The organism is Streptomyces sp. NPDC058371 (assembly GCF_042723265.1).
GTDB lineage: Bacteria > Actinomycetota > Actinomycetes > Streptomycetales > Streptomycetaceae > Streptomyces.
In genome coordinates this window covers 337,743-378,714 of sequence record NZ_JBHXJC010000007.1, presented here as the reverse complement: position 1 = coordinate 378,714, position 40,972 = coordinate 337,743, and the positions used below count along the sequence as shown (strand labels likewise).

The window sequence follows — 40,972 nt, the reverse complement described above, 5'->3', positions numbered from 1 at the left end:
CCCCAGAAGACAGCACAGCCGGTAGGGCGACGGGCGGATGTACCGGCACGGACCCGACCCACCCCCGGCACAAGGCGAACCACCCACCGCCGGACGGCGAACCACCCACCCACCGGCACCAGGCAACCGGCACCCACCGACACCCACCGGCACAAAGCGAACGACGCTCAAGGCGCCCCGCCGGCAACCGTCACATACCCGCAGGCTGCCGCACATTGGCCCGTACCCAGTCCACGATCGACGTCGTAGTCGCCCCGGGTGTGAAGATCTCGGCGACACCCTTCTCCTTGAGGGGCGCGATGTCCGCCTCGGGAATGATGCCGCCGCCGAAGACCTTGATGTCCTCCGCGTCGCGCTCCTTGAGGAGGTCGATCACCGCCGCGAAGAGCGTGTTGTGCGCGCCCGAAAGGATCGAGAGACCGATCGCGTCGGCGTCCTCCTGAATCGCGGTGGCGACGATCTGCTCGGGAGTCTGGTGCAGCCCCGTGTAGATGACCTCCATACCGGCATCGCGCAGCGCCCGCGCGATCACCTTGGCCCCGCGATCGTGGCCATCGAGCCCCGGCTTGGCCACCACCACGCGGATCGGACCGGCTGCCACACCCATCACTGCCTCCATGAACCGACTACACAACCTGCACCGAACATCCCATACCGGAACAACGCGCACCGCCGCCCACCCACCGGATGCGCCCCTGCGGCACGGTGCCCCGCACCGATCGGCGGGGGAAGTGAACGAACGTTATCCCCAGCATCCCGCAACCGGCAGTTTCGCGGTGGAGAGCGAGGGGGAAATCACACGATGGGACACGTTCGCCGCGCACGTCTCCGAGTTCCTGCGGCACACGCGCCGCATGGCCCCCCACGGACCTGCGGTGCACGGACCGCAGCGGAGTGGGCGCAAGGAGAGCCGCCATGAGGTGGTCGCACCACCGCACCGTCAGCGGGGCGCCGTGGTGGTGGGGCCCATCGGCGACGGCCTGGGACGGCAAGAGCACCGCGCCGCGGCTTTCCGCTAGGGCACACGGGGGACAGAGTCGCCCTCGGCGTGCCGACGGGAGGTCGGCCATGAAGGTCACCAGGGCAGTAGAGCCCCTTCTTCCACTCTGCCAGCGCCTGTTTCCCAGCAGACTGGCCGGACTCTCGATGGCCCTGCTGAAGGCGACGGCCCTGGAGATCACGATCCTCGCGGGACATCTGCTCCTCTACCCGTCGGGCATCACCCAGGAGCGCCGGACAGCCCCACTCCTCCCACCGCCGGACGCCACCACGCTGCCCACCGGGACCAAACCCCCGGTCGTGCTGCTGCACGGCTTCATCGACAACCGCTCGGTCTTCGTCCTGCTGCGCCGCAGCCTGGCGCAGCACGGCAGGCAGCGTGTCGAGTCGCTCAATTACTCACCGCTGACGTGCGACATCCGCACCGCAGCCGGACTGCTCGGGCGGCACATAGAGGAGATCTGCGAACGCACGGGCCAGGAGCGGGTGGACATCGTCGGGCACAGTCTCGGCGGACTGATAGCGCGTTACTACGTGCAGCGCCTCGGCGGGGACACCCGCGTCCGCACGCTCGTCACGCTCGGCACACCGCACTCGGGCACCCGGGTCGTACCGCTGATGAACGCGCACCCGATCGTGCGCCAGATGCGCCCGGACTCGGAAGTGATCGAGGAGCTGCGCCTGGCCGCGCCGGGCTGCCGTACGCGATTTGTGAGCTTCTGGAGCGATCTTGACCAACTGATGGTCCCGTTGGAGACCGCCTGCGTCGAGCACCCCGACCTGCTCGTGGAGAACGTGCGGGTCAGCGGGATCGGACATCTGGCCCTGACCGTGCATCCGGCGGTCGCGACCGGAATACGCCAGGCACTCGACGCCGTTGAAACGGGAACTCCCGCGGCCGTCCGGACCGCGGTCTGACGGTGACCTGAGGGCGGCACGATGTCGACCCGAGGTCGGCCTGGTATCGAACACTCCTCGAACGCCAGGCCAAGGCCGTGCCCGCAGTCCGCCGAAACACGGCCGAATGCCCGTTTCCCGCAGGCATGAAACCTGCGGAAGATTGTCGCGCCCGCGTACTGCCGGGTACAGTCACCGCACTGCTCTGCCAGCCCCTGTTGTCGAGGCGAAAGAGAAGTTGGTGAACGACCGTCACCCGTCGGGGATTGTGACTCCCCCGGCTCCGGCTCCCGATGCCGCCTCGGCGCACTACGCGTCGTACGGCCAGCAGGGTGCCCAGTACGGCGACTTCACCACGTATGACAGTTACCCCGCCACCGGTTTTGACACCGGTGATGCCGGCGGTAATTCCGCTTACGCGACGGCGAGTTTCGACACCGACCCGCTCTTCGGCGACATGCCGGGCGCCAACACCGGTTCGTACGACACCACGCACTGGTCCACCGACAGTCATCAGACGCTGGACACGGGCAGTCATCAGACACTGAGCACCGGCAGTCATCAGACGCTGGACACCGGCAGTCATCAGACGTTCGGCTACGACCCGTACGCCGCGCAGCACCAAGCCGCGTACGACACCGGCAGCTACGAGACGACCGCGTGGGCCGCCGGTTACCAGCAACTCGCCGACATCCCCGCGCAGTCGCACGGCCCCGACGGCACCGGGCAGTGGGACGCGAACGCGTGGGTCCAGGCCGACCGGACCGCCCCGTTCGACCAGGGCGATCACACGCAGCAATGGAACGCCGGGACCTTCGACACGGGCACGTACGACGCCACGCAGTGGAACTCGGACGGCAGCCAGGCCACCCAGGACTCCTACGAGTCGTACGACCAGAGTCATCAGGCCGCGTCGCCCGACGCCTACGACCAGGGCCATCAGGCCGCGTCGCCCGAGGCGTACGGCCAGGACTCGTCCGAGGCCTTCGACCAGCAGGCGACCGCCACCTTCGAGCAGGTGCCGTACGACCAACCCGGCTCCGCTGACGGCGAGTTGGACGCCGCGGACGACGAGCACTCCGAAGAGCCGGCACCGCAGCTGCTCGACGACGCCGAAGAGGCCGCCCCCGGTCGCGTGACCGAAACCCCCGCCGCTCCGGGTGGCCGTTCGGCGGCCCGGGCGGCGAATCGTTCCCGGCGCCGCGCCCCGGCCCGACGGTCCGCGCTGCTGACCGTGGCCGTACCCTCGGCGTGCGTGATGGGTGTCGCGGGGATCGCCGCCGCCTCCGTGGTGAGCGTGAGCAGCGACGACGGGAAGCAGACGACGGCGGCCGCCGCCGAGACGAAGTCCGTGAAGCCGTCCGCCGCCAACAACAAGCTGGACACGCAGCTCGCGAATCTCTCCGCGGACGCCGACGACTTCGCCGACCGGGCGAGCCGGACGCAGGAACGTATCGACCTCAAGGCCCAGCAGGACGCCCAGAAGCGGAAGGCGGCGGAGGAGGCGGCCCGCAAGGAGCGGCTGCGCCCCAAGTTCGTCCTGCCGGTCACGCAGAAGGGCCTCAGCGCCTACTACGGCCAGGCCGGCATCAACTGGATGTCCGTGCACACCGGCATCGACTTCCCCGTCTCGTACGGGACGACGGTGATGGCCGCGACGGACGGCACCGTGCGGACGCAGTGGAACAGCGCGTACGGGAACATGGCGATCGTGACGGCCAAGGACGGTACGGAGACGTGGTACTGCCACCTCTCCACGTACAAGGTGACGTCGGGGACGGTCGTGAAGGCCGGCGACCCGATCGCCTTCTCCGGGAACTCCGGCAACTCGACCGGGCCGCACCTGCACTTCGAGGTCCGTCCCGCGGGCGGCTCGGCGATCGACCCGCTGCCGTGGCTGCGTAGCCACGGGCTGGACCCGACGTAAGTCGGAGCGTTCAAGCCGGCGTCCAGGTGACCTGGGGCGCCTGCACCCCCGGCCCCAGACCGCCCTTCGGCCTGAACGGCCTTGTTCCCCAAGGCTGGACGGACTCAGATCCGCCGGGACCCGGCGACCAGCCGGGACCCGGGCAACCGGGCCGAGGAGCTCGGCCCGGTGCCTACAGCTTCTCCACCGGGGCGTACCGCAACAGCAGCCGCTTCGGCTTCGGCTCGCCGAAGTCGACCGTCGCCTCCGCGTTGGCCCCCGTGCCCTTGACGCCGACCACGGTGCCCAGACCGAACTGGTCGTGGGTGACCCGGTCGCCGACGGCCAGCGAGACCACCGGCTTCTCGGCGAAACCGCGGCGCGTCGCGAAGCCGGACGCGCCCGAGGCAGCGGACCGCGAGCGGGACGAGGAGAGCGAGGCCGCCACGCCCGAAACGGGGCCCGCGGACACGGAGCCCATGGACCCCGTGCGCTTCCAGTCCAGATGCGCGTCCGGGATCTCCTCCAGGAAGCGGGACGGCGGGTTGTACGAGGGCTGGCCCCAGGCGCTGCGCATGGAGGAGCGCGTCAGATAGAGGCGCTCCCTCGCGCGCGTGATGCCCACGTAGGCGAGGCGCCGCTCCTCTTCGAGCTCCTTGGTCTGGCCGAGAGCGCGCATGTGCGGGAAGACGCCGTCCTCCATGCCCGTCAGGAAGACGACCGGGAACTCGAGGCCCTTGGCGGTGTGCAGGGTCATCAGGGTGATGACTCCGTTGCCGTCCTCCTCGTCGGGGATCTGGTCGGAGTCGGCGACGAGCGCGACCCGTTCCAGGAACTCGGAGAGGCCGCCCGGCGTCTCGCCCTCACCGGTCTCCTGCTCGAACTCCAGGGCCACCGCGGCGAGTTCCTGAAGGTTCTCGATACGGGTCTCGTCCTGCGGGTCGGTGGACGCCTGCAACTCGGCGAGGTAGCCGGTGCGTTCCAGTACCGCCTCCAGGACGGTGGCCGGGCCCGCGCCGGACTCCACGATCGTCCGCAGGTCCTCCATCAGGGTGTTGAACCGCTTCACGGCGTTCGTCGAGCGGGACGCCATCCCGTACGCCTCGTCGACGCGGCGCAGCGCCTGCGGGAAGCTGACCTTCTCGCGCTGCGAGAGCGCGTCGATCATGGCCTCGGCGCGGTCGCCGATGCCGCGCTTGGGCACGTTCAGGATGCGGCGCAGCGGGACCGTGTCCTCCGGGTTCGACAGCACGCGCAGATACGCGAGGACGTCCCGGACCTCCTTGCGCTCGTAGAAGCGGACGCCGCCGACGACCTTGTACGGCAGGCCGACGCGGATGAAGATCTCTTCGAAGACACGGGACTGGGCGTTCGTACGGTAGAAGACCGCTACGTCGCCGGCCTTGGCGTCGCCCGCGTCGGTGAGACGGTCTATTTCCTCGGCGACGAACTGCGCCTCGTCGTGCTCCGTGTCGGCGACGTAGCCAGTGATCCGCGCGCCCGCGCCCGCGTTGGTCCACAGGTTCTTGGGGCGGCGGCTCTCGTTGCGCTCGATGACCGCGTTCGCGGCGCTGAGGATCGTCTGCGTGGAGCGGTAGTTCTGCTCCAGGAGGATCGTCGTCGCGTCCGGGTAGTCCTCCTCGAACTGGAGGATGTTGCGGATGGTCGCGCCACGGAAGGCGTAGATCGACTGGTCGGCGTCACCCACCACGCACAGCTCGGCGGGTCCGAGGTCCTCCTCGCCGGGCGGCACGTCCTCGGGTCGCTCGCCACCCGAGGGGCCGACCAGCTCGCGGACCAGCGCGTACTGCGCGTGGTTCGTGTCCTGGTACTCGTCGACCAGTACGTGGCGGAAGCGGCGGCGGTAGTGCTCGGCGACGTCCGGGAAGGCGCGGAGCAGATTGACCGTCGTCATGATCAGGTCGTCGAAGTCGAGGGCGTTCGCCTCGCGCAGCCGGGACTGGTACATCGCGTACGCCTGGGCGAGCGTCTTCTCGAAGCCGTCCGCGGCCTGCGCCGCGAAGTCCTCCTCGTCGATCAGCTCGTTCTTCAGATTCGAGATCTTGGCGCTGAAGGACTTCGGCGGGAAGCGCTTGGGGTCGAGGTCCAGATCGCGGCAGACCAGGGCCATCAGGCGCTTGGAGTCGGCCGCGTCGTAGATCGAGAAGGAGGAGGTGAAGCCGAGCCTCTTGCTCTCGCGGCGCAGAATGCGGACGCAGGCGCTGTGGAAGGTCATCACCCACATCGCGTTCGCCCGCGGGCCGACGAGGTGCTCGACTCGCTCCTTCATCTCGCCCGCGGCCTTGTTCGTGAACGTGATCGCGAGGATCTGGCCGGGGTGGACATGGCGCTCGCCCAGCAGGTACGCGATCCGGTGCGTGAGCACGCGCGTCTTGCCGGAGCCGGCGCCGGCCACGATGAGCAGCGGGGAGCCGGCGTGCACCACGGCCGCGCGCTGGTTCTCGTTCAGCCCGTCCAGGAGCGTGGCCGGGTCGACCGGGGGGCGTGGGGCGCCGTCGCGGTAATACCCTCCCGCGCTCTCTGCTTCGCTCGATCGGGGGGACCCCCCTCGGCTCTGCGGCACGTCGAAACGGCCGCCGAACAGGTCGTCCGGAAGCGGCTCGGCCGTCCCGTCCTCGGGCGGCGGCGGGGGCTCTTCCTCGTGGGCCGCAGAGGGCTTGAGGTCCGCCAGGAAGCTGTCGTCAAAGAGGCTGCTCATCGCTCTCCGAGTCTAGGCCGCCCTACTGACAACCCGCGGCCACCCCGGAAATCCGGCCGGCTTTCCCGGAGCGGGGCGGGGTGGTGGGCAGCTCGGTTTCATCCCGGCCTCGTCCCGGCCTCGTCCCGGCGCGTCCGAGCCTCTTCCGAGGCCTCCCAGCCCACCCTTGCCATCCGTAACTTATCGACTCCGCACAGTAAGTGGAATCGAATGGTCGCCCACGCGAGGCCGAGCGGCGGTCGACCACCCGGCGGCGCACAGCAAGCGGAACCCCTCACCCCGGACAACTCGCCCCAGACCCCTCCGGATTGACCGGACCGTCCGGCGACCATGGCGAAGGTCACGAAAATGTATCGGGCATATCGCCCATCAACCTTCACAGAAGTCACACGAGTTGGCTAACGTGCCGGTCAGGCCGCCCGACCCTCACCGGCGAACATCGCCGGGCCGGCGCGGCCTCCGCTGAGTCCGGTGCGCCCCCGCGGCAGCCGGAGCCGGGGACCCAACGATCCCGGGGTGAATCGGTCCAACCGCCTTGTCGGGCAAGGACCGTAGGGCAACCCTTCCGAACCGTCCGCCCGAACCCGACAGCTAACTCGGTAAGCGGACGATGGAAGGAGTCGCCTCTCTTGGCGTCGCATCGCAAATGGCCTCCTACGGGTACGCGCGTAGCGGGCATACGGACCCCGGGCCTCGCCACGGCGGCCCTCACCTCCGTAGCCCTTCTCTCGCAGACGGCGAACGCCGCGCCGTCGGCCGACCCCAAGCCCAGCCTCGAAGAGGTCGAGAAGAAGGTCAACGACCTCTACCACCAGGCCGAGGCCGCCACCGAGAAGTACAACGGGGCCAAGGAGAAGACCTCCAGGCAGCGCAAGCGCGTCGACACCCTCCTGGACGACGTGGCCCAGCGCACCGAGAAGCTCAACTCCGCGCGGGATGAGCTGGGCACGTTCGCCGCGGCCCAGTACCGCACCGGGGCCGCCGCCCCCGACACCGCGAGTCTCCTGCTGGCCGACAACCCGCAGGACTACTTCGACCAGACCCAGCTGATGAGCCGGCTGACCAGCCGCCAGAAGCAGGCCGTCGACGACTACGCCACCGAGCAGGCCGCGACGACGAAGAAGCGCCAGGAGGCCTCCGAGAGCCTCCAGGCACTGTCCACGTCGCAGACCACGCTGAAGTCGACCAAGGCGCAGGTCCAGCAGAAGCTCGCCGACGCCCGCGAAATGCTGTCGAAGCTGACCGCCGAGGAGAAGACGCGGCTCGCGGCGATCGAGGAGAGGAAGCGGGCAGAGGCCAAGCGCAAGGCCGAGGAGCTGGCCCGCAAGCAGGCCGCCGAGCAGAAGCAGCGCCGGCAGGAGGCCACCCAGCAGGGCATCGGCTCGGCCGGCTCCGGGACCTCAGCCGACGACGCCGCCTACGCGACGAAGGCCAACAAGGCCATCGCCTTCGCCCGCGCCCAGGTCAGCAAGCCGTACGTCTGGGGCGCGACCGGCCCGGACTCGTACGACTGCTCCGGCCTCACCCTGGCCGCCTGGAGGGCCGCCGGCGTCACGCTCCCGCGCACCACCTGGGACCAGGTCAAGGCGGGCACCACGGTCCCCGTCTCCGACATCAGGCCCGGTGATCTCGTCTTCTTCTACGACGACATCAGCCACGTCGGCCTCTACATAGGCAACGGCATGATGATCCACGCCCCCAAGCCCGGCACGTACGTCCGCGAGGAGTCGATCTACTACGCGGGCGACACGATGCCGATCCACAGCGTGGTGCGGCCGGCGTGAGGCCGGGAAGCGTGAGGCCGTAAAGCGAGACGCCGTGAGGCCGGGAAGCGTGAGCCGTGAGGCCGGGAAGCGAGACGCCGTGAGGCCGTGACGCCCCAGGGGGCGCGTTTCTGACTGCACGCGCCGGCTTGAGCGGCCTGCACGCTGGGCGCGCGCACCTCGGGGGGTACGCAACCGGGGGGCGCGCGAGGCGAGAGAGCCGCGCGAGACCAGTCGACCGGGCGTGCGGGGAAGAGGGCGTGCGGGCGTGCGGGGAAGTAGGCACGCGGGCGTGCGGGCGGTTTTCGCGCTCCGCGCGCTCGCGCCCTGCGCGCCCCGCGTGCGCAAGACGCGCAGCTCCCTAGCATCGGCCGCATGCCAGGCGCCTCCCCGCTCCTCACCTGGTGGGCGCAGCGCCCGCCCGCCGCCGGTGCCGCCGTCATGGCGACCGGCATCCTCTCGATCGGGCTGCATCTCACCGGTTACGAGACCCTGTCCCGGATCGCTCTTGTCCTGGCCTGCGCGGCCTGGCTGGCGCTGGCCGCGGACTTCCTGGCACGGCTCGTACGGGAACGGGAGCGGTGGCTGGCGGAGGCGGGGACGCCGGCCGCGCTGACGGCCGTCGCGGCCACCACGGTGCTGGGGGCGCGTTTCTCGGCGCTCGGGTGGCAGGGCCTCGCCGAGGCACTGCTCGCGCTGGCTGCCGTGCTCTGGCCGGGGCTGCTCGCCTTGGTCGTACGGCACTGGGGGCCTCGTATGCCCGGAGCCGTGTTCCTCGGGTGTGTGGCCACGCAGGGGCTCGCCGTACTCGGGGCGGCGCTTGCGGTGGCCGTGGGGAGCGCGTGGCTCGCCCATGCAGCGCTCGTGCTGTTCTGGCTGGGGCTCGCGCTCTACGCGGCCGGACTGTGGCACTTCGATCCCCGGCAGGTCGCCCGCGGCGCCGGGGACCACTGGGTGGCAGGCGGGGCGCTGGCGATCTCGGCGCTGGCCGGAGCGAAGCTCGTCACCGCGGGGCAGGCGGGTCTGTCCGTGTCGGGCCACGGCGGCCCGGTCCTGTGGAGCGAAGGCGACAACAGCGTCCTGCGGACCGTGACGGTCGCGCTGCTCGTGCTCGATCTGGCCTGGTACTGCGTCCTGGCGGCGGCCGAGCTGCGGTGGCCGCGGCCCCGTTACGACGTACGGCGCTGGGCGAGCGTCTTCCCGATGGGGATGACCGCGGTGGCGGCGCTGTCCGTGTCGACCGCAGTCGACGTTCCGTGGCTGCGCGGGCCCGGGCAGGTGCTGCTGTGGATCGCGATGGCGGCCTGGCTGGCGGTCGCGGCGCAGGCCGCGCACTCGGTCCGTGCCGGCCGGTCCGGCTGACGGCACCGCGTACCGTCAGCTGCCGGATGACCTCAGGTCCAGAGCACCGCGATGAAGATGTTCGCCGTGGTCAACAGGCCGACCAGCCCGAACGCACCCTTCTCGACCTTCTCCTCGTCCCGCTTCACATAGACGAGCCCCAGGATCACGATCAGCAGGGCCAGCTTCACGCCGAGCTTGATGTTGTTGAGCGAGTTGTCGTCGGCCTGGTTCAGGCCGACGAGCACGAACCCCGTGACCAGCATGGTGAGCGCGCCGTGCAGCATCGCGGGGACGAACCGGGCCGTGCCCCGGCCCATCGCCTTCATCTGGGTGAGAAACCCGCCGAGGAGGGAGGCGATCCCGATGATGTGCAGGCCGACGAAGAGATGGATGAGTACGTCCATGGGGCCGGAGCCTAATCGGGGGCCCCGGAGGCATCATTCACCGGCCCTCGGTTGTCACCGGTCCTCCGTCGTCACCGGCCCTCGGTTGTCACCCGCCCTCCGCCGTCACCGGCCCTCGGTAGTCACCCGCCCTCCGCCGGAGTAGTCGGCTGTCGCCGGGCTGGCCACTCCCTCGGCCTCATAGCACCGGCGCGCGCCCGGCCGGCCGGAAACCGCCGCTTCGGTCAGCGCATCGCGTCAAGTCGGCGGCGGTCGGCCGGGATCACGGTCACATACGGACACCCGTCGACCCACTCACGCCACTTCCGTACATAGCGTTACCGACTCATCACTCTCAGGTTTAGCGTCCTCTCCCAGGTGACCGGCTTCCCACCACCGCCCGGGCCAGGGGCGGCCGTCGGCCACCACCGCCAGGAAGGAATCCGGCGGCGGCCCGCTCCCCCTGTGCGGGACGCCGCCGGACGCGTAACCGCCGGGCGATCTTGCTCCGGCGGTCGTACGGAAGTCTCTTGGAAGGATGTGGGCCCTCGTGGCAGCGCACCGCAAGCCCAGACAGCGCTCGCTCGGCGGCAACACTGCCCGCACCGCCGCCACCATCGCCCTGGCAGGCGCGGCGACGGCAACCGGTTTCGAGGGCACGGGACACGCCGAGCCCCAGCTCTCCCCGGCGCAGGTCAAGGCCAAGGTGGACCAGCTGTACGAGGAGGCGGAGGTCGCCACCGAGAAGTACAACGGGGCCAAGGAGAAGGCCGGCAAGGCCGAGCAGCGGCTGGACACCCTGCGCGACGAGGCGGCGCGCAAGACGGACCGGCTCAACACGGCGCGGGACGCGCTGGGTTCGATCGCCACGGCGCAGTACCGCAGCGGCGGCCTCGACCCCGCGGTGCAACTCGCCCTCTCCGACGACCCCGAGCAGTACCTCGACGGCGCCGCCTTCGCCGAGCGCGCCGGCAGCCGGCAGGCCTCGGCCGTGGGGCGGGTACGCAAGCAGCTGCGGGAGATCGAGCAGCTGCGCGGAGCCGCCCACGTCGAACTCGCCGCACTGAAGTCCCGCCAGGCGGAGCTGAAACGGCACAAAAAGACGATCACCGGGAAGCTGGGCGAGGCGCGACAGCTGCTGTCCCGGCTAACGGACGAGCAGCGTGCGCAGCTCGCGGGGGGCGGCGGCGGGGGTACGGCCGCCGATCGTGCGTCGCGTTCCTCGGCGCGGGACGTGGGCGCGCCCCCGTCCGGCTCCGGCTCGGCCACGGCGCCCAACTCCCGTGCGGCCGCCGCGGTCTCGTACGCCTACCAGAAGCTCGGCAGCCCCTACGTGTGGGGTGCCACCGGCCCCGATGCCTTCGACTGCTCGGGGCTCGCCCTGGCCGCGTACCGCGCCGCCGGCATCTCGCTGCCTCGTACGACCTACGCCCAGATCAACGCGGGCCGCCGCATCTCCCGCTCCGAACTCCGCCCGGGGGACCTGGTCTTCTTCTACTCCGGGATCAGCCACGTGGGCATCTACGTGGGCGACGGCCAGATGATCCACGCCCCGAACCCGTCGGCTCCGGTACGCCTGGCACCCATCGACCAGATGCCGTTCGCGGGAGCTGCTCGGGTGGGGTGAGGGCAGTTCAGGCCCCGGGGCGGCTCAACCAGCCGCCGCGGCGACCGTGCAGATCACCCCGTCAAGGTCAACAGCGGCACACCGAACCCGCAATACCCGCCAGGCTCCGTAATGGCGGCTTCCCAGCCGCGGCACGCTCGAGCGGCGAAGCGTCAGACGCTGCGGGCGTGGGCGACGAAGGCGGCCCACGCGTGCGCCGCAACTGCGAGTTGCGGGCTCCGAGCGCCGAGCTTCGAGTCTCGAACGCGGGTGGTGTGGGGACAGGCGGCGACCTCTACGCAGGCGACGTCGAAGTCGTTGCTGTGACTGAACTTACGCCAGGTGTAGGCGACTTCGAGGCAGGCGCCGCCCTGGGAGTCGCTATAGCTGGACTTGAACCATGCCAGCCTGATCACGGCAAAGGACGGAAAATCACACCCAAGGACAGAAGCGCATGCTGAGGCCCGAAGGCCACACGCAGCTCGCTCCGGCCGCCACCCCCAAGGACCAGCTGCACGGGCCGCCAGAGGACCTCACACCAGCCGTCGAGCCGTCGCCCACCGCGTCAGCTCGTGCCGGTTGGACAGCTGGAGCTTCCTCAGCACCGCCGAGACATGCGACTCGACCGTCTTGACGGAGATGAAGAGCTGCTTGGCGATCTCCTTGTACGCGTAACCCCGGGCGATGAGGCGCAGGACCTCGCGCTCGCGCTGGGTGAGGCGGTCGAGGTCCTCGTCGACGGGCGGGGCGTCGGTCGAGGCGAAGGCGTCGAGGACGAACCCGGCGAGGCGGGGCGAGAAGACCGCGTCGCCGTCCTGGACGCGGAAGATGGAGTCCACGAGGTCGGTGCCGGTGATCGTCTTGGTGACGTAGCCGCGGGCGCCGCCGCGGATCACGCCGATCACGTCCTCGGCGGCGTCCGAGACGGAGAGCGCGAGGAAGCGCACCGGCTGCTCGGCGTCTGCCATCAAGGGCGCGCAGAGGCGCAGCACTTCGACCCCGCCGCCACCCGGCAGATGGACGTCGAGAAGGACCACCTCGGGGCGCGTGGCCGTGATCACCGTGACCGCCTGGTCGACGTCCGCGGCTTCTCCGACCACCTCCACGCCGGTCCGCTCGGTCTGTCCGATCTCGGCCTGCACCCCCGTACGGAACATGCGGTGGTCGTCTACGAGGACGACCCGCGCCCGGCGTCCGCCCGTGGCATCCGCCGGTCCGGCCGGTTGCGTGGGCCCGCCGGCCCCCGTGGTCGCCGCCGGAACCTGGTCTCCATCAGCCGAACTGCCGGGACCGACGGGCCCCTTGGCCTCGTCCGGTCCGTTCACGTCGCTCATGACGTCCTCTCCGCCCTCTCCATCTCCAGCTCGACCTCCGTGCCGCCGTCGGGCACCGCACGCAGCCGTGCCGTGCCGCCGTTGCGCTCCATACGGCCGATGATCGATTCTCTGACGCCCATGCGGTCGGCGGGTATCGCGTCGAGGTCGAAGCCGGGGCCCCGGTCCCGGACGGACACGAAAACCGTCCGGCCCTCGACTTCGGCGAAGACCTGCACCGCGCCGCCCTCGCCACCGTACTTGGCGGCGTTCACCATCGCTTCCCGCGCGGCCTGCATCTGTGCGCCGAGCCCGTCGTCGAGCGGGCAGTCCCCGACGACGACGACCTCGATGGGGACGCCGTGCTTGTCCTCCACCTCCGCGGCATTGCGCCGGACCGCCTCGGCCAGGGTGTCGGGCTCCTCGGCCTCGTCCTTTCCGGTGCCCTCGGGTTTGTAGAGCCAGGCGCGCAGGTCGCGCTCCTGGGCGCGGGCCAGCCGCCGTACCTCGCCGGCGCTTTCCGCGTTGCGCTGGATCAGGGTCAGGGTGTGCAGCACCGAGTCGTGGACATGGGCGGCGACCTCCGCCCGCTCCTGCGCGCGGATGCGCATCAGGCGCTCCTCGGAGAGGTCCTGGGTCATGCGCACGAGATAGGGGCCGGCGAGCAGCGCTATGCCGACCAGGACGGCGAGCGCCGCCTGGAGGACGGAGCCGAGGTGGGCGGCCGAGCCCTGGAGCACGAATATGCCGGAGACGCCGGCGGTGACCAGCAGGACGCCGGCGGCGGAGCGCAGCAGCGTGAGGGTGCGCCGGCGGCGGCCGACCTCCATCCAGCGGGCCCGTCGCGCGTTGTCCGCCTGGCGCCAGACCAGGGCGACGCCCGCGCCGACGAGGACCGTCGGCCAGAGATACGCCTTGGCGCCGCCGCCGAGATTCACATTGCCGACGAAGACCATGGCCACGACGACCATGAGCAGCAGCGCGACGATCTGGCCGCGGTCGGGCTTGCGCGCCACGAGCCTGCGGCGGCCGTCAGGAGAGGTCTCGGTGGCGAGGGCCGGGGGCCGTCCGGAACCGACGCCGCCGACTCCCAGCGGCACGAAGAACCAGAACGCGGCATACAACAGCGCCCCGAGCCCGTCCGCCATGAACAGGCCGACGAACATCAGCCGCACCCAGATCACCGGCAGCCCGAGATGCCCGGCGAGCCCCCGCGCCACGCCCCCGAGCCAGCGTCCGTCACTGCTGCGGTAGAGCTTGCGCGGAGGCCGCGGGTCTGCGACTGGCACTGTTGCGGCGTCCGGCATGCCATCGATGTTCACACGCCCGGCGAGCCGGGGCATCAGGGTCGACCCCCGAGACTCCCCTGATCTTCGAAAAGCGGGTGCTCGAACGGTTCCCCCGATCCCGTCAGGGACGATCTCAGGGTCCGGCCAGGGTCATCCCGACTCCCCTCACGCCTCCCCGCCCGTCACCATGGACGCATGACAGATCACCAGCACGCGGCAGCGGAGCCGGAGCCCGGCCCGGGCCCGGGCGCCCGGCCGCCGGGCGGCCCCGGCCCGCGGGATGCCGCGCCCGCCGCGGGCGGTGCCGCCGGTGCCGCCAGTGGCCCGGGTTCCGGGCCCGGCGCCCCGGGTCCCGCCACCGGTGAGGAGCCGCGCGCGCACGGGGAGCAGCGCACCGCGGGCGCCTCCCCCGAGCCGCCGGCCCCCGAGCTGCCGCACAGGTTCCGCCGCGACCGCCGGCAGAAGATCCTGGGCGGGGTGTGCGCCGGGCTGGGCCGGCAGTGCGAGATGGACCCGGTGATCTTCCGGATCGTGCTGGCCGTGCTCGCCGCGACCGGCGGTCTCGGCCTGATCTTCTACGGCTTCGTCTGGCTCTTCGTCCCGTACGACGACGAGGAGGAGAACGAGGTGCGCAAACTGCTGACCGGCCGAGTCGACGGCCAGGCGCTGGCGGCCGTGCTCTTCGCCCTGGTCGGCTGCGGAGTCTTCCTCTCCATGCTCAACAACGGCAGTGTGCTCGCCTTCGCCTGTGTCCTCGCCCTGCTCCTCGCCGGTGCGGGGTACTGGTCGCAGCAGCGGGGTGCCCCCGACCCCGACCCGCTCGCGGCGCAGGCCGTGGCGGACGCCCCGCCCGAGGCCAAGGCACCGCCCGTCCCGGACTCCTACCCCTCCTGGTGGCGCGACCCGATCGTCAAGGACGGCACGCACGTGGGCGGCACCGGCTATCTCTGGGGCCCCCGGGACAGCCGGGAGCGGGACGTCGCGGCAGCGGTGAACATCGCCCGCGGCACATCGGCCCGTGACCTGCGCACCCCGCGCCCGCCACAGCCGCGCGGCCCGCGCTGGATCGGCGGCTGGGCGTTCCTGTTCGCGCTGGTCGCAGGCGGCCTCGGCACCGGCCTCACCTGGGACGACCACGCGCTCGGCACAAGCGTGCAGACCGGTCTGTCCTGTGCGCTCATCGTCTTCGGCGCCGGCATAGCCCTCAGCGCCTTCGCGGGGCGCACGGGCGCGGGGTCGATCTTCCTGGCCGTCCTCACAGCCGGCCTGCTCGCCGGCTCGGCAGCCCTTCCCAAGGACATCAGCACGCACTGGGTGCGGACCGAATGGACACCGGCAGCCGCGGCCGACGTACAGAAGAGTTACGACCTCGGCACCGGCGTCGGCACCCTCGACCTGACCCACCTCGATCTCGCCAAGGGCCAGCAGGTCACGACCCACGCGGAGGTCGGCGTGGGCCGGCTGAAGGTGGTGGTCCCCAAGGACGCGACCGTCCGGTTGAACGTCGAAGTGGGCGTCGGCGACATCCAGTTGCCGGGCGACGGCAAGAAGGACGTGGATGTGGAGCCCGGCAAGCACAAGCAGCTGACGCTCTCCCCCACGGCCGGCGACAAGAACAGCGGCACACTCGACCTCAAGCTCGAAGTCGGCGTCGGACAAGCGGAGGTGGCCCGTGCTGCGTCATGAATTCCAGCCGGGAAAGCTGGTCGCGGGCTGCTTCCTCACCCTCGCGGGCATCGTCTACGCGGGGGATGCGGGCGGCGCCTGGGAGACCCCGTGGTTCGCGGTGATCCCCATGGTCACGGGCGGCCTCTGTCTGGCGGGCGCCGTGGCGTTCCTGACCCATGCGGTACGACGGCGGCGGGCGCCCCGCGAGGTCAAGGCACCCGAGTGGGCGTCGGACCCCCAGGGGCGCCGCTAGCCCCTCTCGAACAGTCCGGCCTCGGGGCGTCGCGCTGTCCGCTGTCCCCGAGGCCTGCTCGCCTAGCGGTAGCCGCCCGAGCGTTGGCGGCGGCGTGAGCGCAGAGCCGCGTCGACGGAGAAGACCGAGGCGCCGGCGAGGACGAGGGGCAGCCAGGCCATCAGGTAGGCGAGGTCGTTGCCGTAGTAGTACGGGTCGTTGGCCCAGCTCACGGTCAGCCACAGGCTGAGGGAGATCAGCGCGCCGCCGAACGCGGCGAGCCGGGCCAGCAGGCCGAGGAGGGTGCCGATACCGACGGCCAGCTCGCCGAAGGCGATGGCGTAACCGAAGCCGACGGGGTTCTTCAGGGAGAGGTCGACGAGGGCCGGGATCGCCGAGGAGTCGCGCACCGTGCGCATCATGTCGCCGATCGAGCCCGAGCCGGCGTCCTTCATGAAGGCGCTGTCGGTGAGTTTGTCCAGGCCGGCGTAGATGAAGGTGACGCCGAGGAAGACGCGCAGGGGCAGCAGGGCGTACCGCGTGGCGGTGTCCCGCCAGTCCCGGCCGCCGTCGAGGTATGCGTGGTGGGTGTCCGTACGAGTGCCGTGAGCCATCGCGTTCCGCCGCCTCTCGCGTCATGCCGTTGACCCCTCAACAGACCATACGTACGGCGGGGGCTCCCGGCTCAACCATGGGCACCCCCAGTTTCCCTCCCGAGCCGCGACTTTGCCCCTCGCGGCGCCCGACGAACCACGCACCCACGCCCCGCCGCCCGGGTGGGCCCACTCCCCTCGTTTCCCCTGCACCCGGCGCGGGGCCGGACCCCCAGCCGGTCGAGGAACCCGGCGCCTACGCGTTGCCCCCGTGGATCCACTCCCCTGCCCGCATGCGCACCCGCGAGCCCGGCGCCCACGGGGTGCCGCCCCGGTGGGCAATCTCCCCTACCTGCCTGGGCACCCGCCGCCGGCGCCGGAGGGTCAGCGAGCCCGCCGCTGCGGGGATGCCGCTGCGCCCACCCTCCCCCAACTCTCGGCTTTGCCCGAGCGTGGGCCCCATCGCCCCCAGCGGCACGCATGCCCGCAGCTACGACCGCCCGGCCCCACCGCGTGCCCGCTGCCGGCAGCGATGACGCTTGCCCGCCGCTCGCAGGTGCCGCTGCCCCCGCAGCGGGCACAGACGCCACCACCCGCAGCGCAAGACAGCGACGGCGTCCCGCCCACGCCGGCAACCCCCACACCACCCGCAGTCGCGAACCGGCCGAAGGGGCCGTGCCGGTACATCAAATGCCCGTCGCCATGCGTGAGGACAGGCAACCGAGCGCCCCCAGAAGACAGCACAGCCGGTAGGGCGACGGGCGGATGTACCGGCACGGACCCGACCCACCCCCGGCACAAGGCGAACCACCCACCGCCGGACAGCGCACCGCGACCCCGCTCAAGGCGCCCCCGCCCCTCACGGCCACCGCGACCCCCGCCGCAACCGCCTCAACCCCAGCAACCGCGGCAACCCGCCCCTCAGTCCGTCACATCAATGGCGCACCGATTCGTCTCCACGCCGGCCGCCGTGACCACCTGAACGTCCACCCGTCCAGGCTCGACATCCACCGGCACCGGCACAGTGAGAACCGCGTCCGTCGGGTTGCTGAAGCCGCCGGGGACCGGGACGAGGGGCACATGGACGTGGACGGCCCCGATGCGGACGACCATCCGGGACAGCCGGTCGGCGGTCCCGGCACCCGGCGGCACGAACCCCGCACCGCGGATCTCGATGTCGTCCCCGGTACGGATCGGCGCGTCGAGGTCGCCGGCCTCCCGGGAGCGGACGACGGAGAGGATCACGGGGCGCCCGCCCTCGGCATACTTCCCGGCGACGTACGTGGCCGCGGAGACGAGGACCAGCAGCCCCAGCCCCCACGGCAGATCGGGCAACTGCTCCGGCCGCCGGGCCAGCCGCACCGCCGCGAAGACCAGGGCGACCGCGCAGACGACGACGTACTGGAGGTCGGCGAAGCTGCCGCGCCCGGAGTCGTCGGTCAGCAGATCGGCGGCGCGCGGCCGCTCAGCACGTACCTTCTGCAGCCGCTGACCGAGAACCCGCAGCCCGACGACGCGCCGCACCAGCACGGCGATCCCGCACACCACGGCGACAACGGTCACGACCCCGGCGCCGCGGGCGAGTTCGAGCCCGGCGATCAGCCGGTCCCGCTCCGCGTGCCCGGAGGCGGCGGCCAGCCGACCGACCAGCACGAGCACCGCGTACACCACGAAAAGCACCCAACCGACCGCGACCGCACGGGAGGTGGAGAGGCGGTTGTCCTCGCCGATGACGGGGGCGAGGAGCCCACCCCGGGCCCGATGGAGATGGCCGGCCCCGGTCAGCAGCCCGCCCAGGAGCACCGCGGCGACCAGCCCGGCGCTCCGCGCGGCCGTCCAGCCCGCCCCGATCGCGGTGAGCGCCTGCACCAGGAGCAGCAGCCCGACGGACCCCCACACGGCCGGCGCGGTACGCCGCGACAGCCGGCCGAGCCAGGCCTCGCCGTCGACCCGTCCGCGTTCGGCGACGAGGTCGGCGGACTGGGTGAGTTCGTCCGAGACCCACTGCCGGGACGCGGACGCGGAGTGCGCGACCGCGGCGGGCAGCCCCTGCCCGGACGCGAACTCGTCGCGCTTGGCGAGGAATTCGGCGACCGCACGCCGATGCCCCTCGCGGGCCCCGTGCGGACAGTCGCCGCAGGTGCAGCCACCCTCGTGCCCGCCCGGACCGGACCCCTGACCGTGCCCCTGACCAGCACCGAGCCCTGCGCCAAGCCCAGCGCCGTGCCCCGCACCGCGCTCCGCGCCGTGTCTAGCCTCCTGCACCGCCACGCCCGCTGCCGCCTTCCCCGCGCCACATGCTCCGCGCAGCCAGACTTTCCGTACGCCTGACTGCCGTACAACTGCCTTATCACTCCCCCGCGATGACTGCGCATTGTGCCGTACGCAACACGGCCCGCGTCCGGCAGGTGTGGTCAGCGTGGGTGAAGCGGCGGACCCCGTGTTGACCCGGCTGCGAGAATTTCCGTATGGCCGAGATCATCCAGCGCGACGGGACCTGGGCCTTCGACGGCAGCACGGTCCGCATCACGCCGGGACTCCACCGCTCCGTGCCGTTGTTCCGGCAGATGTACGGGGAGTTCGCCGTGCCGCTGGAGGCGGTGTCGGGCATCGTCTACGAACCGGAACGCAAGCGCGGGCGGCTGCGGCTGAGGCTCCGAGAGGGCGCCGACCCGCTGCTGCAGGCGACCGGCGGGAGGCTTCCGGACGCGGCGGATCCGTACCGGCTCACCGTCCAAGCTGCCGCCCGAGAAGGACCCGTACGCGCTCGATCTCTGGGGCAACGCCCGCCGCGACCTGCTGACGGCGCTGGTCGCAGCCGCGGTCACGGCACGGCTGCCGCATCCGTCCAGCCGCGCGAGCGACTACGCGGACGGCCCCCGTCCGGCTGCCGCCGTCGCCGCTTCGGCGGACCATCACGACGTACTCCTGCGCCGGCTGCGGGAGTTGGGCGCGCTGCACCGCGAAGGGGTGCTCACGGACGAGGAGTTCGCCGCGCCGAAGACAGTGGTCCTCCGCGGCTTCCAGCCCGCACGACCCGACCGCGAACCGCCGCTGGAGTTCGCCGCGCCGAAGAGAGTGGTCCTCCGCGGCTTCCAGCTCGCACGGCCCCGCCGCGGACCGCCCACCCCTTCCCGAAGAGCTCGGCGCCGGTCAACTCAGCAGGTCCGGTTCGCTGCGGCTGATGTCCTGCCACAGGGGCTGGTAGTTGATCCACGCCACCAGGTCGCCGCCGAGCTGTTCGCGGGTCGCGACCGCCTGCTTGTGGTCGATCAGGAGCGGCCGTCCCGCCGCCTGCGCGGTGAGCTGCACCTGGGAGGACCGCTCCATCGAAAGGAACCACCAGGCCGCCGCGTCCACCGAGTCGCCGACGGTCAGCAGCCCGTGGTTGCGCAGGACGAGCGCCTTGCGGGAGCCGAGCGCGGCGGCGATCCGGCGGCCCTCCTCGGCGTCGACGGCGACACCGGTGTACGAGTCGTAGAGCGCGTGGTCCTCGTAGAAGGCGCAGGACTCCTGGGTGAGGGGGTCGAGCAGGTCTCCGAGGGCGGACAGGGCGCGCCCGTGCACGGAGTGGCAGTGGGCGACGGCGACGACGTCCGGGCGGGCGGCATGGACCTGGGCGTGCACGGTGAACGCCGCCTGGTTCACGTGATAGCGGCCCTGGATGACCTGCCCGTCCTGGTTGGTGAGGACCAGATCGCTCACGGTGACGTGCTTGAAGGGCATCCCGAAGGGGTTGACCCAGAAGCAGTCGCTGTACTCCGGATCGCGCGCGGTGATGTGGCCGGAGACGCCGTCCTCCAGTCCGAAGCGACCGAAGATCCGCAGCGCACCCGCCAGCCGCTCCTTGCGGTGCCGCCGCTCGTCGTCCAGCGACTCGTGCATCGGCGGCATGGCGAACCGCAGCTGGTCGGTGGGTAGGGGCAGGGGTGGTGTGGGCCCGTGCATATGTCCTCCAGCCCTGAGTTCCGTCACCCAGCGGAAGTTACCGTCGGTCAGTGCAGACCAACAGTGCCCTTCTGTGAAGAGACGCGTGAAGGTCACCGGACCGGATGGTGCAGAACCGTTGTCGGCGACCCGAACCGGACGGTGCGGAGCCGTTGTCGGGCGTTGGCCGAACGGGAAGGTCAGAACCGTTGTCGGGGACCCGAACGGGACGGTGCGGAGCCGTCGACCGGAGTTGGCCGAACCGGACGGTGCGAAATCCGTCGCCCGCAGTGGCCGTACCGGACGGCGCACACCCGTCGCCCGGAGCACCCCCGAAACGAATGACGCACAACCGTCCCAGGAACACCCCGAAACCGGATGACGCACAACCGTTGTCCAGGGTGGCGAGTCTGGCTGTGTGAATCCGTGATCTCTCGGACGGCAGCCTTTCCGGTCGTCCCCGACGGACCCCGTTCACTCAGGAGGAATCCGTGCGCCACCGTCCCTTTTCCCGCACCGCGCGCTGCTGCGCCCTGGTGGCCGCGGCCCTGACGGCCCCGCTCGCACTCGCCCCCGGCGCTTCGGCGGCCCCGGCCGTCGCCCAGCCGCCGGTGGCCGACTTCGACCACGACGGGTACGCCGACGTCGTCGCGACCGCGCCGGGCGACTTCTCGACGCCGGACGACGACTATGTGGCGGTGCGGTACGGCGGTCCCGGCGCCCGGCACCAGACGGTCAAGGCGTTCGGCTTCCGCTCGGCCGCCCGCGACTTCGACGGCGACGGCTACACGGACCTGGCGATCGGCACGACGCTCTTCTGGGGCTCGCCGCAAGGCCTGGGAGCCACGCCCACCACGATTCCCGACTCGTCCCTGTTCGACGGCTACGGCCTGACCGCCGGCGACTTCGACGGCGACGGGCACGCCGATCTGGTGTCGGAGAAGACGGGCGACGACGAATGGGGCGACCTGCGCGTGCTGTACGGGCCGTTCGACCGCTCCGGCAACGCTCGCGGAGCCTCCGACGTGCTGACCGGCCGCACGTACGGGCCGCGCGATCTGACCGCCGGCGACATCACGGGTGACGGCAAGGACGACCTCGTCACCCTGCACTCCTTCGAGGAGATGTCCGAGTCCAGCCAGCTCTGGAAGGGCACCGCGAGCGGCCTGGCGACGACGTCCACGACCCTCCCGGCCGCCGACACCGCGACCATCGGCGACGTCGACAAGGACGGCCACGGCGACCTCGTGATCCGTACGGTCCCGAACGGCATCGTGGAGAACCTGCCGTACGACTCCGGCACGATCAAGGTCCTGTACGGCACCGCGAGCGGTCCGTCGACCACGCGGACGACGACGATCACGCAGAACACCGCAGGGGTGCCGGGCGTGAACGAGGACGGGGACCAGTTCGGGGACTCGCTGGCGGCGGGCGACGTCAACGGCGACGGGTACGCGGACATCCTGGCCGGCATCCCGGACGAGGACCTGACCGCGGGCAGCCGCACCCTCAAGGACGCGGGCTCGACCGTGGTGCTCAGGGGCGGTGCCGGCGGCCTGACCGGCACGGGTGCGGTGGCGTTCACCCAGGACACGACGGACGTTCCCGGAATCGCCGAGGCGAGCGACCACTTCGGGGCGACGGTCTCCCTGGGCGACACGAACGGCGACGGCCGTGCCGACCTGATCGCCGCCGCGCCCGGCGAGAACACGACCGTGGCGGACACGGGCGCGGTCTGGGTCCTGCCGAACGCCGGCACGACCGGGGCGTACGCCTTCAACCCGGGCGACCTGGGGGCCCCGACGACCAAGGCGCAGCTGGGGTACGACCTCGCGCACCACTGACGGCACGCCGACGGCCCGCTCAAGCCGGACCGAGGCACCCGCGCATACCCGACAGAAGATGTCGGGTATGCGCGCCAGACTCCTCCGTATGAACTGGGCAGGCTTCACCGCAGCGGAACCGTCACTGGCCGAAACCGTCGAGAACCGCTTCGGCGCCTTCACGCACCACACCCTCGCGACCCTCCGCAAGGACGGCTCCCCGCGCACCAGCGGCCTCGAAGTCCGTTTCCTGCACGGCGAGCTGTGGCTCGGCATGATGCCGAACTCGCTCAAGGCACTGGATCTGCGCCGGGACCCGCGCTTCGCGCTCCAGGTGAACCCGGGGGCGGACGCGCAGATGGCGGGCGGGGACGTGCGGATCAGCGGGCGGGCGGTCGAGGTCGAGGACTCCGCGGCGAAGAGCGCATACGTGAAAGAGGTGGAACCGCCGCAGCCGTTCCACCTCTTTCGCACCGAGCTGACGGAGGTCGTGCGGACCTACGTCGAGGACGACACGTATCTGGTCGTCGAGATCTGGCAGCCCGGAGAGCCGGTGCGGACTCTCAGGCGGACCTGAGGAGTGATCACTCCCACTCGATGGTGCCCGGCGGCTTCGACGTCACGTCGAGGACGACACGGTTGACGTCGGCGACCTCGTTCGTGATCCGGGTCGAGATCTTGGCGAGGACGTCGTACGGGAGACGTGACCAGTCGGCCGTCATCGCGTCCTCGCTCGACACCGGGCGGAGCACGATCGGGTGGCCGTAGGTCCGGCCGTCGCCCTGGACGCCGACGGAGCGGACGTCCGCGAGCAGGACCACCGGGCACTGCCAGATCTCGCGGTCGAGGCCGGCGGCCGTCAGCTCCTCGCGGGCGATGGCGTCGGCCTCGCGCAGCAGGTCCAGCCGCTCCTTGGTGACCTCGCCGACGATGCGGATGCCGAGGCCGGGGCCCGGGAAGGGCTGGCGCTGGACGATCTCGTCGGGCAGCCCGAGCTCCTGCCCGACCATCCGGACCTCGTCCTTGAACAGCTTGCGCAGCGGCTCGACGAGCTGGAACTCGATGTCCTCGGGAAGGCCGCCCACGTTGTGGTGGGACTTGATGTTGGCCGTGCCCGTACCGCCACCGGACTCGACGACGTCCGGGTAGAGCGTGCCCTGGACGAGGAAGGCGACGTCCTCGCCCGCCGCGGCCTCGGCGATGATCTCCGCCTGCGCCTGCTCGAAGACCCGGATGAACTCGCGGCCGATGATCTTCCGCTTCTCCTCGGGGTCCGAGACGCCCTTGAGTGCGGTGAGGAAGCGCTCCTCCGCGTCCACGACCTTCAGCTGTACGCCGGTCGCGGCCACGAAGTCCTTCTCGACCTGCTCGGTCTCGCCCTGGCGCATCAGGCCGTGGTCGACGTACACGCAGGTCAGCTGGGAGCCGATGGCCTTCTGGACGAGCGCCGCGGCGACCGCGGAGTCCACCCCGCCGGACAGGCCGCAGATGGCCCGCTTGTCGCCGACCTGCTCGCGGATGAGCGCCACCTGCTCGTCGATGACGTTGCCGGTGGTCCAGGACGGGGTCAGGCCCGCGCCCCGGTACAGGAAGTGTTCGAGCACCTGCTGGCCGTGCGTGGAGTGCATGACCTCGGGGTGGTACTGGACCCCGTACAGCTTCTGCTCGTCGTTCTCGAAGGCGGCGACCGGGACGACGTCCGTGGAGGCCGTGACCGTGAAGCCCTCCGGGGCGGCGGAGCAGGCGTCGCCGTGCGACATCCACACCGACTGCTCGTCCGGGGTGCCCTCGAAGAGCGTCGAACCGGACTTCGAGACGTGCAGCTGCGTACGGCCGTACTCGCGGGCGCCGGTGTTGTCGACCGTGCCGCCGAGGGCCGTGGCCATCAGCTGGAAGCCGTAGCACATGCCGAAGACGGGGACGCCGGCCTCGAAGAGCGCGCGGTCGAGGCGGGGCGCGCCCTCCGCGTACACCGACGAGGGGCCGCCGGAGAGGATGATCGCCGCCGGGTTCTTGGCGAGCATCTCCTCGACCGGCATGGTGCTCGGCACGATCTCGCTGTAGACCCGGGCCTCGCGGACACGGCGGGCGATGAGCTGGGCGTACTGCGCGCCGAAGTCGACGACCAGGACGGTGTCGGGGGTGGCGGCAGCGGAGGGTGCTGATGGCACGGTTTGCCTTCCGGCGGTGAGCGGGGTCTGCTGTGCCAATTCTAACGGGGCTCGCGGAGATCCCCTCCCGTCCCCGGGCGCTCCGCCCCGGCCCCCTGTGTCACGCGCCGGACGGGCCCACATCGCGGACCGGGCTTGGACGGTCCTGTGCCACCGTGCATACTGCTCCCATGCTCACGCACCAGACCTTCGTCTTTACCTATGGCAACCGGCCCACCGGCTGCCATGGTCGTGCTGCTTGAGCCACTGACAAGCGACTTCCCAGGCGCCCCGGGCCGACAAGGCCCGGGGCGCCTGCCGTTTCCGGACCTGGTCGCTCCGGGGCTCCCCACCCGATGAGGAGCCCTCCATGACCGCCACGACCGCCGCCATCGATGTGACCGGCGCCCGCACCGCCGAGGCCGCCGACGTGATCACCGGCGCCCGGGAGCGCATCGACGCCCTCGACGACCGGATCATCGGTCTCGTCCAGGAACGGATGGCCGTGTCCGCGGTGATCCAGGAGGCCCGGATGTCCTCCGGCGGGCGCCGGGTGAACCTGTCGCGCGAGATGGAGATCCTCGGCCACTTCAGGGACGCGCTGGGCAGGCCCGGCACCTCCCTCGCGATGACGCTGCTGGAGCTGTCCCGGGGCCGCGTCTGAGGCGCGCTGCGACGGGCGTCCGTTGCACCTACGTTCGTATGTCCTCTCACCCGTACGGCGCGTGACCGGTGCGGCGGCGGCTTCGTTGTCCCGGTGTCCGTGCCAGCCAGGGGCGGGCCCGAAAGAACCACGCGTGGCTCAGCTGGGGCGATGAGACGTACGGATCGTGCTGTGCGTCGTGGGACCTCGTCCCAGGGTTGTGACCGGACGGCAGGGGACAGCAGCCCGGTCACTCAAGAGAACGGCCGGCTCCGGGGACGCCCGGAGCCGACCGGCGGAATCTGCCACAAGGGTGGTCGAAACGGTTGCGGAGGCCGTGGACCCTCCAGCACGATGCACGAAAAGCCCCAAGTCCCGGAGCAGACAACAGCATTCGTTCGTACGGCTCGTACGGCCCCGTTCACGTCCCGCTCGTGCCCGGTCGTGCGACCCGACTGCCCATGGTCGGCACCGCGTGCGCGCCTCCAGTGCGCCGGGGCGCGCGACCGGTGGGCGTCCGAGCCAGCGGCGCAACCCCCCGGCGCCGCTCCCCGGCACCGGCGCTGCCCTGACGTCGGTGCTGACGAAGAAGGGCCCCGCGGTCCTCCCCCAGCTGTCGGCCTCGCCGCGCAGGGGACCCCGACCGCGGGGCCCTTCGCCATTCCGTGTCCGGGTTCCGGTGGCCGCGCCTTGTCCCGAGGACGTCAGGCGGTCGCCTTCTTCACCTTGGCCAGCTGTGCGTCGACGATCGCGGACGGGACCTTCACCTTGTCCGCCTGCAGCATGTTCATCGAGGTGAAGGAGACGACGACGGTCCCGACGCGGACGACGGTGAAGGTCGTGGGCACGGTCGCCCCCTCGATCGAGCCGCGCAGCCGGTACGCGACGGACTCGTCCCCGAGACCCGGGTCCTTCAGGGCCTTGACGTCGCTGTAGTGGTAGCCGGTGTGCTCGTACGCGGTGCATGCGCCGGTCGCCTTGCGCAGCCCCGCCAGCACCTCGCCGGCGCCCTCGGAGTCGTACGACAGCAGCGCGAGGGAGGTCACCGAGGCGTCGAGGTCGTCCTTGGCGGTGAAGGAGCGGCCGACGCCGGCCTGTGCGGCCGGGCTGGTGGTGAAGAGGAACATGTCGGCGACCGGCTGGCATGCGGCCGGGTCGGCCGGTACGGAGTCGAGCGAGATGTCCGAGGCGGCCGTCTTCTTGACCTGATAGCCCTTGACCTCGCCCTCCTCTACGGCGGCCTTCGCCAACTGCGCCTCGGTCAGGGCGTGTTCGGTCCCGCCGTCCGCGCTCGCCTGCGGCCGGTCGTCGGGCTTGCCGGTGACCTTCGCGTCGTCGTCGGCCCGGGTGGGCCCCGTGGTGGTGCCCGCCTTCGCGGGCTCCGCGCCCTTGTCGCCGTCTCCGCCGCACGCCGCGGTGAGAGCCAGCACGGCCATGGCCGCGGCAACCGCCGCGCACCGCGCCACCTTTGACTTCACGTTCCCCGCCTTCACGAACTTCCGGACATGGACCGCGTCGCAGGGGCACGGTCCGGCGCGCCACGATCGCACACGTACCCACGCGCACGCGCGGGACTCACGTCCGGGACACGACTCCGCACGACTCGTTGTCGGAGTGGCCGATGTCGCGGCTCCGGTCGTAGGGGTCCGTCGTCGGGCCGCTCGGGGGCGCGCCCGTCGGACCCTGCGAGTCGAAGTGCGGGTGCAGGAAGCCGTCGTAGACACCGCAGGCGCTGTTGCCGAGGTCCTGGTCGTAGCGGACGACCGACAGTTTGCCGGGGGTGACCCGGTACTTCGTCGGGTCGGGCAGCTCCAGGTCGAGGACGCGGCGCACGATGGTGCGGGTCACCTCCGGGGAGTCGCCGCGGGAGACCGGGTAGACGAAGGTGTAGTCGGCGTGGATGGCGACGGACGCCTGGTCGCCGGCCTTGAACGTCATACGGCCGCGGGTCTTGACCACGTCCCCCACGAGCCGGACCTCGTCGGGGTCGAAACGGCTGAACAGACGCAGGGGGTCGTGCTTCTGGTCGGGCTTGCTCAGCGAGCTCCGCGCGTCGTCGAGCATCTTCGGCTGCTTGGGGTCGAGGACGGAGAGCGCGGTCTCCGGGCGGCCGCCGAGCAGGGTGGCCGGGTCGATGTTCGCGTCCACGAGCAGGGCTTTGGTCTGTTGCAGCGCCTGGGCCACCTGCGCCTTGGTGCGCGTGCCGACCGCCTTCGCCTCCGGCGGGACGATGCCGGCGGCGCCGTCGGCCCAGCGGGCGGCCGGGGATCCGGCGAACGGCCGGTCGATCGTGGGGGTGTCGGACGCCGCGGTGGAGGGGGCCCCGGTCGGGCGCTCGGTCTCCGCGGGCAGTGCCGGGCCGTCCGCGTCGGCCCCGGAGTGGTCCGCGCCGAAGAGGCCGCCGAGCGGATCGCCGGGCAGTACGGACGGTTTCATCGCGACCACGGCCAGCACGATCGCGAGCGGCACGCCGAGGATCGCCCACCAGCGGCGCCGCCGGGACTTCCGTCCGTCCGTGGCCGGGCCGGTCCGCCAGCCCTCGGGCCGTATGCCCTGCTCGTCCTGCTGCCGCAGCCGTTCGGCCACCATGCGGGCCCGCGCCGACGGCTCCTTCGGCGCCGAGTCGCGGATGTGGCGCTCGCTGTCACGCGCGAACTGCTCCCACACGTCGTCGGGGACTGAGGGCTCCTGGTCCGAGCGTTCTTCGGACGGCTTGTCAGACACGAATGACAGTTCTATGGGGCTGGCACGGGTGTTCACAAGTCGAACAGGTACGTGACCCAGGCCACATAAGGATTATGTGAATGACGGGGCAACCATTTCCGGGCGTCACCGGTCACACCTGCTGAATCAACGGCCACACCCGCGCTCCCCACACGCGGAGGTCTCTCCACTTCGCGTACTGCGACCTCGCGGTGCGCCGGACTTCCCGAGGTCTTCATGAAGCTTCGCCGTGCCATGGCCGTTGCGGCCGCTACGGCTGTCGTGGGTCCGCTCGCGCTGCTCTCGGCGCCGGCCGCGTTCGCCACCGAGCCGTCCGACCAGGCGACGAGCCCCGCCGCGACGGTGACGCCGCCGGCCTCGCCCACCACGCCCGGGTCCACGGTGCCGGGCACGCCCTCGGGCACGCCGGGCGACTCGTCGTCGCCCGCGACCACTCCGCCGGCCTCGACGACCCCGTCCGGACCGCCGTCCGTCTCGGCCTCGCCCGGCGCTTCGCCGACCGAGGACCCCGAGACCCCCTTCTGCGAGGACCTGGACGAGGACTACGGCGACGCCAAGGTGTCCGCCGACATCAAGGGTCTGCCCGGCAAGATCGTCGCGGGCAGCGGCTTCCACTCGTTCAAGCTGATCGTCACCAACGAGTCCAAGCTCGACATCGAGGGTGTCTCCTTCTACGCCGAGATCGAGAACTACGAGCTCGACGAGTCGAAGTACCTCAGCCCGTACGTCGACCTGGAGTTCAAGAACCCCGAGTCCGGCAAGTGGACCCGGATCGGCGACGAGGAGTGGGCCGGTGACCTCTTCTTCGGTGTCGACACGCTGAAGGCGCACCAGAGCGAGTCCGTCTCCCTGCGCGTCAGCATCGGTAAGACCGCGCCCACCGGTGACGCGTACTCCTTCGGCTCCGGCGCCTACGTCGACAACGTCGACGGCCAGGACTGCATCGCCGAGGGCTGGGCGCACTACGACTTCCAGGTCCTCAAGGCCGGTTCCCAGAACCCGGAGCCGGGTGACGCCGAGCCGGGCGACGGCGACAACGGCCCGGGCAAGCAGCCCCAGGGCGACGCCTCCGACGTGCCGACCGGCAACCTCGCCGCGACCGGCTCCAGCTCCGCGCTGCCGATGATCGGCCTGGTCGGCGGGGTCGCCGTCGTCGCCGGTGCCGGTGCGGTCCTCGTCGTGCGCCGCCGCAGGAATGGTGACGCCGCCGCGTAACGCACCAGCGGCCCGCGTCTCCGGACACGACCGCTGAGAGGCGTCGCGCCTCGCACCTGAGGAAGGACCTGAGCTCGGAGGGGGGCACAGGTCCTTCTGCATGTGCTTCTTCTTCTTGTCCGTCCTCAGGTGCACATGAGGCCCGGCGGGTCAGGCCTTCGGCGGCACCGCCGGCATCCCCAGGAACGGCAGCTTCAGCGCGCCGAACGCGTCCGCCGGGACCGCGGGGCTGCGCGGCTCCACCGGCTTGAGGCGTTCGTACGCCGCTCCCTGCGCGGGACGCGGGTCGGCCTCGCCCCGGTTGGGCCAGTACGACATCGCGCGCTCGGCCTGGGCCGTGATGGTGAGCGACGGGTTGACGCCGAGGTTCGCCGAGACGGCCGCGCCGTCGACGACGGAGATCCCGGGATGCCCGTACAGCCGGTGATACGGGTCGATCACCCCCGTCTCGCGGGAGTCGCCGATCGGGCAGCCGCCCAGGAAGTGGGCCGTGAGCGGGGTCCCCATCAGCTCGCCCACATTGCTGCCCGCGAAGCCGTTGATCTCCTCGGCGAGCACGGACGCGGCCTCCGAAGCCGCCCTGATCTGCTTGGGGTTGGGTGCGCCGTGGCCCTGCCGGGCCGTCAGCAGACCCTTGCCCGCGCCCTGCGGCTTCAGATACGTCGTCAGCGAGTTGTCCAAGGACTGCATCACCAGGCCGATGATCGTCCGCTCGGACCAGCGGCGGTTGGAGAGCGAGCGGAGCACCAGCATCGGGTGCCTGGCCGCGTTGGCCAGCCAGCCGAGGGCACGGGACGAGCCCTCCGCGTACGGCACTTGGAGGATGGAGAGCCCGCCCATCGCGTTCGAGCCCTTGCCGTAGCGGACGGGCTCGATGTGGGTGTTCTCGTCGGGGTGGACCGAGGAGGTGATCGCGACCCCGCGCGTGAAGTCGGCCCGGGGCTCGCCGTGCGCCTTGCGGTAGCGGCGGTTGTCCGTCTGCGCGCCCACCAGCGCCTCGGAGTTGGTACGGGTCAGCTCGCCCAGCCGGTCCGAGATGTACGGCAGTTGGCCGCCGGACTTCATGCGGTGCAGCAGCGTCTGCGTGCCGTAGGTGCCGGCCGCGATGACGACGCGGCGCGCCTTGAACGTACGGCCCTCGCCCTTGCGGCGGTCGTCGGTGGGGAGCGTCCGGACCGCGTACCCGCCCTGCGAGTCGTCGGTGACCGAGACGACGGTCGTCATCGGATGCACGACCGCGCCCGCCTTCTCGGCGAGGTGGAGATAGTTCTCGTTCAGGGTGTTCTTCGCGCCGTGCCGGCAGCCCGTCATGCACTCGCCGCACTCGGTGCACGCCTTGCGGTCCGGTCCGGCCCCGCCGAAGTAGGGGTCGGTGACCTGTCCGCCGGGCTTCGCCTTCGCGCTGCCGTCGGCGTCCTCGCCGTCACCGAAGAAGACGCCCACCGGTGCCATGTGGAAGGTGTCGCCCACGCCCATCCGCTCGGCGGCCGCCTTCAGATGGACGTCGGACGGGGTCATCGTCGGGTTGAGCCGCACCCCGAGCATGCGCCGGGCCTGGTCGTAGTACGGCCGCAACTCCTCCTGCCAGTCGGTGATGTCCTTCCACTGCGGGTCCTCGAAGAACGGCTTCGGCGGTACGTAGAGGGTGTTGGCGTAGTTGAGCGAGCCGCCGCCGACGCCCGCGCCGGCCAGCACCATCACGTTGCCCAGCAGATGGATGCGCTGGATGCCGTACATGCCGAGCCTGGGGGCCCAGAGGTAGTTCTTCAGGTCCCAGGAGTTCCTGGGCAGCGAGTCGCGGGTGAAGCGGCGGCCCGCCTCCAGCACCCCCACCCGGTAGCCCTTCTCGGTCAGCCGCAGGGCGGTGACGGAGCCTCCGAAGCCGGATCCGACGACGAGGACGTCGTAGTCGTACGCGGACGCCTCGTACGACCCCTTGTTGCCGTCCGGGGGGCCGTCCGGGGCGCCGCCCGGGGTGCCGTCCGGGGTGCCGTCCGCGTCCTGCTTCCGGGCAGAGTTCTCCTGTGACACGTGCTCTCCTCGTTGAGAACGGGTGAGGTCGGGGGCGGGGGCGGCGGATCGGGCCGCGGACGGCCCGGGGTGTCCTAGCGGAGTCGCAGCGCCTTCATGGCCCGCAGGCTCCGGCTCATGAACGCCGCGTACTTCTCGTCGTCCATGCCGAGCGACGGCGCCATGGGCAGCAGCCGCTGGTGGGCGACGGTCTGTGCCTCGGTGTACTTGAGGATGCCCTCGGAGCCGTGCCGGCGGCCGAGGCCGGAGTCCTTCATGCCGCCCATCGGCGACTGGACGCTGCCGTACGCGGACGCGTACCCCTCGTTGACATTGACGGTGCCGCTGCGCAGCCGGGCCGCGACGGCACGGCCGCGCCGCCCGTCCTTCGTCCAGACCGACGCGTTCAGGCCGTACGGCGTGGAGTTGGCGAGCTCGACCACCTCGTCCTCGCCGGTGAAGCGGTAGATCGAGACGACCGGCCCGAAGGTCTCCTCGGTGCAGACCGCCATCGGCGCCTCGACGCCGTCGAGGATGGTCGGCTCGAAGAAGTACGGGCCGATGTCCGGGCGGGCCACGCCACCGGCGACGACCCGGGCCCCCTTGGCGACCGCCTCCTCCACGTGCCGGGTCACGGTCTCCAGCTGGCGTGCGCCGGCCAGGGAGCCCATCTCGGCGCCGTAGGCGAGGGAAGTGCCGAGCCGCATCGCCTTCGTACGGGCGGCGAGCCGCTCGAGGAAGGCATCGGCGACCGACTCGTGGACGTACAACCGCTCGATGGAGATGCAGAGTTGGCCGGCCGAGGAGAAGCAGGCGCGGACGGCGCCGGCGGCGGCCTTGTCGATGTCGGCGTCCTCGAGGACCAGCATGGCGTTCTTGCCGCCGAGTTCGAGGGAGACGCCGATGAGCCGGGCGGCGGCGCCCTGCGCGACCTCCCGGCCGGTCCGCGTCGAGCCGGTGAAGGAGACGTAGTCGGCGTGCTTGACGACCTCGGGGCCGACGACGGGCCCGTCCCCGATCACGACCTGGAACACCTCGGCGGGCAGCCCGGCCTCGATGAGCAGATCGCGCGCCCACAGCGCCGTCAGACACGTCTCCGTGTCGGGCTTCATCACGACGGCGTTGCCCGTGACGAAGGCGGGCAGCGCGTCGCCGACGGACAGCTCCAGGGGGTAGTTCCAGGGCGCGATCTGGCCGACGACACCGCGCGGGTGGCGCAGTTCGGTGACCTTCGTGAGCGTCGGGATGGCGCCGGTGTGCCGCTTGGGCCGCAGATACGCGGGGGCCTTGCGGCCGTAGTGCCGGGCCGCGACGGCGACGGCCTGCACCTCTTCGTGCGCGTGCAGCCGGGCCTTGCCGGTCTCCAGCTGGATCAGGTCGAGGACCTCGGCCTGCCGGGCGAGCACCAGGTCGTGGAAGCGCAGCAGGACGGCGGCGCGCTGCCGCACGGGGGTGGCGGCCCAGACGGCCTGCGCCGCGCGGGCCCGCTCGAAGGCCTCGCGTACGTCGTCGGGGGTGGACTCGGGCAGATCCGCCAGCTTTTCGCCGGTCAGCGGCGAGTGGTTGGCGGTACGTCCGGAACCGACCACTCCCTTGGTGAGCTGGGCGACCAGCTCGGGCGTGACCACGTCGGCGGCGGTCCGGGCGCCTTGCGGGGCGGGCGCGAGGGGATTCGTACCGAGGGGGCCGTCGGCGGTGGTGCCCGTGCCGCCCTTGCCTTCGGTTCCGTCGGTGCCGGTCTTCTCCGGGGCCTGCGAGTCCGTCATGAGCCGCAGAGTATGCCCGCCCGAGCACTTTGGGTACCCGTCGGTAATCGGCTTTCACCGACCACTCACACGCCGCCAGCGATCACTGGCAACGAATGCCCTGATCAGGGGGTTGTGGGTCGGACGATCACGAGGTGGGCGCCGGGGCGATCGGGGGTCGGGGGCTTCTGGTCGGCACGGTCGCCGTCTGCCGACGGGGACGGCGGTTACGTGCGCCTCTTCGCGAGGCCTGCCTTCGCCGCATCCGGTTCCGCGACCTTCGACACTCGACCGCGACCCTGCTTCTGGAACAGAGCATCGAACCCGTCGCGATCAAGAAATTCCTCGGCCACGCCCCGCATCGGCGTTACCGCGACGGTGTACATGCCCGTCCGATTCCAGCTCCAGCGCCAAGCCATCGACACCCTTAGCAACGCACGTCGCCATACCTACCCCGCTGCCCTATCCGGAGACGCCGGAGCCCCCACCAGAATTTCGTGGGGGCTCCGGCAACCAGCCACGTTGCCGTCAACCGCGCGCAGAGACCATGATCGACCACAGATCGCCAGGCGCGAGCGACTCGCCCTCACTCGCACATTCGTCAACAACGAAGAGGATTACGTGAGATTTCGCGACACGATAGCACCGATATCCAGTCTGCCTCTGGAGCTCCTCCAAGGAGTAAGACTGATTCCCTTCGATTTCACGACGCAGAGCTTCGAACGAAACCGTTCGCGATAGTCCTGCAAGGGAGGGCATTAAGTTGTCAGGAATAACTTGCCCAGACCCGCCCGCTAGCCGATGAACCTGTACGGCGATACCCTCGCAAGATCCAGCGAACAAGTTGAATTCCAGAAGACCGTAATCCAGCCGGAGAGACTTCTTCCTGCGGTCTGCGACGCACTGGTCTCCGAGCACATCGCGGACCTGCTCAGCCGAGCTACCAAGCCCCAGGCCCGCAACGGTTCCCGTCACTGCCACGCGCGCTAGAAAGCTGACGGCCGTCACTCAATCTTCTCCAGCGCCTTGATCAGGAAGTGCATTTCAGCTCCCCGGCTGCGTGAATTTCCCCAGTTGTGGTCATTCATATCGGCCATGGCAGATCGCGCCTTGCCGATAAGGTCGGCCCTCAGCTCCGGATTTTTCATGATGGCACTTCGGGCACTGGCCACATCGCGCGTGCTGGCCATTCCGTTACTAAGCCGAATCCCTTCGAAACCGACTCCTCCGTCACCGTTCGGGAAGACTCGTATCTCGGAGCTGCCAACGTGCATATGTGCGCCCTTCGTGGCCCAGTCCGATGCAGCCGGAGAAATCCGGATACTTGGCGCTGCGCAATTATGCACCACGATCGGAGTAGGTCCGGCCAGCACATAGTACGTGTGCAGTTCACTGACAGTCAGGTTGTGGACCGTCGCCTTCAGGGTGGTCCAGCGGTCGATCGCCGTGATCTGGACCTGGTTTCCCGTCGTGGTGCGCAGTCGCTCGCCCTGCTCAAGGTCTGTCGCCTTGATCCACTCACCAAGTTCCGGGACCCAGAAGGGGTGACCTTCAGTCGCTGTGACCGTAGAGGTCTTGTTGCCCTTCTTGCCGTCGACGTCAACCGTGACCTTGACGAGGTGCTTGAGGCCTGTGCCCTTGATCTCGGCGGTGACGGTCTCGGTCTTGGTCTCGCCGGTTTCCGGGTCGGTGGCCAAGACCTTGTCGCCGATATCGACGTCCTTGATCTTTTTGGTCGAGCCGTCGGCCATCAGCACTCTGGTGTCAGGTGTGAAGCTGTTGGCTTCCTCCTTGACGCACGACTCGGCGGCATCCGCAAGTCTGCTGGCCTCCTTCCGTGCCTTGCGCCACCCCTTGAAGTCGCCCCACAGCTTCTTCCCGAGCCCGACGATCCGCTTGCCCACCGCGTACGCCTTGTCGACGCGGAAGCCGTACTTCGCGGCAAGTCGGCCGAGAGGTCCACCGCTGATGAGCGAGGAGACGACGTTCACCGCCGTCGACCCGCAGGAGCCGAGACTTCCCGTCGTGAAGCAGTCCAGCGCGTCCGTGATGCCCAGTTCGTCGGCGATGATCTTGCCGAGCTCCTTGGCGATGGCGATCGCACGCTTCTTGGCGGCGGCCTCCCTCTCGCGGGCTTCGTCTGCCTTCGCGTCGGCGGCTGTGTAAGTGGCTCCGGTCGAGACCGAGTTCGTGGAGCTGTGCGTATCGAGTGCACCCCGGTGTTTCGACGGTCCGGCCCCGCACTCGTTCCAGCCGCCTATGCAGTCCGCGAGGCGCAGACCCGACGCGTCGCTGAAGCTGACGGGACTGTTGTTCGCGTACGCGTAGCCGTTGATCTGCTGCGGGTCGCTGTAGTCGATGATCGGGTCGGCCGAGATGAAACGACCGGTGTCGGAGTCGTACTCGCGCGCTCCCAGAGTCGTCAGTCCCGTGGACTTCTGGATCGTGCCGCCCACGAAGCCCTTGTCGTTGACCCATGAGGAGCCGGAGGACGAGGACTCGTCCCGGGTGTTACCGAAGGGGTCCATCCGCCGGCGGGACAACGCACCCGTCTTGGCGTCGACGGAGAGTTCCGCAGTGCCTTGGTGATCGGCGGCGAGGAAATGCACCCCGTCCGCCTCCCGCATCGCCACGGTCGTGGAACCGAGGGAGTAGTAGCGGGTCGTGGTCACCTTGGAGGTGGCCTTGTTCAGGTGGAGTTCCATGCCCGGCAGGTAGAACGTCTTCTCGGCCGACGTGTCCCGCAGAAGACGCTCACCCGACGCGTCGTACGTGTAGGACGTCGCCGTCTTGTCGGCGTTCGTGACCTGGGTCAGCTCACCCTGCTTGTCCCAGTTCAGGGTCTGCGTGTCGCCGGACAGCACACGGGTCTTCGTGTTGCCCGAGGCGTCGTAGGTGTACTTGTCCTGGGACGTGACCTCCGGCGTGGTACTGGTCGCCGCCGTCTTCTCCACGACCGACGACACCGTGTGGGGACCGGAGTTCGTCCCGTCCGGGCCCGAACCGGTCTCGCCGTACTTGTACGTTCGAGTCGAGGTGCCGGTGCCGTTCAGACCGTGGCGCACCTCGCTGGTGCGGTTGCCGATCGAGTCGTAGCCGTAGTCCGTCCAGTACGGGGACACGCCACCGACCGTCGAGGACGAAGCGCCCGAGGAGCACGCCGCGTCCGTACTGCCGGTTCCCGAGGCACCGCTGGGCACCTTGGACGAGGTCCACGCGGTCTTCAGGCGGCGCAGTCCGTCGTAGGCGAAGCACTGCACATCGCTCGTGCCGGCCTTCGGAGTGTCAGTGATCGACAAGACGTTGCCGCTGGCGTCGTAGGTGTAGTACGCGTTGTACACCTGGCTCGCAGCATCCGAGACCTTCACACTGGCGTTCGTGAGCCGGTCGGTCCCCTTTTCGTAGTCGTACGACAGCAAGGTCTTCTGGTCGGCGCTGCCGCCCGTATACAGCTGAAGACTGTTCAAGTTGGAGGTGGGCGAATACGACACGGCTGTGACGTAACTGCCCCCGCCCAGCGAGGTCGTGAGTCCCGACGGACGCTGCAGTTTGTCGTAGCTGTACCCCAGCGCCTCGCCCGTCAGGTCACCGGCAGCAGGGATACCCTGGCCCTGCACCGTCCCGTCGGGGTTGTACTGCGTGGTGTACTCGTACGTCCCACCCAGCTCCGGCTCAGCCGTCTTGGACAGCGTGTAGCGCGTCTGGGTCGGCTTGTAGTCGTTTTTCTCGTCGAGCTTGGGATAGATCACCGCCGAGTAGACGGCACCGTCCTTGTACGTATACGTGCCGTACAACTCGCCCTTGGCACTCGTGTCGTACTTCGTCACAGACAGCTTGACACCGGTGTCGGGTTCGCCCTGCCAGGTCGAGACCGCGCGACCGAGCTCGTCGTACGTCGTCGACGTCTTGTTGCCGTTGACCGTGGCCGACGTCTGGCGGTCCATCCCGTCGTACGTGAACGTGGAGGTGCCGGTGTCCGGGTCGACGGCCTTCTTCTTGCGGCCGAGCTGGTCGTACTCGTAGGTCCAGGCGTTTCCGGCGTCGTCCGTCACCTTCGACAGCTGGCCCGCGGGCGTGTACCCGTACGAGGTCGTGACCGCACTGCCCCCGGCCGGATACTCGACACGGCTCGTCACCTGGTCGCGGGCATCGGACACGACCGTCGTGGTCGGCTGTCCGGCCGGCGGGTTCGTCGTGACACGGTCACCGCTGTACGTGTACGACGTGCGGTACTTCTCCGCCCCGCCCACGTTGAAGATGCTGGCCTTGGTGCGGCCCGTGCCGTCGTACTCCGTGACCGTCTGCGCCGGCACATCCGAGTTGAGCGGCTTGAACAGCGTGTCCGAAGGGGCACCGGTCGTGAAGTAGGTGTCGTTGATCCTCACCACGCGGTTGGAACCGTCGTAGAGAGTGTCGGCGACCATGCGGCCGCCTTCTCCTTCGGTCTGCTCCTGGCGCGGTCGCAGCAGACCGTCGTAGAGGGTCCACTCGCTGCCGTACGAGGTGCCGTTGTTCTCGATCTTCTGGGTGTGGACGGCGACCGGTCCGGCGTCCCCACGGATCAGGTACTCGTACTTGATCGAGGGGGTCGCGCCTATGCGGTCGGAGAGCCAGACCGAGGTCAGGCGGCCCAGCGCGTCGTAGGCCAGTTCGGTACGCCTGCCGTTCTCGTCGACCTTGGCGCTCGGCAGGCCCCACTGGGGCGCGTACTCGGTCGAGGTCGTCCAGTTCAGGGTGTTGGTGACCGTGGACTTGGTGGCCAGGCCGTAGGCGTTCTCGTCGTAGACGGTCCTCGTGATGTGGGACTCCGCGTCCTTGACCGTCAGCGGACGTCCGTAGCCGTCGTACGTCGTGTCGGCGGTCGTCTGGTAGGTCGCCACAGTGCCGTCGTGCGCCGTCAGCCGCTTCGTGAGCGTCACATCGCCCTTGGTGGGTGCCGCGCCCAGCGTGGTCGAACCGTCGTACAGGGTCAGGTCGTCCGAGATGACCTGGGTGGCACGCTTCGGCGTGGTGGCGCAGTCCGCGGAGACCGTTTCGGCACGCGAGACGTACGCGTACATGTTCTTGCTCGCGTTGTCCGCGTACTCGGTGCGAGTGCACCGATTGTCCGCGACTCCCGTCTCGCCGTAGTCGGCGACCTGGAGTATGCGGCCGGTCTTGTCGTCGAACGTCCTGGTCGACTCCGTGGTGCGCCAAGTGCCGCCGGAGAGCGCCGTTTTGGTGGTGGTGTTCCAGTCCTTGTGGACGTAGCGGGCGTACCGCGTTCCCCAGTCCCTGACGCGGGTGGCCGTCACATCCGTCGACGGCTTGGTGACGGACTTCTGGGTGATGTCAGCGCCGTTGTAGGTGATCGTCTCCAGCTCGGACCCGGCCTTCCAGTCGGAGTCCGTGTAGCTGGTGCCGTCAGAGTCGGTGACGGAGGCGGAACGTGAACTTCCGTTGGAGGCGACGTCCCCGTCCAGTCCTCGGAAGAACGTGTGCTCGGTCTTGGTGTTCGACGGAGAGTTGGTGCCGGCGGAGGTTTCGACACGGACCTTGCCGTAGCCGCGCCAGTCCCCCCAAGTCCGGTATTCGGACTTCGTGATGCCGTCGGGCCTGGCCTTGCGCCAGCCCGCGTCACCCAGGTACGTGTACGAGGTGACCTGGGTCGGGCTGCCGCCCGTCAGATCCTGCTCGGCGACGGAGGCGACGACGTACTTGTGGAACCAGTCCACGATCGGGTCGGTGACACCCGGCGGATTCCATTTGACCGGGAAGCAGCGCTTGGTCGAGGAGTCCTCAGCAGGCAACGTGGTCGGAGTGCACTGTGCGTCCGCGTAGTTGACGCTCAGCATGCTGCCCGCTTCGCTCTTCACGCCGGAGAGCCGGAAGCGGTAGAAGGGCTGCAGGTTGTCGCCGGCCTTGTCGACGCGGTTGGCGAGTTGCGTGCCCTGCAGCTCGACCGACGGCACGGACACGTCGGTACCCGCCTTGCCCGTGTGCGTGATGCCGTTCAGCCACAGGGACTTGGAGCCATCACCGTTGTCGGTGAAGTTGTGCGACAGGCTCCACTCGTCGACGGGGCTGTACGTCGCGTCGCCGGTCCGGATCTCCGTCGTGATCTTGGTGATCTTCTTGCGGGTCCAGAACGTCGGCGAATTCTGCCCGGGGCATTTAGCGTCGGCCTTGCAGTTCTGATCCCATGGCACATCCGGCCAGTCGGCGGCCGTGGAGTCCTTCAGAGCGGCGGCCGAGCAGTCGGTCAACGCGCCTAGGCAGCGTTCGGCGGTGCTGAAGACGACCCGGGCAGCCGGCTTGGTGGAGTAGACCTTGTCCTCGCGCTGTCCGTAGTCGACCCGCTTGAGGTATCCGCCGCGAACATACGACTTGCCGTTCTCGCCGGTCTTCAGGCCCTGCGTGTAGTAGTTCGTCTCCTTGCCGTAGAAGTACGACATCACGTTGCCGTGCGGATCGATGACGTGGTCGAGGTTCCAACGCCAGGCCTGCGTGCAGTACGCGTCGGCGAACGTCGCCTTGTAGCAGGGCTCGCCCGAGTCGTCGCCGTAGACGGGAACCGTCCAGGTGGAGCTCGTCTCCTCGTTTCCGCTCGCGTAGCCAGGCAGCCGGTTCATACCGAAGAAGTACTGGGTACCGTCGGAAGTCGTGATCTTCCAGTACTCACCGTCGTCGTCACCGTTGGTGGCGCCGGTCAGCCTCTCGACCTTGGAGTTGTCGTCGTTGCTGATCCGCCATGCGCCGGTCTCGTCGTCCTTGATGATCTCACCGGAGCTGCCACCGGTGAGAGAGAGCGTCGCATTGTCGAACGCCCAGCACTGGTCGCCGAGGTTGGCCGCCTGACCGTCGTCGGCACACCCCTTGTAACTGCGCTCGATGTAGCCCGGGTCGTAGGAGAAGCCCTGGCCGACCCACGATCCCTGGTTGTTGGTGGCCGCGGTCTGACCGTCGATCGCCTGGGAGTTGTAGCTCAGCCCGACCGTCGGCTGCATCCCACCGGGCACCGGTGGAGTCGTCATCGGGTACGACCAGGTGAACGCGCCGGAGCTGGTGTCGACGCCCCACTCCGAGGAGGGAGCCAGGCTCGTGGCCTTGTAGTCACCCTGATCACCCCCGCCGCTGGCCGTGGCAGCCAGGACCGTGGCCGACGACCCGGCCGCGGCTCCGGCATCTGCCAACTGTGCGGAGGCACCTGAGGTGTCACCGGCCGCACTCACCTCGGCGGTGAGTGTCTGCTGCGCAGCGTTGTTACTGCTGCGCAGGTACGTCGGGGTCGAGCAGCCCGTCTTCTCCGGAGTGGTCACCACGCATGCCGGGTACTGCACAAGACGCAGCCGGGAGCCGTACTCACCGCCGTAGGCGTCCGCGAAGTCCGCATAGTCGAGCGTGAGCTGAGCGGAACCTCGCTTGCTGTCGCCATCCGCCCGGGCAACGGTGAACAGCACGCCGTCCACACCGGCGGCCTGGGCGGCCTTGCGGCCGAGGACCTCGACCCGTACCGACCCCGTTCCCCTCTTGCCCCTGACTGCCTTGGCTGTCACCGGCAGGCCCTTGGCCTTGGTGGCCTTGTCGGAGAGCTTGACCTCGGCGCTTCCCACCGTCGGCCAGTCGGTCTCGTCGGCGCGCTTGACCTCGGCCTTCTTGGCTGCGTTGACCTTGCCGAAGCTCTTGGGCTTGACGTCCTTGCCCCGGACGGGAGCGTCGACATCTTTCTGCGTGTTCGGCTTGGTCAGGCCTTGGTCACCCGCCGTCGCCGGAGGCGCGTACTGGGGAAGGAGACCTATGGACAGAGCCAGGCCGAGAACCAGCGCGGCGCGGCGTCTACCGCTGCGCCACGCCGGTCTGGCGGTCCGGAACCAGGGGGGCGAGGACATGACATCTCCATGAGTCTCGGGGGATGCGAGGAAGCAGGGGGAAGGAGGACGCGGGGGGGGGGGGGGGGGGGCCTCCCCCCCCCCCCCCCTGGGGTTTTTCTCAGGCCCTCCTCCCTTCTCCCCCACCCCCCCCCCCCCCCCCCCCCAAAACCACC

At 70.1% G+C, this 40,972-nt stretch carries 27 protein-coding genes, 1 pseudogene and 1 riboswitch; of the genes and pseudogenes, 12 read left to right on the top strand and 16 right to left on the bottom strand.

Annotated elements, in window-relative coordinates; genetic code table 11:
* Nucleotides 1-190: 190 nt before the first annotated feature.
* Nucleotides 191-607: a cobalamin B12-binding domain-containing protein gene (locus ACFWM2_RS23095; RefSeq protein ID WP_383282895.1), complete on the bottom strand. Its 417-nt coding sequence runs from the start codon at nucleotides 605-607 to the stop codon at nucleotides 191-193.
* Between the two features lie 461 nt (nucleotides 608-1,068).
* Here ACFWM2_RS23095 and ACFWM2_RS23090 point away from each other — a divergent pair, with 461 nt between their 5' ends.
* Nucleotides 1,069-1,917, top strand: coding sequence for an esterase/lipase family protein (locus tag ACFWM2_RS23090; protein ID WP_383282892.1), 849 nt, complete (start codon nucleotides 1,069-1,071; stop codon nucleotides 1,915-1,917).
* Nucleotides 1,918-2,137: 220 nt separating this feature from the next.
* On the top strand, nucleotides 2,138-3,823 hold the full coding sequence (locus ACFWM2_RS23085; RefSeq protein ID WP_383282889.1) for a M23 family metallopeptidase: 1,686 nt from the start codon (nucleotides 2,138-2,140) through the stop codon (nucleotides 3,821-3,823).
* 172 nt (nucleotides 3,824-3,995) lie between these two features.
* On the opposite strand, the gene pcrA is transcribed toward ACFWM2_RS23085, so the two are convergent.
* Nucleotides 3,996-6,521, bottom strand: a complete 2,526-nt coding sequence (pcrA, locus tag ACFWM2_RS23080; protein ID WP_383282886.1) for a DNA helicase PcrA — start codon at nucleotides 6,519-6,521, stop codon at nucleotides 3,996-3,998.
* Nucleotides 6,522-6,971: 450 nt separating this feature from the next.
* Nucleotides 6,972-7,143: riboswitch (cyclic di-AMP (ydaO/yuaA leader) on the top strand.
* A gap of 7 nt (nucleotides 7,144-7,150) precedes the next feature.
* Here pcrA and ACFWM2_RS23075 point away from each other — a divergent pair.
* A complete protein-coding gene (locus ACFWM2_RS23075) occupies nucleotides 7,151-8,305 on the top strand; it encodes an NlpC/P60 family protein (protein ID WP_383282883.1) in 1,155 nt (384 codons plus the stop codon).
* Between the two features lie 354 nt (nucleotides 8,306-8,659).
* The gene (locus ACFWM2_RS23070; protein ID WP_383282881.1) at nucleotides 8,660-9,646 is read left to right on the top strand and encodes a tellurite resistance/C4-dicarboxylate transporter family protein; all 987 of its coding nucleotides are present in this window, start codon (nucleotides 8,660-8,662) and stop codon (nucleotides 9,644-9,646) included.
* A gap of 32 nt (nucleotides 9,647-9,678) precedes the next feature.
* On the opposite strand, the gene ACFWM2_RS23065 is transcribed toward ACFWM2_RS23070, so the two are convergent.
* The gene (locus ACFWM2_RS23065; protein ID WP_383282878.1) at nucleotides 9,679-10,032 is read right to left on the bottom strand and encodes a hypothetical protein; all 354 of its coding nucleotides are present in this window, start codon (nucleotides 10,030-10,032) and stop codon (nucleotides 9,679-9,681) included.
* A 529-nt stretch (nucleotides 10,033-10,561) separates the two neighbouring features.
* Here ACFWM2_RS23065 and ACFWM2_RS23060 point away from each other — a divergent pair.
* Nucleotides 10,562-11,638, top strand: coding sequence for an NlpC/P60 family protein (locus tag ACFWM2_RS23060; RefSeq protein WP_383282876.1), 1,077 nt, complete (start codon nucleotides 10,562-10,564; stop codon nucleotides 11,636-11,638).
* 152 nt (nucleotides 11,639-11,790) lie between these two features.
* Here the strand turns inward: ACFWM2_RS23060 and ACFWM2_RS23055 are convergent, their stop codons facing one another.
* The 3 genes from ACFWM2_RS23055 to ACFWM2_RS23045 form a co-directional block, all read right to left on the bottom strand.
* Nucleotides 11,791-12,033 carry a DUF397 domain-containing protein gene (locus ACFWM2_RS23055; RefSeq protein WP_383282873.1) on the bottom strand — a complete coding sequence of 81 codons (243 nt, stop codon included), beginning with the start codon at nucleotides 12,031-12,033 and terminating at the stop codon, nucleotides 11,791-11,793.
* A 117-nt stretch (nucleotides 12,034-12,150) separates the two neighbouring features.
* Nucleotides 12,151-12,951, bottom strand: a complete 801-nt coding sequence (locus ACFWM2_RS23050; RefSeq protein ID WP_383282870.1) for a LuxR C-terminal-related transcriptional regulator — start codon at nucleotides 12,949-12,951, stop codon at nucleotides 12,151-12,153.
* Nucleotides 12,948-14,273, bottom strand: a complete 1,326-nt coding sequence (locus tag ACFWM2_RS23045) for a PspC domain-containing protein (RefSeq protein ID WP_383282867.1) — start codon at nucleotides 14,271-14,273, stop codon at nucleotides 12,948-12,950. The genes ACFWM2_RS23050 and ACFWM2_RS23045 overlap by 4 nt, the downstream gene beginning before the upstream one ends.
* A 141-nt stretch (nucleotides 14,274-14,414) precedes the next feature.
* Here ACFWM2_RS23045 and ACFWM2_RS23040 point away from each other — a divergent pair, with 141 nt between their 5' ends.
* Nucleotides 14,415-15,905, top strand: coding sequence for a PspC domain-containing protein (locus ACFWM2_RS23040; RefSeq protein ID WP_383282864.1), 1,491 nt, complete (start codon nucleotides 14,415-14,417; stop codon nucleotides 15,903-15,905).
* The gene (locus ACFWM2_RS23035) at nucleotides 15,892-16,140 is read left to right on the top strand and encodes a hypothetical protein (protein ID WP_383282861.1); all 249 of its coding nucleotides are present in this window, start codon (nucleotides 15,892-15,894) and stop codon (nucleotides 16,138-16,140) included. The genes ACFWM2_RS23040 and ACFWM2_RS23035 overlap by 14 nt, the downstream gene beginning before the upstream one ends.
* 62 nt (nucleotides 16,141-16,202) lie before the next feature.
* Here ACFWM2_RS23035 and ACFWM2_RS23030 read toward each other — a convergent pair whose 3' ends face one another.
* On the bottom strand, nucleotides 16,203-16,733 hold the full coding sequence (locus ACFWM2_RS23030) for a DoxX family membrane protein (protein ID WP_383282858.1): 531 nt from the start codon (nucleotides 16,731-16,733) through the stop codon (nucleotides 16,203-16,205).
* A gap of 900 nt (nucleotides 16,734-17,633) precedes the next feature.
* Entirely contained in the window at nucleotides 17,634-18,983 is a 1,350-nt protein-coding gene (locus ACFWM2_RS23025) for a hypothetical protein (RefSeq protein ID WP_383282855.1), read from the bottom strand.
* Nucleotides 18,984-19,180: 197 nt separating this feature from the next.
* Here ACFWM2_RS23025 and ACFWM2_RS23020 point away from each other — a divergent pair.
* Nucleotides 19,181-19,736, top strand: a pseudogene (locus tag ACFWM2_RS23020) (DUF4429 domain-containing protein); the annotation flags it as partial.
* 129 nt (nucleotides 19,737-19,865) lie between these two features.
* Here ACFWM2_RS23020 and ACFWM2_RS23015 read toward each other — a convergent pair.
* The gene (locus ACFWM2_RS23015; RefSeq protein ID WP_383282852.1) at nucleotides 19,866-20,660 is read right to left on the bottom strand and encodes a class II aldolase/adducin family protein; all 795 of its coding nucleotides are present in this window, start codon (nucleotides 20,658-20,660) and stop codon (nucleotides 19,866-19,868) included.
* A gap of 470 nt (nucleotides 20,661-21,130) precedes the next feature.
* On the opposite strand from ACFWM2_RS23015, the gene ACFWM2_RS23010 reads away from it, so the two are divergent.
* Both ACFWM2_RS23010 and ACFWM2_RS23005 read left to right on the top strand, forming a co-directional pair.
* The gene (locus ACFWM2_RS23010) at nucleotides 21,131-22,483 is read left to right on the top strand and encodes an FG-GAP and VCBS repeat-containing protein (protein WP_383282848.1); all 1,353 of its coding nucleotides are present in this window, start codon (nucleotides 21,131-21,133) and stop codon (nucleotides 22,481-22,483) included.
* A gap of 88 nt (nucleotides 22,484-22,571) precedes the next feature.
* On the top strand, nucleotides 22,572-23,039 hold the full coding sequence (locus tag ACFWM2_RS23005) for a pyridoxamine 5'-phosphate oxidase family protein (protein ID WP_383282845.1): 468 nt from the start codon (nucleotides 22,572-22,574) through the stop codon (nucleotides 23,037-23,039).
* A 7-nt stretch (nucleotides 23,040-23,046) separates the two neighbouring features.
* Here the strand turns inward: ACFWM2_RS23005 and guaA are convergent, their stop codons facing one another.
* On the bottom strand, nucleotides 23,047-24,633 hold the full coding sequence (guaA, locus tag ACFWM2_RS23000) for a glutamine-hydrolyzing GMP synthase (protein WP_383282842.1): 1,587 nt from the start codon (nucleotides 24,631-24,633) through the stop codon (nucleotides 23,047-23,049).
* Between the two features lie 349 nt (nucleotides 24,634-24,982).
* On the opposite strand from guaA, the gene ACFWM2_RS22995 reads away from it, so the two are divergent.
* The gene (locus tag ACFWM2_RS22995) at nucleotides 24,983-25,276 is read left to right on the top strand and encodes a chorismate mutase (RefSeq protein WP_383282839.1); all 294 of its coding nucleotides are present in this window, start codon (nucleotides 24,983-24,985) and stop codon (nucleotides 25,274-25,276) included.
* Between the two features lie 683 nt (nucleotides 25,277-25,959).
* On the opposite strand, the gene ACFWM2_RS22990 is transcribed toward ACFWM2_RS22995, so the two are convergent.
* Nucleotides 25,960-26,733, bottom strand: coding sequence for a hypothetical protein (locus ACFWM2_RS22990; protein WP_383282836.1), 774 nt, complete (start codon nucleotides 26,731-26,733; stop codon nucleotides 25,960-25,962).
* Nucleotides 26,734-26,830: 97 nt separating this feature from the next.
* Nucleotides 26,831-27,979 (bottom strand): hypothetical protein, encoded by a 1,149-nt coding sequence (locus tag ACFWM2_RS22985; RefSeq protein ID WP_383282834.1) that lies wholly within the window; start codon nucleotides 27,977-27,979, stop codon nucleotides 26,831-26,833.
* Between the two features lie 216 nt (nucleotides 27,980-28,195).
* On the opposite strand from ACFWM2_RS22985, the gene ACFWM2_RS22980 reads away from it, so the two are divergent.
* Nucleotides 28,196-29,194: an LAETG motif-containing sortase-dependent surface protein gene (locus ACFWM2_RS22980; protein ID WP_383282831.1), complete on the top strand. Its 999-nt coding sequence runs from the start codon at nucleotides 28,196-28,198 to the stop codon at nucleotides 29,192-29,194.
* 150 nt (nucleotides 29,195-29,344) lie between these two features.
* On the opposite strand, the gene ACFWM2_RS22975 is transcribed toward ACFWM2_RS22980, so the two are convergent.
* From ACFWM2_RS22975 to ACFWM2_RS22960, 4 genes are all read right to left on the bottom strand, one after another.
* Nucleotides 29,345-31,225, bottom strand: a complete 1,881-nt coding sequence (locus tag ACFWM2_RS22975) for a GMC family oxidoreductase N-terminal domain-containing protein (protein ID WP_383282828.1) — start codon at nucleotides 31,223-31,225, stop codon at nucleotides 29,345-29,347.
* 74 nt (nucleotides 31,226-31,299) lie between these two features.
* Entirely contained in the window at nucleotides 31,300-32,970 is a 1,671-nt protein-coding gene (locus ACFWM2_RS22970) for a succinic semialdehyde dehydrogenase (protein ID WP_383282825.1), read from the bottom strand.
* A gap of 206 nt (nucleotides 32,971-33,176) precedes the next feature.
* Nucleotides 33,177-33,335, bottom strand: coding sequence for a hypothetical protein (locus ACFWM2_RS22965; protein ID WP_383282822.1), 159 nt, complete (start codon nucleotides 33,333-33,335; stop codon nucleotides 33,177-33,179).
* A gap of 618 nt (nucleotides 33,336-33,953) precedes the next feature.
* Complete coding sequence (locus ACFWM2_RS22960; protein WP_383282819.1) at nucleotides 33,954-40,817, bottom strand: polymorphic toxin-type HINT domain-containing protein; 6,864 nt, start codon at nucleotides 40,815-40,817, stop codon at nucleotides 33,954-33,956.
* Nucleotides 40,818-40,972: the final 155 nt, after the last annotated feature.

Coding starts and splice junctions, on each gene's coding strand:
- ACFWM2_RS23095 (WP_383282895.1), bottom strand. CDS start 607: ATGGGTGTGGCAGCCGGTCCGATCCGCGTGGTGGTGGCCAAGCCGGGG.
- ACFWM2_RS23090 (WP_383282892.1), top strand. CDS start 1,069: ATGAAGGTCACCAGGGCAGTAGAGCCCCTTCTTCCACTCTGCCAGCGC.
- pcrA (WP_383282886.1), bottom strand. CDS start 6,521: ATGAGCAGCCTCTTTGACGACAGCTTCCTGGCGGACCTCAAGCCCTCT.
- ACFWM2_RS23070 (WP_383282881.1), top strand. CDS start 8,660: ATGCCAGGCGCCTCCCCGCTCCTCACCTGGTGGGCGCAGCGCCCGCCC.
- ACFWM2_RS23065 (WP_383282878.1), bottom strand. CDS start 10,032: ATGGACGTACTCATCCATCTCTTCGTCGGCCTGCACATCATCGGGATC.
- ACFWM2_RS23050 (WP_383282870.1), bottom strand. CDS start 12,951: ATGAGCGACGTGAACGGACCGGACGAGGCCAAGGGGCCCGTCGGTCCC.
- ACFWM2_RS23045 (WP_383282867.1), bottom strand. CDS start 14,273: ATGCCCCGGCTCGCCGGGCGTGTGAACATCGATGGCATGCCGGACGCC.
- ACFWM2_RS23040 (WP_383282864.1), top strand. CDS start 14,415: ATGACAGATCACCAGCACGCGGCAGCGGAGCCGGAGCCCGGCCCGGGC.
- ACFWM2_RS23030 (WP_383282858.1), bottom strand. CDS start 16,733: ATGGCTCACGGCACTCGTACGGACACCCACCACGCATACCTCGACGGC.
- ACFWM2_RS23015 (WP_383282852.1), bottom strand. CDS start 20,660: ATGCACGGGCCCACACCACCCCTGCCCCTACCCACCGACCAGCTGCGG.
- ACFWM2_RS23005 (WP_383282845.1), top strand. CDS start 22,572: ATGAACTGGGCAGGCTTCACCGCAGCGGAACCGTCACTGGCCGAAACC.
- ACFWM2_RS22995 (WP_383282839.1), top strand. CDS start 24,983: ATGACCGCCACGACCGCCGCCATCGATGTGACCGGCGCCCGCACCGCC.
- ACFWM2_RS22980 (WP_383282831.1), top strand. CDS start 28,196: ATGAAGCTTCGCCGTGCCATGGCCGTTGCGGCCGCTACGGCTGTCGTG.
- ACFWM2_RS22970 (WP_383282825.1), bottom strand. CDS start 32,970: ATGACGGACTCGCAGGCCCCGGAGAAGACCGGCACCGACGGAACCGAA.
- ACFWM2_RS22965 (WP_383282822.1), bottom strand. CDS start 33,335: ATGTACACCGTCGCGGTAACGCCGATGCGGGGCGTGGCCGAGGAATTT.
- ACFWM2_RS22960 (WP_383282819.1), bottom strand. CDS start 40,817: ATGTCCTCGCCCCCCTGGTTCCGGACCGCCAGACCGGCGTGGCGCAGC.